This is a genomic window from Amycolatopsis dongchuanensis (assembly GCF_039542405.1).
Taxonomy (GTDB): domain Bacteria; phylum Actinomycetota; class Actinomycetes; order Mycobacteriales; family Pseudonocardiaceae; genus Amycolatopsis_E; species Amycolatopsis_E sacchari.
Genome location: NZ_BAABIB010000043.1, coordinates 1 through 54822 on the forward strand (window position 1 = coordinate 1; position 54822 = coordinate 54822).

Annotated in this window: 60 protein-coding genes, 1 tRNA gene, 2 pseudogenes and 1 riboswitch (1 of these 64 only partly in view); of the genes and pseudogenes, 19 read left to right on the forward strand and 44 right to left on the reverse strand. The window is 71.2% G+C overall.

The genetic code is table 11. The features are described 5' to 3' along the window. Positions 1–40: 40 nt before the first annotated feature. The 8 genes from ABFX51_RS07850 to ABFX51_RS07880 form a co-directional block, all read right to left on the reverse strand. Positions 41–268 (reverse strand): hypothetical protein, encoded by a 228-nt coding sequence (locus ABFX51_RS07850; protein WP_346053133.1) that lies wholly within the window; start codon positions 266–268, stop codon positions 41–43. Between the two features lie 55 nt (positions 269–323). Beyond that, positions 324–452: a hypothetical protein gene (locus ABFX51_RS07855; protein ID WP_346053135.1), complete on the reverse strand. Its 129-nt coding sequence runs from the start codon at positions 450–452 to the stop codon at positions 324–326. A gap of 352 nt (positions 453–804) precedes the next feature. Further along, on the reverse strand, positions 805–1185 hold the full coding sequence (locus tag ABFX51_RS07860; protein WP_346053137.1) for a Gp19/Gp15/Gp42 family protein: 381 nt from the start codon (positions 1183–1185) through the stop codon (positions 805–807). Then, positions 1185–1412: a helix-turn-helix domain-containing protein gene (locus ABFX51_RS39615; protein ID WP_428832454.1), complete on the reverse strand. Its 228-nt coding sequence runs from the start codon at positions 1410–1412 to the stop codon at positions 1185–1187. Before ABFX51_RS39615 ends, ABFX51_RS07860 begins: the two co-directional genes overlap by 1 nt. A gap of 85 nt (positions 1413–1497) precedes the next feature. Further along, positions 1498–2334: a phage major capsid protein gene (locus ABFX51_RS07865; protein ID WP_346053139.1), complete on the reverse strand. Its 837-nt coding sequence runs from the start codon at positions 2332–2334 to the stop codon at positions 1498–1500. A 240-nt stretch (positions 2335–2574) separates the two neighbouring features. Further along, positions 2575–3051: a hypothetical protein gene (locus ABFX51_RS07870; RefSeq protein ID WP_346053141.1), complete on the reverse strand. Its 477-nt coding sequence runs from the start codon at positions 3049–3051 to the stop codon at positions 2575–2577. After that, positions 3048–3242 carry a hypothetical protein gene (locus tag ABFX51_RS07875; RefSeq protein WP_346053143.1) on the reverse strand — a complete coding sequence of 65 codons (195 nt, stop codon included), beginning with the start codon at positions 3240–3242 and terminating at the stop codon, positions 3048–3050. Before ABFX51_RS07875 ends, ABFX51_RS07870 begins: the two co-directional genes overlap by 4 nt. Before the next feature lie 1788 nt (positions 3243–5030). After that, on the reverse strand, positions 5031–5294 hold the full coding sequence (locus ABFX51_RS07880) for a hypothetical protein (protein ID WP_346053145.1): 264 nt from the start codon (positions 5292–5294) through the stop codon (positions 5031–5033). 220 nt (positions 5295–5514) lie between these two features. On the opposite strand from ABFX51_RS07880, the pseudogene ABFX51_RS07885 reads away from it, so the two are divergent. Both ABFX51_RS07885 and ABFX51_RS07890 read left to right on the forward strand, forming a co-directional pair. Then, positions 5515–5802 (forward strand): annotated as a pseudogene (locus ABFX51_RS07885) (3-methyladenine DNA glycosylase); the annotation flags it as partial. 611 nt (positions 5803–6413) lie between these two features. Further along, positions 6414–7817 (forward strand): serine-rich family protein, encoded by a 1404-nt coding sequence (locus ABFX51_RS07890; protein ID WP_346053146.1) that lies wholly within the window; start codon positions 6414–6416, stop codon positions 7815–7817. 160 nt (positions 7818–7977) lie between these two features. Then, positions 7978–8075: riboswitch (glycine riboswitch) on the reverse strand. 34 nt (positions 8076–8109) lie between these two features. Here the strand turns inward: ABFX51_RS07890 and ABFX51_RS07895 are convergent. The 7 genes from ABFX51_RS07895 to ABFX51_RS07925 all read right to left on the reverse strand — a co-directional run bounded on the left by ABFX51_RS07895 (position 8110) and on the right by ABFX51_RS07925 (position 13507). Next, entirely contained in the window at positions 8110–8676 is a 567-nt protein-coding gene (locus tag ABFX51_RS07895; protein ID WP_091503396.1) for a MerR family transcriptional regulator, read from the reverse strand. 234 nt (positions 8677–8910) lie between these two features. Further along, positions 8911–9384 carry a bifunctional nuclease family protein gene (locus tag ABFX51_RS07900; protein ID WP_091503395.1) on the reverse strand — a complete coding sequence of 158 codons (474 nt, stop codon included), beginning with the start codon at positions 9382–9384 and terminating at the stop codon, positions 8911–8913. A 226-nt stretch (positions 9385–9610) separates the two neighbouring features. Beyond that, positions 9611–10357, reverse strand: coding sequence for a transcriptional regulator FtsR (gene ftsR, locus ABFX51_RS07905; protein ID WP_177228479.1), 747 nt, complete (start codon positions 10355–10357; stop codon positions 9611–9613). Beyond that, positions 10354–10818, reverse strand: a complete 465-nt coding sequence (gene garA / locus ABFX51_RS07910; RefSeq protein ID WP_091503393.1) for a glycogen accumulation regulator GarA — start codon at positions 10816–10818, stop codon at positions 10354–10356. The genes ftsR and garA overlap by 4 nt, the downstream gene beginning before the upstream one ends. Before the next feature lie 102 nt (positions 10819–10920). Then, complete coding sequence (gene gcvH, locus ABFX51_RS07915) at positions 10921–11304, reverse strand: glycine cleavage system protein GcvH (protein WP_091503392.1); 384 nt, start codon at positions 11302–11304, stop codon at positions 10921–10923. Between the two features lie 47 nt (positions 11305–11351). After that, entirely contained in the window at positions 11352–11972 is a 621-nt protein-coding gene (gene clsA / locus ABFX51_RS07920; RefSeq protein ID WP_428832457.1) for a cardiolipin synthase ClsA, read from the reverse strand. Between the two features lie 1319 nt (positions 11973–13291). After that, entirely contained in the window at positions 13292–13507 is a 216-nt protein-coding gene (locus tag ABFX51_RS07925) for a hypothetical protein (RefSeq protein ID WP_346053150.1), read from the reverse strand. Positions 13508–13732: 225 nt separating this feature from the next. On the opposite strand from ABFX51_RS07925, the gene ABFX51_RS07930 reads away from it, so the two are divergent. After that, complete coding sequence (locus ABFX51_RS07930; RefSeq protein ID WP_346053152.1) at positions 13733–14242, forward strand: hypothetical protein; 510 nt, start codon at positions 13733–13735, stop codon at positions 14240–14242. A 31-nt stretch (positions 14243–14273) separates the two neighbouring features. Next, a complete protein-coding gene (locus ABFX51_RS07935; RefSeq protein WP_346053154.1) occupies positions 14274–14684 on the forward strand; it encodes a hypothetical protein in 411 nt (136 codons plus the stop codon). A gap of 7 nt (positions 14685–14691) precedes the next feature. Here the strand turns inward: ABFX51_RS07935 and ABFX51_RS07940 are convergent, their stop codons facing one another. After that, on the reverse strand, positions 14692–16386 hold the full coding sequence (locus ABFX51_RS07940; protein ID WP_346053156.1) for an AMP-binding protein: 1695 nt from the start codon (positions 16384–16386) through the stop codon (positions 14692–14694). Position 16387: 1 nt separating this feature from the next. Continuing rightward, positions 16388–17218, reverse strand: a complete 831-nt coding sequence (locus ABFX51_RS07945; RefSeq protein WP_091503385.1) for a crotonase/enoyl-CoA hydratase family protein — start codon at positions 17216–17218, stop codon at positions 16388–16390. Positions 17219–17311: 93 nt separating this feature from the next. Between ABFX51_RS07945 and ABFX51_RS07950 the strand changes: the two genes are divergently transcribed. Continuing rightward, a complete protein-coding gene (locus tag ABFX51_RS07950) occupies positions 17312–18130 on the forward strand; it encodes an alpha/beta fold hydrolase (protein WP_091503383.1) in 819 nt (272 codons plus the stop codon). Here ABFX51_RS07950 and cobA read toward each other — a convergent pair. The 5 genes from cobA to rpmB form a co-directional block, all read right to left on the reverse strand. After that, positions 18118–19332, reverse strand: coding sequence for a uroporphyrinogen-III C-methyltransferase (gene cobA, locus ABFX51_RS07955; RefSeq protein WP_091504258.1), 1215 nt, complete (start codon positions 19330–19332; stop codon positions 18118–18120). The two genes, ABFX51_RS07950 and cobA, sit on opposite strands and share 13 nt — an antisense overlap. 106 nt (positions 19333–19438) lie before the next feature. Further along, on the reverse strand, positions 19439–19663 hold the full coding sequence (gene rpsR / locus ABFX51_RS07960) for a 30S ribosomal protein S18 (protein ID WP_091503381.1): 225 nt from the start codon (positions 19661–19663) through the stop codon (positions 19439–19441). 2 nt (positions 19664–19665) lie between these two features. Then, on the reverse strand, positions 19666–19971 hold the full coding sequence (gene rpsN, locus ABFX51_RS07965) for a 30S ribosomal protein S14 (protein ID WP_091503380.1): 306 nt from the start codon (positions 19969–19971) through the stop codon (positions 19666–19668). Continuing rightward, positions 19971–20135 (reverse strand): 50S ribosomal protein L33, encoded by a 165-nt coding sequence (gene rpmG / locus ABFX51_RS07970; protein WP_091503378.1) that lies wholly within the window; start codon positions 20133–20135, stop codon positions 19971–19973. The genes rpsN and rpmG overlap by 1 nt, the downstream gene beginning before the upstream one ends. Beyond that, positions 20135–20371, reverse strand: coding sequence for a 50S ribosomal protein L28 (gene rpmB / locus ABFX51_RS07975; RefSeq protein WP_091503376.1), 237 nt, complete (start codon positions 20369–20371; stop codon positions 20135–20137). The genes rpmG and rpmB overlap by 1 nt, the downstream gene beginning before the upstream one ends. A 66-nt stretch (positions 20372–20437) precedes the next feature. On the opposite strand from rpmB, the gene mrf reads away from it, so the two are divergent. Genes mrf through rpmF form a run of 3 tightly spaced genes read left to right on the forward strand, consistent with a single transcriptional unit; the run spans position 20438 to position 22019 of the window. Further along, positions 20438–21607 (forward strand): ribosome hibernation factor-recruiting GTPase MRF, encoded by a 1170-nt coding sequence (gene mrf, locus ABFX51_RS07980; RefSeq protein WP_346053201.1) that lies wholly within the window; start codon positions 20438–20440, stop codon positions 21605–21607. Next, positions 21604–21861 carry a type B 50S ribosomal protein L31 gene (locus tag ABFX51_RS07985; RefSeq protein ID WP_091503373.1) on the forward strand — a complete coding sequence of 86 codons (258 nt, stop codon included), beginning with the start codon at positions 21604–21606 and terminating at the stop codon, positions 21859–21861. Before mrf ends, ABFX51_RS07985 begins: the two co-directional genes overlap by 4 nt. Then, entirely contained in the window at positions 21861–22019 is a 159-nt protein-coding gene (rpmF, locus tag ABFX51_RS07990) for a 50S ribosomal protein L32 (protein WP_346053161.1), read from the forward strand. The genes ABFX51_RS07985 and rpmF overlap by 1 nt, the downstream gene beginning before the upstream one ends. Here the strand turns inward: rpmF and ABFX51_RS07995 are convergent. The 6 genes from ABFX51_RS07995 to ABFX51_RS08020 form a co-directional block, all read right to left on the reverse strand. Continuing rightward, a complete protein-coding gene (locus tag ABFX51_RS07995; protein ID WP_346053163.1) occupies positions 21991–23028 on the reverse strand; it encodes an ABC transporter permease in 1038 nt (345 codons plus the stop codon). The genes rpmF and ABFX51_RS07995 overlap by 29 nt on opposite strands. Next, positions 23015–24526: a sugar ABC transporter ATP-binding protein gene (locus ABFX51_RS08000; RefSeq protein ID WP_346053165.1), complete on the reverse strand. Its 1512-nt coding sequence runs from the start codon at positions 24524–24526 to the stop codon at positions 23015–23017. Before ABFX51_RS08000 ends, ABFX51_RS07995 begins: the two co-directional genes overlap by 14 nt. Further along, positions 24523–25560 carry an ABC transporter substrate-binding protein gene (locus tag ABFX51_RS08005; RefSeq protein WP_346053167.1) on the reverse strand — a complete coding sequence of 346 codons (1038 nt, stop codon included), beginning with the start codon at positions 25558–25560 and terminating at the stop codon, positions 24523–24525. The genes ABFX51_RS08000 and ABFX51_RS08005 overlap by 4 nt, the downstream gene beginning before the upstream one ends. A gap of 82 nt (positions 25561–25642) precedes the next feature. Beyond that, entirely contained in the window at positions 25643–27049 is a 1407-nt protein-coding gene (locus tag ABFX51_RS08010; RefSeq protein ID WP_346053169.1) for an aminotransferase class V-fold PLP-dependent enzyme, read from the reverse strand. Next, on the reverse strand, positions 27046–28350 hold the full coding sequence (locus ABFX51_RS08015; protein WP_346053171.1) for an MFS transporter: 1305 nt from the start codon (positions 28348–28350) through the stop codon (positions 27046–27048). The genes ABFX51_RS08010 and ABFX51_RS08015 overlap by 4 nt, the downstream gene beginning before the upstream one ends. Positions 28351–28424: 74 nt before the next feature. Further along, positions 28425–29450, reverse strand: coding sequence for an LLM class F420-dependent oxidoreductase (locus ABFX51_RS08020; RefSeq protein ID WP_346053173.1), 1026 nt, complete (start codon positions 29448–29450; stop codon positions 28425–28427). 117 nt (positions 29451–29567) lie between these two features. On the opposite strand from ABFX51_RS08020, the gene ABFX51_RS08025 reads away from it, so the two are divergent. Continuing rightward, on the forward strand, positions 29568–30152 hold the full coding sequence (locus ABFX51_RS08025) for a TetR/AcrR family transcriptional regulator (protein WP_346053175.1): 585 nt from the start codon (positions 29568–29570) through the stop codon (positions 30150–30152). Here the strand turns inward: ABFX51_RS08025 and dmpG are convergent. Both dmpG and ABFX51_RS08035 read right to left on the reverse strand, forming a co-directional pair. Continuing rightward, entirely contained in the window at positions 30149–31174 is a 1026-nt protein-coding gene (dmpG, locus tag ABFX51_RS08030; protein ID WP_346053177.1) for a 4-hydroxy-2-oxovalerate aldolase, read from the reverse strand. The genes ABFX51_RS08025 and dmpG overlap by 4 nt on opposite strands. Continuing rightward, positions 31171–32067, reverse strand: coding sequence for an acetaldehyde dehydrogenase (acetylating) (locus ABFX51_RS08035; RefSeq protein WP_346053179.1), 897 nt, complete (start codon positions 32065–32067; stop codon positions 31171–31173). The genes dmpG and ABFX51_RS08035 overlap by 4 nt, the downstream gene beginning before the upstream one ends. A gap of 40 nt (positions 32068–32107) precedes the next feature. Between ABFX51_RS08035 and ABFX51_RS08040 the strand changes: the two genes are divergently transcribed. Then, complete coding sequence (locus ABFX51_RS08040) at positions 32108–32860, forward strand: IclR family transcriptional regulator (protein WP_091503354.1); 753 nt, start codon at positions 32108–32110, stop codon at positions 32858–32860. 84 nt (positions 32861–32944) lie between these two features. Next, a complete protein-coding gene (locus ABFX51_RS08045) occupies positions 32945–33457 on the forward strand; it encodes a hypothetical protein (RefSeq protein WP_346053181.1) in 513 nt (170 codons plus the stop codon). Positions 33458–33563: 106 nt separating this feature from the next. Here ABFX51_RS08045 and ABFX51_RS08050 read toward each other — a convergent pair. Beyond that, a pseudogene (locus ABFX51_RS08050) lies at positions 33564–33845 on the reverse strand (DUF6886 family protein); the annotation flags it as partial. 23 nt (positions 33846–33868) lie between these two features. After that, positions 33869–34735: a dihydropteroate synthase gene (folP, locus tag ABFX51_RS08055; protein ID WP_346053203.1), complete on the reverse strand. Its 867-nt coding sequence runs from the start codon at positions 34733–34735 to the stop codon at positions 33869–33871. A 96-nt stretch (positions 34736–34831) separates the two neighbouring features. On the opposite strand from folP, the gene ABFX51_RS08060 reads away from it, so the two are divergent. Then, positions 34832–35491: a TetR/AcrR family transcriptional regulator gene (locus ABFX51_RS08060; protein WP_091503348.1), complete on the forward strand. Its 660-nt coding sequence runs from the start codon at positions 34832–34834 to the stop codon at positions 35489–35491. Positions 35492–35836: 345 nt separating this feature from the next. Here the strand turns inward: ABFX51_RS08060 and rpsA are convergent, their stop codons facing one another. Then, complete coding sequence (gene rpsA, locus ABFX51_RS08065; RefSeq protein WP_091503344.1) at positions 35837–37336, reverse strand: 30S ribosomal protein S1; 1500 nt, start codon at positions 37334–37336, stop codon at positions 35837–35839. A 278-nt stretch (positions 37337–37614) separates the two neighbouring features. Between rpsA and ABFX51_RS08070 the strand changes: the two genes are divergently transcribed. From ABFX51_RS08070 to ABFX51_RS08090, 5 genes are all read left to right on the forward strand, one after another. Continuing rightward, positions 37615–38457, forward strand: coding sequence for a class I SAM-dependent methyltransferase (locus ABFX51_RS08070; protein WP_428832455.1), 843 nt, complete (start codon positions 37615–37617; stop codon positions 38455–38457). Continuing rightward, positions 38454–39374 (forward strand): GNAT family N-acetyltransferase, encoded by a 921-nt coding sequence (locus ABFX51_RS08075; protein ID WP_346053186.1) that lies wholly within the window; start codon positions 38454–38456, stop codon positions 39372–39374. The genes ABFX51_RS08070 and ABFX51_RS08075 overlap by 4 nt, the downstream gene beginning before the upstream one ends. Before the next feature lie 87 nt (positions 39375–39461). Beyond that, on the forward strand, positions 39462–40079 hold the full coding sequence (locus tag ABFX51_RS08080) for a P-loop NTPase family protein (RefSeq protein WP_346053188.1): 618 nt from the start codon (positions 39462–39464) through the stop codon (positions 40077–40079). Continuing rightward, positions 40076–41956 (forward strand): YhgE/Pip domain-containing protein, encoded by a 1881-nt coding sequence (locus tag ABFX51_RS08085; protein ID WP_346053189.1) that lies wholly within the window; start codon positions 40076–40078, stop codon positions 41954–41956. Before ABFX51_RS08080 ends, ABFX51_RS08085 begins: the two co-directional genes overlap by 4 nt. After that, complete coding sequence (locus tag ABFX51_RS08090) at positions 41953–42519, forward strand: TetR/AcrR family transcriptional regulator (protein WP_091503322.1); 567 nt, start codon at positions 41953–41955, stop codon at positions 42517–42519. Before ABFX51_RS08085 ends, ABFX51_RS08090 begins: the two co-directional genes overlap by 4 nt. Before the next feature lie 708 nt (positions 42520–43227). On the opposite strand, the gene ABFX51_RS08095 is transcribed toward ABFX51_RS08090, so the two are convergent. From ABFX51_RS08095 to polA, 4 genes are all read right to left on the reverse strand, one after another. Then, a complete protein-coding gene (locus ABFX51_RS08095; RefSeq protein ID WP_245782804.1) occupies positions 43228–43821 on the reverse strand; it encodes a Rossmann-fold NAD(P)-binding domain-containing protein in 594 nt (197 codons plus the stop codon). A 78-nt stretch (positions 43822–43899) separates the two neighbouring features. Then, positions 43900–44331: a VOC family protein gene (locus ABFX51_RS08100; protein WP_091503317.1), complete on the reverse strand. Its 432-nt coding sequence runs from the start codon at positions 44329–44331 to the stop codon at positions 43900–43902. 62 nt (positions 44332–44393) lie between these two features. Further along, positions 44394–44783, reverse strand: a complete 390-nt coding sequence (locus tag ABFX51_RS08105; protein WP_091503312.1) for a helix-turn-helix domain-containing protein — start codon at positions 44781–44783, stop codon at positions 44394–44396. A 58-nt stretch (positions 44784–44841) separates the two neighbouring features. Next, a complete protein-coding gene (polA, locus tag ABFX51_RS08110; protein ID WP_091503311.1) occupies positions 44842–47577 on the reverse strand; it encodes a DNA polymerase I in 2736 nt (911 codons plus the stop codon). Positions 47578–47627: 50 nt separating this feature from the next. Here polA and ABFX51_RS08115 point away from each other — a divergent pair, with 50 nt between their 5' ends. Then, the gene (locus ABFX51_RS08115; protein ID WP_091503308.1) at positions 47628–48056 is read left to right on the forward strand and encodes a hotdog fold thioesterase; all 429 of its coding nucleotides are present in this window, start codon (positions 47628–47630) and stop codon (positions 48054–48056) included. Between the two features lie 11 nt (positions 48057–48067). Here ABFX51_RS08115 and ABFX51_RS08120 read toward each other — a convergent pair whose 3' ends face one another. The 6 genes from ABFX51_RS08120 to ABFX51_RS08145 form a co-directional block, all read right to left on the reverse strand. Next, a complete protein-coding gene (locus ABFX51_RS08120; protein ID WP_428832456.1) occupies positions 48068–48781 on the reverse strand; it encodes an ABC transporter ATP-binding protein in 714 nt (237 codons plus the stop codon). Beyond that, positions 48768–49685 (reverse strand): ABC transporter ATP-binding protein, encoded by a 918-nt coding sequence (locus ABFX51_RS08125; protein ID WP_091517250.1) that lies wholly within the window; start codon positions 49683–49685, stop codon positions 48768–48770. The genes ABFX51_RS08120 and ABFX51_RS08125 overlap by 14 nt, the downstream gene beginning before the upstream one ends. Continuing rightward, entirely contained in the window at positions 49682–50761 is a 1080-nt protein-coding gene (locus ABFX51_RS08130) for a branched-chain amino acid ABC transporter permease (protein ID WP_346053193.1), read from the reverse strand. Before ABFX51_RS08130 ends, ABFX51_RS08125 begins: the two co-directional genes overlap by 4 nt. Continuing rightward, positions 50758–51753 carry a branched-chain amino acid ABC transporter permease gene (locus ABFX51_RS08135; RefSeq protein WP_346053207.1) on the reverse strand — a complete coding sequence of 332 codons (996 nt, stop codon included), beginning with the start codon at positions 51751–51753 and terminating at the stop codon, positions 50758–50760. Before ABFX51_RS08135 ends, ABFX51_RS08130 begins: the two co-directional genes overlap by 4 nt. Before the next feature lie 93 nt (positions 51754–51846). Continuing rightward, positions 51847–53019 (reverse strand): branched-chain amino acid ABC transporter substrate-binding protein, encoded by a 1173-nt coding sequence (locus ABFX51_RS08140; RefSeq protein WP_346053209.1) that lies wholly within the window; start codon positions 53017–53019, stop codon positions 51847–51849. A gap of 265 nt (positions 53020–53284) precedes the next feature. Continuing rightward, positions 53285–53902, reverse strand: a complete 618-nt coding sequence (locus ABFX51_RS08145) for an ANTAR domain-containing response regulator (RefSeq protein ID WP_091517246.1) — start codon at positions 53900–53902, stop codon at positions 53285–53287. A 192-nt stretch (positions 53903–54094) separates the two neighbouring features. Between ABFX51_RS08145 and ABFX51_RS08150 the strand changes: the two genes are divergently transcribed. Continuing rightward, a tRNA-Leu gene (locus ABFX51_RS08150) sits at positions 54095–54168 on the forward strand. 130 nt (positions 54169–54298) lie between these two features. Here the strand turns inward: ABFX51_RS08150 and ABFX51_RS08155 are convergent. After that, positions 54299–54822, reverse strand: the 3' portion of a protein-coding gene (locus ABFX51_RS08155; protein ID WP_346053195.1) for a tyrosine-type recombinase/integrase. 886 nt of this gene lie beyond the right edge of the window; 524 of the gene's 1410 nt are visible here — the last part of the coding sequence; its start codon lies off the right edge, out of view; the stop codon is at positions 54299–54301.

Here is a 54822-nt window from a genome sequence, read left to right on the forward strand (position 1 = left end):
CAACATGATCAACTACCGGACCGGCCAGCCGCCCACCGGGTTACGAGACATCCCTTAGGGCCCGCAGACGCGAGAGGGCCTGTACGGCCTGCCGGTACTCGGCGAAAGCGTCACCGGCCGCAACGAGCGCTGTCCACGCGTCGGTGAGCAGTGCCTCAGCCTCCGGTGACGTGTACTGGTCCCTGCACATCGCCTCGGCGCGGTCGAACTCGGCCGCCAGCAACTCGCACAGCGAGCAGCAATACGGGCGCCCAGCCTTGACTTGCAACGGCGACAGCTCGGCGCTACACCCCTCCCGAGCACAGGGCACCCCGGTCGGTCTCCTAGCCACGGCACCACACCCCGTCGACCTTCGTCAGACCCGCGTCGGCCGGGTCGCGGTGAACATCGGTCCTCGGGTCGTGGGAGCCCGGGCCGACGACGAGCCGGTACGTGTCGCGGTCAGCGAACACGGCATGGCTCCCGGCGTGGTGGATCACGCCCGGTCCGATCGCGCGGCCACCCTCTGGAACATCCGGAAACCAGCGTGTCGGTCGGTAGGTCAGACACTCGGCGCAGACCAAGATACGCGCAATGCGTACGTCCGTTGTGGACACAACTTCCCCTCGATTGTCTGGAAGAAAAGAAAAAAGGCCGCCCCGGCAGACGAAGGACGGCCCAGTGCCCGGCGCGGCTACGACCCCGGCGCCGGGCTGAAGCACCAACTACGACGCGACCGTGTGCGCGTCTCGCCTACGGCCCAGACAGTCCCTCCCTTCGTGTGTTGGGTGGACAGGGACACCGGCCAACCGGCCGGAAACTCTGCTACGGCCGCTCCCAAGGCATGCGCGGCCGGGGAGCGATCACGAAAACGCCGCCACTGATGCCCAGCAGCGACCACTCGTCGGGCCTGACCTCCAAGGTGCCGGACGCGACCGCTGCGCTGATGGTGTACGAGTAGTTGCCGTCGGTCTCGGACGTGTAGCCGTCCGGGTTCCGGATGAGCCGGAGCACCATGTCCGCCTCGACCATGACGACGGTGCCCTGGTCGATTGTGCCAGCGGCTACCTTGGCGTCTAGGTCGGGAATGCGGGCCTTGATGAGGCGCTCGGCGTCTTCGAGTCGGGCGGCGACGACGCGCTCCTCGTCCGGGTCCAGCGGTCGGAAGTACCGGTCTGCCACGTCCTGCGGGGTGGCATAGGCCATTACGCGTCACCGCCGAGCAGCCATGCGACCTCAACTCCGCACGCATCGGCGATCCGCTGCGCGGTGGCCGCACGCGGGACCCTGTAACCCCGTAGGTACAGGTGGAGACTCTGGTGTGAGACACCGACACGACGGGCGAACTCGACGCCAGCGAGGCCGCTTTCCGTGACCAGCTCTCGCAGACGCTCGGTCACCTTTGGAGTCTCGACAGGGGCAGGGGTATGCATGGGGTCTCCTCTAACTTGTTGTAGATGTGTTGGGGCACAAGAGAACGGCCCCCGCCCGGAAGCGGGGGCCAATCTCAGGAAGGGATCATGAACCGGCAGGCACCAGACGGACCACACCGGCCGGGTTGGTGATCGCGAACTCGGCGCGCATCACTGCACGCACCAGAGTGCTATCCGAGGTGAACGCGCCGGACCGGTCGGTCTCAACCGAGGTGCCCTGGCGGATCACGAGGTAGTTCTGACTGCGGTCGAGCCCGTAGGCCTCACCGGCCGCAACGTGACGGGAGACGTACGCGGGCAGGCCCGCAATCCTCAGGTTGCCCTCGTCGTCGCTGTCCAGCAGGCGACGGGCGTCGCCGGTCGCGACCTTGACGGTCGCCAGCGACATAGCGACGTCGGTGGCGAGCACGAACGCCGACAGCTCGGCGCCAAGCTCAAGCGCAGTGAACTTCGCGGTGACGAACGGGTCTTCGTCGGTCAACGCGGTGAGTCCGCCCTGAACCTGCACGGTCGTCGGCGTGTGCAGCGGCAGGCCCTGCGGACCGTTCGCCGGGGCCGATGCGGCAAACAACGCGTTGTCGATCTTCTCGACGATCTGGCGGGCCAGCCCTCGGCCGACGACCTCGGCGGTGGCCGGGTTGCTGTCCGCGATCGACTCGTTCGCGATCTTAGTAAGGCCCTTGACGGCCTTCGGCGTGACGATCAGCTCGGACGTTTCCGGGTCGGTGAGCGAGATCTCGGCGCCGGGCGCGTACCACGAAACGTCCGGGTCAGCCTCCAGCACCGGAAAGCCCATAGTGTGCCCGGCGCAAGTGACGGGCGTCAGCACCTTGGCCGCAATCGCCTGGTTCTTCACGGCGTTGTCGATCAGGGCGCCGTGGTCCTGCGGGTACCATGCGGTGTTGTCGGGAACGACGGTCATGGGGAACTCCTTGGGGTGGTGGTGTCGGTTGGTCTGCGCGCTGTAGGCGCGCGGCTCGCTGCCTGCTGGCAGCTCGGTCAGGCCGGACCACGGGTCAGGCCACGAGGTGCGCCACGGGCGCTACGTGCTCAGCGCGGCCGCCACGGGCGGCGCAGCAGTGAGCGGAAAGCCTTTGGTGGGCATGAAAAAGCCCCGCCCCCGTGAGGGGCGAGGCTGTTTTCGTTGGTACGTGTGGGCGCGTCAGTAGCCGTTGCTCTGCTTGAACAGATCCGCCCACGAAGCGGCGTGTGAGGGGCCATTGGCCCCGAGGCCCTGCGAGGGATCCACGGCCGGATCCGACTTCCGGAGGCCCGGCCGGGCTGCCAGCAGCTCGGCCACGGTCGACCGGACGGAGTCGGCGTTCACGGTCCCGTCCTCGGCGAGGAAGTCGGCGAGTGTCTTGCCCGACAGGGACAGCAGGTCGCCAGGCTCCGCAAGCCGTTCACCGGCCAGCCGGTGAACCTCGGCCGACTGGAACGCTTCGACCTGGGCCCGAGCCGCCGCTAGCGCGGCCTCAGTCTCACGGAGCTGGGTCCGGTACCTAGCTGCCTCCCTGGCGGCCTTATTGCCCGTCTCCGGTGTCTCTACACTCTCGGAGAGGGAAGACGCCTCAGAGAGGCTCTCAGGGGCCTCTGTGGGGGTCTCAGTGCTGGTCTGGTCAGTCGGAGTCTCGCTCATCGGTGGTTCCTCTGCGGGGTCTTGGTCTGCGCGCTGTCCGCGCGCGGGCCCTTGGTCAGCAGCGCCTCAAGCGCTGCGCGGAGCGTGTTGCGTTCGGTCCGGTAGCGAGCAACGTCCTTGCGGAGCTGGCGAATGCACCGCTGCGCCCACTCGGGCAACTCGTCGAAGGTCTTGGTCTTGGGCTTGGTCATTTCGGTCTCCTCCAGGGAGGGCGTTGTGGGACACGGAAAAGCCCCCGCCCGGCCGAGACCGGGACGAGGGCGTCCGCACTCAGTAAGGAACTCACGGCCGGGTGGCTAGCCCGGACCGCGCCACCGTGCCGCTCCCGGCGTGCACGGAAGATCTGTTGGTGTTCGGGGGGAGCGCCGGACCAAGTGACCAGCTCGGACCGGCGCTCGACCCCCGCGCGCTCCTGTGGCCCTAGCGCGCTCTCGACCCAGCGTCCGGAGAGGAACAGACGCCGGGGAGCCTGGGCCTACGGTCCGACGTAGCCCAAGGCATCCGGTACCCCCTAAGCGCGCGTACGCGCGCGCTCCCTTGGGCCGCTTTGAGGCGGCCCTAGTAGTTCTCCTATGGCCCGCTTTGAGGCGGGCCTAGTAGTTGTCCCTTGGGCCCGCTTTCGAGCGGGCCCTTTGGTCTGTCCTAGGGGCCGCTTTCAGGGCGGCCCCCTGATCTGTCCGGCCGGACCCTTCAAGGGGTCCGGCTACGGGTGCCAGTCGGTCGGTCGTCGGTCGGGCCCTTTCAGGGCCCTCCCTCCTCCCTCCCGCCTGGCAACTACTAAGACCCGTGAGATCTCCGATCGGCGCACAACGGGGGATCGGCCCGGCTGGGGCCGATCCGCTGACCAGGGGAAACGGAACAGTGGCGTGACGAGAGTCATACACAACAACCATCCCTACAACCGGAGAAAGGTGTTGCGTTTGGGCAGGCGCAACACGGCGCGGTTCGGTGAGTGTGAACCACATGCGCCCGGCCGTTGGGCCGTGCGATCGTTCGGGTATCCCCTGTAGGGCCGCCTTCAGGCGGCCCGTTGGGGCGGCCTCCATGGGCCGCCCACGGATCCATCCTCTGTGGAGAGAGCACGGCCCCCCGTTTGGGCCGTGCGATCGGTCAGGTACCGGCCGCCTCGAAGCGGCCGGACAGCAACCCCTTCTACAGCCAAAAGGAAGGGATCCTTAGGGGATCCCTTCATTGGGTCCTTATATGAGAACGGTCCTGGGGGACCGGTCTAGAACGGTCCTGGGCGCCCGGAGTGACCGGTCCTGGGGGACCGGGGTCCTGGGGAACCCCGGTCTTGAGGGACCGGTCTGGAATCGCGAGCCGGTACACCTTGACGCCCTTGGGTAGGCGTCTGGTGACCACGAGCCACCCGGACTCCTCCAGTGCCCGCATGTGCACCCTGGCCGCCTTGTCGGTTCCCAGTGACGCCTGACTGGCCACAGTGGATTGTTTCGGGTGAGCACCGTCGCCGGTGCTTGGTGTCGCGTAGCTGGCCACAACGAGCGCAACCAGCTTCCGCGTAGTCGGCATGTCCGATCGGAGCACGGCCTTACGAAACTCGAACTCCGGGACGCCACCAGAGACGGCGCGCTCTGCGGTTGCCTCCCCGGCCAACCATGCTTCGTACTGCCCGCCGTAGTCGTCCTCCGCCGGGGGTCGGAAGACCACGGGCGAGCACCCGTGGTCACGGTTCAAGTCTGCGGAGAACTTTTCAAGGCTGAACTCGGACACGCTCGATCTCCCATGCACGGGTTGCGCGGCGTTCGTCGCGCTTGGACTGGTTGACTCGTCGGCCGCGATTGGCGCGGCCCTGGTACTTCGCCTGGCAGTCGAGACAGACTCGACGGCCGTCCGGCCGGACCTCGGTCCGGTCCGGATCGTGGTTGTTCACGCACACGGTGCGCCCACGTCCTCTCTGGTTGAATACGGACGGCCCCGGGGCGGTATCCGCGCCCCCGGGGCCGCTCATCGGTCGGTCACTACCTGTAGACCCGTTCGACCGCCCGGCCGAACATGACGCCCGGGTCGGCGTACTCGCGTTGCTCGGTGAGGCTGTAGCCGTCGCGGTCCAGCCGTTCCCGGACCGGGCGGCGTAGGTCGGCGTCGTCTCGAACGATGATCGACCGGTATTCCCACACGGAACCGTCCCGGGTGACCCCGGCGAACAGTCGGCACGGGCTATCGGCCAGTACCTCGGTGAATTCCTGGGCCTCGGCGGCGGCAAGGCGGTCTGAGGTGAGCATGGCGTTAGTCCTTTCTGTCGTCACGGGTCGGACAGCCCTTGCGCCGGGTGGCCCGAGACATCTTCCGAACGCTCGCCCGACCTCGTCGGCCGGGGTCCTCGCATCGCCCCGGGCAGGGCCTTATGGCCCGGCTCCCTCGCCGCTCACGGAGCCTCCCGGGTTTCTCAGGCCCGGGTGGTAGCTGCCCCGTTCGGTGAGCCGGTCGTCGCTGGCCGGTGCCTGTAGGTTAGCGCTTGTGGATCTCTACAAGGTTTGTTACAAGCTGGATCCGTTTGTCCCGTCGGAACTGCTCGCCGACTGCTTCGAACTCGCCGTGGAGATCCGCGAACTGGACATGAGGGCGAGTCCCTACGATCTTTCCGCGCTGGGGTACGAGCCGGTGCGCATCGAGACCCCGTCCGGGCGCGCCGAATACGCCCGGCTGCAGGGCGAGTTCGCCCGCCGAGCGGCCCCGCTGCGCAACAGCCTGATAGCGCAGTGCCACTACTTACTTTCGCTTCACAACTGATTTCTTGATCTTTTGTGTGGTGACGGTAAGTTTTTTCGCCCTCACAGACGCATCACGTTTTCCTAACGCTCTACCCCTGTTAGGGTGAACGCGTTTGCCGACTATGCACGCAGAGTTGAAGGGACTACCCGATGGGGCGTCACAGCCGGGACGACGATCCCGCTCCTCGCCTCCCTGAGCGACCGCAGGAGCCGCGGCGGCCGGCGGGCGGACCGGGCAACGCCGCGCATCCGAGGCAGCCGCAGTACGGCCGTGCACCGATGCGGCCAGGACAGCCGGCGCTGAACCGCCCGCAGCGCCCCGTTCCTCCCGTCGACGAGCGCACGCGCACGATCCCCGTGGTGACCGACGAAGTTGATTTTCCCTTGCCCGGAGGGCGTTCCGAGGCCAACCGCACGACGGTCGGCCTCCGCCACCCCGCACCCGAGCCGGCCGACGAGCCCGATGGCTTCAATGCCTTCGGTGAGCCCGGCCGCGCCACGCGCAGCGGGAACTTCCCTGCGGTAGGCGGCACTCCTAGTGAAGGCAGGGCCACCCGCAGCGGCAGCTTTCCGCCGGTCGGCGGTTCCCCCACGGACCGTCGCGCCACGCGCAGCGGCGGTTTCCCGGCGGTGGACGGCGCCCCCGGCGAAGGCAGGGGCGCTCGTAGCGGGAACTTCCCGGCAGTAGATGGCACCGGAGGCCGCGGGACGCGCGGCGGGAACTACCCCGCGGTCGGCGGCTCCGCCGCGGAGGGCCGCGCCACGCGGAGCGGCAGTCACCCCACGGAAGGCCGCGCCACGCGCAGCGGTGGCTACCCGGCCGAGGGCCACGCCACCCGCAGTGGGAACTTCCCCGCCATCGGCGGCTCCCGCACCGAAGGCCAGGCCACCCGCAGTGGGAACTTCCCCGCCATCGGCGACGCCCCCGCCGAAGGCCGCGCCACCCGCAGCGGCAACTTCCCCGCCATCGGCAGCACCCCCACCGAAGGCCAGACCACCCGCAGTGGCAACTTCCCCGCCGTCGGCAGCACCCCCACCGAAGGCCAGGCCACCCGCAGTGGCAACTTCCCCGCCATCGGCGGCGCGCGCACCGAGGACCGCTCGACGCGCAGCGGGAGCTTCCGCGCCGCGGGCGAAGGCCGCGCCACGCGCAGCGGCAACTACCCCGCCGTCGGCGGCACCCCCACCGAAGGCCGTGCCACGCGCAGCGGTAACCACCCCGCCGTCTCCGAAGGCCGCTCCACCTCCACGGGCGGCTTCCGCACCCGCGAGGGCCGCGCCACCTCCACCGGCAGCCACCGCCCCGTCCGCGCCACCGACACCGGCGAAAACCGCACCACGACGACCGGCAGCCACCGCGCCGTGTCCGAGGGCCGCAGCACCACCACGGGCAGCCACCGCGTCGTCTCCGAGGGCCGCAGCAGCGCCACCGGCACGCACCGCGCCATGGGCAAGGTCGCCGGGCGCCGCAAGGTCGCGAAGTGGCCGATCGTCGCCGGGGTGTTCGTCGTGCTGCTCGTCGTCGGGCTGCTGGGCTGGAGCTGGGCCAACAACACCGTCAACAGCCGCGCCGAGGCCCAGGCCAACGCCTGCACCGAGGGCGACTCGACGATGTCCGTCGTGGTCACGCCGACCGCGCAGAAACCCGTCGAGGCCGCCGCGAACCGGTGGAACCAGGCCAACACCGTCGTGCACGCCCACTGCGTCCACATCGAGGTGCGGGCGATCCCGTCCCAGCAGGTCCTCGACGCGCTGACCGGCAAGGCCGACCTCGCGGCCATCGGCGGCCTGCCCGCCGCCTGGGTGCCCGAGAACTCCTACTGGGTCGACCAGCTGCAGACCACCAAACCCGGCATGGTCGGCTCCCCCGCCGAGTCGGTCGCCAACGCCCCCTCCGCCGACTACCCGTTCCTCGGGCTGGCCGGTGCCACGGTGGACGAGGTGCAGGCCCGCGCGGCCCAGGTCTTCCGCGACTACCTGCGGGAACCCGCCCAGCAGGCCGACTTCAAGGCGGCCGGGCTCACCAGCGGCTGAGCCTGGAAAAGAAACAGGCCCGGACACCAAGCTGGTGTCCGGGCCTCCCCACTCTGTCCATGCCGTGAAGGCGCCTGAGAGGTTCACCCGTTGCGTTGGGCCGGGCTTGCACCGTCGGCGGAGTTCCGGGTTGTGGCCGGGACCCACTTTCCAGAGGCGTCTCGTCCGCGCGGTCCGGGGGCCTGAGAGGTTCCGGGGAGGAGTTGCTCCTTCGGCGCCGGGCCCGGGTGGGGGCTCGGTCTCTCCCGCGCGGCTTCGGCGACTGCGGGCTCCACACTACCCGCAGGTAATTTCAGCCCGTACGGCGGGCGTTGCGCCGCTGGCTCAGCTCGTCCGGCACGACGGCTTCGACGTGCCCGCCGTCGGCGCGTTCGGCCGGGAACTCGTGGATCGTGCCGCTGATCTCCTGCATCGGGACCTTCACGGCGATGCCGAACACGCCCTGCCCGCCCTGCAGCAGATCGACGATCTCCTCCGGCGAGGTGCACTCGTACACGGTGGTGCCGTCCGACACCAGCGTCACCTTCGCCAGGTCGGCGACCCCGCGGGCCCGCAGGTGGTCCACCGCGACCCTGATGTTCTGCAGCGAGACGCCCGTGTCCAGTAAACGCTTCACGATCTTGAGCGCCAGGATGTCCTTGAAGGAGTACAGGCGCTGGGAACCCGAGCCGTGCGCGGTGCGGATGCTCGGGGCGACGAGCTTCGTGCGGGCCCAGTAGTCGAGCTGCCGGTAGGTGATCCCGGCGATCTGGCAGGCCGCGGGCCCCCGGTAACCGACCAGCTCATCCGGCAGGGACGAATCAGGGAACAGCTCACCCTGCTCTCCGTCGACCGCCTTGATCGGCCTCTCGTCGACCACGCATGCCTCCCCTCGCCCGGCCGGGCGGCCGGTCGAAACAAGCACCGGGGTCCCGGGAGCGGAACCCCTGCCGGCGAACCGCGGCGTGCACCCCGGTCCGGGGGGAATTGCACCTTGGCGATTTACCGCCTTAGACGGTAAGCGTGGTGGCCCCACTGGTCAACGCGACGCGCGGCGGCCCCGACCAGTTATTCAGCCGTCATCCGGATCAGCTGTCCGCGGCGGGACGGGGGCTCAGGTGTCGGCCCCGCGGAAGTCCTCGGGTGAGACGGAGTCGAGGAACTCGCGGAACTTCTCGACCTCGTCCTCCTGCTCGTCGGGGATGATCAGGCCGGCCTCTTCGAGCACCGAGTCCACGGCGTGGATCGGCACCCCGACCCGCAGCGCGAGCGCGACCGAGTCGCTGGGGCGCGCGGAAACGCGCACGTTGCCGTCGAACACCAGCTCCGCGAAGAAGGTGCCCTCGCGCAGATCGGTGATCACGACGTGCTCCAGCTCCCGCCCGAGCGCGCCGATGACCTCCTTGAGGAGATCGTGCGTCAGCGGCCTCGCCGGCCGCACGCCCTGCTGTTCGAGCGCGATGGCCGTGGCCTCCACGGATCCGATCCAGATCGGGAGGTAGCGCTCGCCCTCCGTCTCCCGCAGCAGCAAGATCGGCTGATTCGCGGGCAGCTCGACCCGCACGCCGACGACGCGCATCTCGCTCATCGGACTTCGCCTCCCTCTCCTGTGCGCGGGCTGCAGCGCCCTGCGGCCGTGCCCGCGCCGACATCCTCGACGCTACCCGCCCGGTGGACGCTGTGCTCGCTAGTTCGCATGTGCCTCAAGCACGTTCGGTGTCCGGCAACCCACAACCAACGGTACGGCATCCGGGGCGATAGGAAGAGTCATGAAACTGTGTCATTACCGACCGGGACAGGGCACGGGGCCGCACTCAGCCGCCCGTGACACCGCGGATGCCCGCTTTGACCAGAAGCGTGTGCAGGGTCACGGACAGCGCCGCCAGCTCGCGCACCATCTCGTCGGCGCGGGCCTTCGCGTCGGCGTCGCGGTGCCGGTACACGGGCGTGACGATCTGCTCCAGCAGGCCGACCTCCCGGTCGGCCGAGGCGCGGAACGCCCGCAGGTGCCGCGGCTCGATGCCGAACTCGGTCATCGCCCGCACGGTGCGCGCGACGAGCACCGAGTCCGGGTCGTAGAAGCCGGCGGGCCCCGGCCGGACGAGCCCGTACTGCTCCAGCTCGGCCAGCGTGCCCGCGTCGACACCCGCCTGCTCGAGCAGCTCCTCGCGGGTCAGCCGGACCTCGCGCCCCGGCGCGAAGTCCTCGGCCGAGGGCAGCGCGTCCCCGGCCGGCGAGGACAGCGAGACGAGCTTGCGGGGCAGCCGGACCGGAGTGACCTCGGGCCCGGCCGCACCGCTGTCGGCGGCGTCCAGCTGCTCCTTGATGACCTTCAGCGGCAGGTAGTGGTCCCGCTGGGCGGACAGCACGAACCGCAGGCGCTCGACGTCCGCCGGGGCGAACTGCCGGTAGCCCGAAGGCGTGCGCCCGGGCCGCACCAGCCCCTCCGACTCGAGGAACCGGATCTTGGAGATGGTGACGTCGGGGAAGTCCGAGCGCAGCTGCGCCAGTACGGCCCCGATGCTCAGCCCCTCGCGCTGTGGCCGCCCGGCAGCCGTCACCGTGCCCCCTGGCCCCCGTGCCCCGGGCCGGTCAGGAAGACCAGGCGGAACTTGCCGATCTGCACCTCGTCCCCGCCGGCGAGGACGGCCTGGTCGACCGGTTCGCGGTTGACGTAGGTGCCGTTGAGGCTGCCCACGTCGATCACCACGAACTCGCCGCCCTCACGCCGGAACTCGGCGTGCCGGCGGGAGACCGTGACGTCGTCGAGGAAGATGTCGCTGTCGGGGTGCCGTCCCGCGCTGGTGGTGTCGCGGTCCAGCAGGAACCGCGAGCCCGCGTTGGGGCCCCGCTTGACGACCAGCAGTGCCGAGCCCGCCGGCAGCGCGTCGACGCCGGCGACCGAAGGCTCGGGCGCCGGTGGCTCGTGGCCCTCCGCGTCCGCCAGGAAATCGGCCCGGAAGACCGAGGTCCGCTCCGGAGACTGCTCCGGGGGAACGCCGGGTCCGTCGTTCGTGCTCACCTGAGCTCTCCTCACCACTGAAGTGTTACCGGAAGAACGTGTGCTGCCAACGTACCGTGTCTGATCGGTCGCAGGCGCTGGGGCTCCCCCAAGTCCCGGGCGTTATCCGGCGGTCAGCGCCTGGTAGGCGTCGGCGTCGAGCAGGCCTTCGACGGTGGCCGGATCGGCGACCTTGAGCTCGATGAGCCAGCCCTCGCCGTAGGGGTCGCTGTTGATCAGCTCGGGGGACTCGACGACGGCGTCGTTGACGGCCGCGACCTCCCCGTCGAGCGGCGCGTACAGCTCCGAGACGCTCTTGGTGGACTCCACCTCGCCGAACACGTCGCCCGCGCTGACCTGCTTGCCCACCTCGGGCAGCTCGACGAACACCACGTCGCCGAGCTGGTCCTGCGCGAACTCGGTGATCCCCACCCGGACCGAGTCACCGGCGGCGCTGGCCACCCACTCGTGCTCCTCGGTGTAGCGCAACTCTTCTGGAGCGGACAACTGCGGTCCCCTTTCGTGCCTTCACTGCGCGGATCTCGCGCGAAGTCTTACATCAGGCGTGTGCGGGCGGCACCCCGGACCGCCGAGATCGTCTGGATCACGTACAGCGCCCCCGACCACAGGTAGAGCACGCAGCCCCAGGCGGTGAACGCGTAGGCGAACGGGCGGGCGACGGCGGCCACGGCGGAGCCGCCCTGCGTGAGCAGCAGGAGGGGGAAGGCGTACATCAGCACGAAGGTCGCGGCCTTGCCCGCGTAGGTGACGTCGGGCGGCAGGAACCCGTTGCGGCGCAGGACGACCAGGCAGACGCCCACGACCAGTTCCCGCAGCACGAGCGGCGCGACGACCCACCAGGGCACGATGCCGCGCACCAGGAAGGCGACCAGCGTGGCGGCGATGTAGAGCCGGTCGGCGGCCGGATCGAGCAACTGCCCGAGACGGCTCATCTGGTTCAGCCAGCGGGCGAGCTTGCCGTCGAGCCAGTCGGTGAGGGCGCTGAACACCAGCAGCGCCAGGGCCCAGCCGTCCTCCCGGGGGCCGAGCAGCAGCCACAGGAAGACGGGGACGCCGGCCAGGCGCAGGAGGGAGAGGAGGTTGGGGATGTTGAGCGCCTGGCGCAGCAGGGAGGGGGGTGCTGGGGGCGGGGTTCCGGTGGTGGGGTCGGCCAGGGTTCCGGTGGCGGCGGGCGGCGGCCCGGCCGGGGTTCCGGTGGCGGCGGGCGGCGGCCCGGCCGGGGTTCCGGTGACGGCGGGCGGCGGCCCGGCCGGGGTTCCGGTGGAATCGGCGGGGGTTCCGGTGGTGGAGGCGGCGGGCGCGTCGGCGCCGGAGTCGGCCGGGGTTCCGGCGCCGGTGGCGGTGGGCGCGTCGGCGCCCGAGGCAGGCGGCGGTCCGGCCGGGGTTCCGGTGGAGTCGGCGCGGATTGGGCCGCCGGAAGCGGCCGGGGTTTCGGGGGAGGCAAGGCGCGCCTCGCCGCCGGGAGCGGCCTGGGGTTCACTGGATGCGGGGGCCGTTCCGCGGGAGGCCGTGGGGGCCTTGCCACCGGGAGCGGCCGGGGGTTCAGCGACAGAGGCGGCAGCCGTTTCGCCCTCGGAGGCGGGAGCCGTTCCGTCGGAGCCCAAAGTCGTCTCGGCGCCGGGAGCGGGGGGCGCGGTGGCGGCCGCGGGAAGCGCCATCTCGCCTCGGGTCGTGCCGTCCCGGGAGGCCTTCCCTCGAGCCGCGTCGATGCGAGAGGCGGCCGGGATGCCGGTCCGGGACCGTTCCGGTTCGGCGCCGTTCGTGGCGGCCGCGGAGGCCTCGCCGGTCGAGGCGGGGGTCGGGCCGTCCGCGAGAGGGTGCTCCGCGGGACGGCTTTCCGGGCTGGGGTCGCTCACCAGGTCACCCTATCCGGCAGACGGGACGATCCGGTGCCCGGCGGGCCGCGCCGCCGGGCCTACCGGGCAGGTCCTCACGTGCCTGGCGGCAGGCGTGCCGGGGCAGGTCCGCGGACGCCCCGCCGGGCCAACTCCGTTGGGAACCGCCGGTGCCAAAACGGGCGGCGCCGCCGGGTCGATCGGATCAGTTACTCCGGTGCCTGGCGGCAGACCAGCCCACGGCAACTCCTCCAATGCCTCGCGGGGTGCGCCGAGTAAGCACCTCCGGTACCCGCGGCAGGCCTGCCGGGGCGGGTCCTCCGACCGCCGCCGGGGCCTGCCGAATCAGCTTCTCCAGCACCGGCCAAGCCCTGCCGGGGGCAGGTCCTGTACTCGCGGCAGGCCTGCCTGGGCAGGTCATCCGACCGGCGCTGGGCCCTACCGAATCAGCTCCTCCGCGACCGGCCGAGCCCTGCCGGGGGCAGGTCCTGTACTCGCGGCAGGCCTGCCGGGGCGGGTCCTCCGACCGCCGTCGGTCCCTGCCGAATCAGCCCCTCCGGGACCGGCCGAGCCCTGCCGGGCCAGCTCCACCGGCATCCACCGGCACCTGCCGGACCGCACCGCCACCCCAGCCGGGGTCAGCTGGCGCGGTGGTAGCTCCAGCCCCGGCGGCGCAGGTCCGCGCCGGTGAGGGCGAGGGGACGGCCCCGGTTGTCCGTACCGACCCAGCGGGGGTTGCCGGTGCCGGGCTCGAGCACGTAAGGGCGCCCCTGGCTCCACACCACCGTGCAAGGCGTGGTCGGCGGTTCGTCGGTGGACTCTGTCTCGCTGTCTGAAGCTGTGTCGGTGCTCATCGCTCTCAGTGCTCGGATCTCTCGGGGAGGGCGCCTGCGGGGACAGGCACATCCAGAACGTCGCCCGCGAGCGCCGTGATGTTAGCCACCCGGGGTGGATTCACCCTCTCCGGTGGTCAAAAAGAACGCTGCGTGACCGTCTACTGTGGAGGGTCGTGCGGGCGGCGGGCGTCCGGCTCCCGGTCCGGGTAACCTTCCGCTGCCGAAGATCAGGAGGAGGCCGGGATGGGTGCTTCGAGCCGCTGGTTCGCCGCGGCCGCCCTGCTGCTGCTCACCGCGGGCTGCGCCGCGGGCGGCGACGAGCCGGCGGGCCAGGTCGCCACGCCGAAGCCGATCCCCGCGCCCGCCACCAGCACTCCCCCGCCCACCGCCGGAAGCGCCGCGCCCGAGACCACGGGCAGCGCCCCGCCCGAAGCCCAGCCGAACGCCGAAGCCCAGCCGAGCGCCGAAGCGCAGCCGAAAGCCGAAGCCGACGGGGCGTGTGGCGCCGTCACCGCCGCGAGCGGCCTGCGGCTGCAGGTGCTGCCGGACTCCACCGTGCCCTGCGCCGAGGCGACCGACCTGGTCCGCCGCTTCCAGGAACAGCTGGCGGGCAAGCAGCCCGCGGGCTCGAACCAGCCCGCGAGCGCCACCGTCGACGGCTGGCTGTGCGTCTCCGGCCCACCCGCCGCGCAGGGTGGCACCACCTGCAGCAAGCTGGACAAAACCGTGTTCGCCGGTGTGGCGAGCGAGTAGCCCTTCCCACTCCCCTTCAAGGAAACTCCCCGTGTCCGGAAAGTTTGTGCTTCGCTCGATCGGATTTGTCGCGGTGTGCCTGTTCACGCTCAGTGCGTGTGGCGGCCAGGAAGCCCCGCCTGCCCCGCCCGCCGGCGGCGGCGAGGCCCAGGCCGTGCTGGCGAGTCCGCCGGCCGAGGACGTCCAGTGCGGCACCGTCCCATCGGCCGACGGCACGCAGGCGAAGGTGATCATCCGCGAGGGCGCCGTCGAGTGCGCCGAGGCCGTCACGCTCCTGACGCAGTACTTCGCGCGCGTGACCCCGGCCGCCGCTGCCAGCCCCGACGGCGCGGGGCCGATCGCGATCGAGCCGTGGACCTGCGGCAGCGAGCCGGGCTCGGTCGTCACCGCCACCTGCTCGACCGAGGACGGTCGCGAAGTGGCCGCCGAGCCCGCCCGCTGACCGCCGCTCAGCCCTTCAGGCCGGGGAAGTCCTCCTCGCGGAACTCGCCCTCCGGGCGGCCGTCGCCCCGCTTCTCCTCCTGACCACGCAGCTCGACACGGCGGATCTTGCCCGAGATCGTCTTCGGCAGGTCGGTGAACTCCAGCCGCCGGATCCGCTTGTACGGCGCGAGGTGCTCACGGCAGAACGCGAGGATGCTCTCCGCCGTCGCCGCGTCCGGGGCGTGGCCCGCCGCGAGCACGACGTACGCCTTCGGCACCGCGAGCCGGATCGGGTCCGGCGCCGGCACAACGGCGGCCTCGGCGACCGCCTCGTGCTCCAGCAGCACGCTTTCCAGCTCGAAGGGCGAGATCCGGTAGTCCGACGCCTTGAACACGTCGTCGGTGCGGCCGACGTAGGTGATGTAGCCGTCCTCGTCGACCGAACCCACGTCGCCCGTGTGGTAGAAGCCGTTCGCGAACGCCTTCTGCGTGCGCTCCTCGTCGTCGGCGTACCCGGTCATCAGGCCCACGGGACGCTTCGCGAGGTCGAGGCAGATCTCGCCCTCCCGCGCCCGCTCCCCCGTCACCGGGTCGACGAGCGCGACCGCGAACCCGGGCAGCGGGCGGCCCATCGAGCCCGCCTTGACCGGCTGACCGGGGGTGTTGGCGACCTGGACACTGCTCTCGGTCTGCCCGAAACCGTCGCGGATGGTCACGCCCCACGCCTTCGACACCTGCTCGATGACCTCGGGGTTGAGCGGCTCCCCCGCGGCGACGACCTTGCGCGGCGGGGTCTTCAGCGCGGTGAGGTCGGCCTGGATGAGCATGCGCCACACGGTCGGCGGGGCGCAGAAGCTGGTCACGCCGCAGCGGTCCATCTGCGCCATCAGCGCGCTCGCGTCGAACCGCTGGTAGTTGTAGATGAACACGGTGGCTTCGGCGTTCCAGGGCGCGAAGACGTTGCTCCACGCGTGCTTCGCCCAGCCGGGCGAGGAGATGTTGAGGTGCACGTCGCCCGGCTCGAGCCCGATCCAGTACATCGTGGACAGGTGTCCCACCGGGTACGAGACGTGCGTGTGCTGCACGAGCTTGGGCTTCGCGGTGGTGCCCGACGTGAAGTACAGCAGCAGCGGGTCGGTGGCGGCGGTGACGCCGTCGGCCTCGAACTCGGCCGGCGCGGTGTACGCGTCGGCGAAGGACAGCCAGCCCTGCGCGGGCTCCCCCACCGCGATGCGGGTGTAGTCGCCGCTCACGTCGGCGAACTTCGGCACGTCCGCCGAGCGCACCACGACGTGCTTCGCCGCGCCGCGGTCCACGCGGTCACGCAGGTCGTCCGGCCCGAGCAGAGTGGAGGCCGGGATGATCACCGCACCCAGCTTGATCGCCGCGAGGATGGTCTCCCACAGCTCGACCTGGTTGCCCAGCATGAGGATCAGCCGGTCTCCTCGGCGCACGCCGTGCCCGCGCAGCCAGTTCGCCACGCGGTTGGACCGCTCCGCCAGCTCGGGGAACGTCCAGCGGCCCTCCGAGCCGTCCTCCTCGACGATCCACAGCGCGTACCGCTGGGCGTTGGCCTCGTCGCGAGCGATGACGTCGAACCAGTCGAGCGCCCAGTTGAACTCGCTCAGCTCGGGCCAGGTGAACTCGCGGTACGCGGTGTCGTAGTCCTCGCGGTGCGCCAGGAGGTAGTCCCGTGCCTGCCGGAAAGCGTCGCTGCTCACCCTATTCTCCCTTGAACTCCGGCTTCCGCCGCTCCATGAACGCCTGCACCGCCTCACCCAGGTCCTTGCTGGGCAGGAAGGCGGCGTTCCACGCCGATACGTACCGTAACCCGTCTTCGACCCGCTGCCGCGTGTTGATCGCGAGCACGTCCTTGACGCCCTGCACGACCAGCGGCGGGTTGGCGGCGATCTCCCCGGCCAGCTCGCGCGCGGCGGCGAGCACGGCCTCCTGATCGGCGTACACGTCGTTGACCAGGCCGATCTTCTCGGCACGCGCGGCGTCGATGTCCTTGCCCGTCAATGCCAGCTCACGCAGGTGTCCCTCGCCGATGATCCCGGCGAGCCGCTGCAAGCTGCCCAGGTCGGCGACGATCGCGACCTTGGTCTCGCGCACGCTGAACTTGGCGTCCGCGCTGGCCAGGCGCACGTCGGCGGCGGAGATGACGTCCACGCCGCCGCCGATGCACCAGCCCGCGACCGCGGCGACGATGGGGGTGCGGCATTCGGCGACCGCGGTGACCGAGTCCTGCAGCTTCCTGATCTCCTTCAGGAACTCCGTGCGCGGCCCGGCGAGGCTGTCCCCGGACAGCAGCGGCGCCCAGCTGCCCATCATCGCGGGCAGGTCGAGCCCGTAGGAGAAGTTGCGCCCGCTGCCGGTCAGCACGATCGCCCGGACCTGCGGGTCCTCGTCGAGCGCGCGGAACACCAGCGGCAGCTCGCGCCAGAAGTCGGGGCCCATCGCGTTGCCTTTGGACGGTCCCAGGAGGGTCACCTCGGCCACGGCGCCGGAGCGGTCGACGCGGAGCGACACGAGATCAGCGAAGTTACTCATAGGTAGAGAGTGCCACGCGGAGCGTGTCGATGAGGGGTGGTGGTCGGGAGAGGGGCTGGCCATCTTGGCGCATCCTCGTGGTTTCCTGGGGACATGACCCCGCACCAGCTGGAGCTCGCCGGGTCCTTCACCTTCGAAGGGCACCGGCTGGCCTACACCGAGTACGGCCAGGGCGACCGCGTGGTCGTGCTGACGCACGGGATCATGTTCACCCGCCGCATGCACGCCCCGCTCGCCCGCAGGCTCGCCGCCGAAGGGTTCCGCACGATCACGCTCGACCTGCTGGGGCACGGCGAGTCCGACCGGCCGACCGAGTCGTGGCGGTACTCGATGCCCGCGTTCGGGTTGCAGGTGCTCGCGTTGCTGGACCACCTGGAGATCGACCGCGCGGTGGTCGGCGGGACGTCGCTGGGGGCGAACGTCGCGCTGGAGGTCGGCGTGGTGGCCCCGGAGCGGACCCGCGGGCTGGTCGTGGAGATGCCGGTGCTGGACAACGCGATCGTCGCGGGGTTGCTGACGTTCGCGCCGCTGCTGTTCGCCGCGCGGTTCCTGCCGTTCACCGTCGCCGGGGTGGCCGGGCTGGCCGGACTGGTGCCGCACGGCAGCCAGTGGGTCGACGTCGTGACCGACACGCTCGAGCAGCGTCCGGCGTCGATGGCCGCGTTGCTGCACGGTGTCCTCTTCGGACGGATCGCGCCGCCGAAAGCGGTGCGGCGCACCATTTCCCCGCCCGCGCTCGTGATCGGCCACCAACGCGACCCGATCCACCCCTTCGGTGACGCGGACACGCTCGCGGCCGACCTGCCGGACGCGGAGTTCGCACAGGCCCGCAGCCCGGTGGAGCTGCGCTTCGACCCGGACCGGCTGACCGAGGTGATCGTGGACTTCGTGCGGCGCCGCTACGAACCCTGAAGCCCCGCAACGGGTCCGATCACGGTCACCGCGGGCGGGCGCACCCCGGCGGCCTTCGCGTCGGCCGCGACCGAGTCCAAAGTGGACCTCGTGATGCGCTGGGTGGGCATGGTGCCGTCCTGGATGATCGCGACGGGCGTGTCGCCGGGCCGCCCGGCGGCGAGCAGCGCGTCGGCGAACCGGTCGAGCTTGTCCACGCCCATCATGAGCACGATCGTGCCGCGCAGCCTGCCGAGCGCGTCCCAGTCGGTCAGCGACGTCTCGTGGCCCGGGGGGACGTGCCCGGACACCACGACGACCTCGTGCGCGACGCCGCGGTGGGTGACGGGCACCCCGGCGACGGCGGGTACGGAGAAGGCGCTGGTGATCCCGGGGACGACGGTGACGGGGACCCCCGCCTCGGCGCACGCGAGCAGCTCCTCGAAGCCCCGGCCGAACAGGTAGGGGTCGCCGCCCTTGAGGCGCACCACGAACTTGCCCGCCTTGGCGTGCTCGACCAGCGTCTGGTTGATGAAGTCCTGGCTGGCCGCGCGTCCGTACGGGATCTTGGCGGCGTCGACGATCTCCACGTCGGGGCGCAGCTCGTCGAGCAGCTCGCGGGGGCCGAGCCGGTCGGTCACCACCACGTCGGCGCGCGCCAGCAGGCGCCGCCCCTTGACGGTGATCAGCTCGGGGTCGCCGGGGCCGCCACCGACGAGCGCCACCCCGGGCAGCTCGCCGTCCTGGCGCGGCACGGAGTCGGCGATCACGCCGCTGTGCAGGGCCTCGACGATGTTGTCGCGGACGGCCGCCGACCGCAGCGGCTGGCCGCCGGAGAGCACGCCGACCACGAGGCCCTCGTGACGGCCCGAGGCGGCGGTGACGGCGGTGCCCTCGGCACCGTTGTCGGCCCGCACGCAGAAGATGCGGCGCCGCTCGGCCTCGGCGCAGACGGCGGCGTTGACCTCGGGGTCGTCGGTGCAGGCCAGCGCGTACCAGGCGCCGTCGAGGTCGCCGTCGGCGTAGCGGCGGCGGTGCCAGACCACCTCGCCCGCGTCGGCCATCGCCCCCACCGCCGCGGTGGTGGAGGGCGAGACGACCTCGACGGCGGCGCCCGCCCCGATCAGCCGGGGCAGGCGGCGCTGGGCGACGGTGCCGCCGCCCACCAGGACGACGCGCCGCCCGGTGAGGTCGAGGCCGACGAGGTAGTGGTCTTCGGACATGGCCACCATCATGACGGCACCGCCGCCGGACCACGAGGTCAGGCCGGGCGAGTGTGAGCAACTCCGTACTGGCGCCGCCGCCCGCGCCGGCACTTCGGGACCGCTGTCACCGGGTGCTGTAGGGCAGCAGTGCCATCTCCCTGGCGGTCTTGATCGCCGTCGCGACCTGGCGCTGCTGCTGCGGCGTCAGTCCCGTGACGCGCCGGGAGCGGATCTTCCCCCGGTCGGAGATGAACTTCCGCAGCAGCTCGGTGTCCTTCCAGTCCACTTCGGACAGGCCGGCGGCGTGCAGCAGGTTCCGCTTCCGCTTGAGCGGCCGTGGCGTGCGCATGCTCACCAGCTCGCCTTCGACACGCCCGGCAGCTCACCGCGGTGCGCCATCTCCCGCAGCCGCACCCGGGACAGCCCGAACTTGCGGAAGTAGCCGCGCGGCCGGCCGTCGGCGGCGTCGCGGTTGCGCAGCCGCACCGGGCTGGCGTCCCGCGGCAGCGCCTGCAGCGCCGACACCGCCGCGGCCCGCTCCTCCGGGGTGGACCGCGGCGAGCGGATCGTCTCCTTCAGCTCCGCCCGCCGCTCCGCGTACCGCGCGACCACGACGCGCCGCTGCGCGTCCTTCGCGATCTTCGACTGCTTCGCCATCAGCGCTCTTCCCGGAACTCGACGTGCTGCCGGGCGACCGGGTCGTACTTGCGGATGACCATCCGGTCGGGGTCGTTGCGCCGGTTCTTGCGGGTCACGTAGGTGTAGCCGGTGCCCGCGGTGGACCGCAGCTTGATGACGGGGCGGACGTCGTTCTTCGCCATTACAGCTTCACTCCCTTGGCCTTCAGTTCCGCGACAACGGCTTCGATGCCGCGCTTGTCGATCGTCTTGATGCCCTGCGCGGACACGCGCAGCCGCACCCAGCGGTTCTCGCCCGGCAGCCAGTACCGCCGGTTCTGCAGGTTCGGCTCCCAGCGGCGCGAGGTGCGCCGGTGCGAGTGCGACACCTGCTTGCCGTAACCGGGCCTGCTGCCGGTGACCTGGCAGACCTTGCTCATCCCACACCCCTAGTTGGCATCGGTTTTCATTTTCATCTAACGTACACGGGCGTGGAAACCTTCCCGATGCGCACCCCCGTGACCTTGATCGCCGGACTGGACCCGGCCGCCAACGCGCGGCTGGCCGACCAGCTCCACCGCCCCGGCACCGCGCTGGTGCACCACAACCTGCGGGAGATCACCTCGGGCGTGGTGCGCAGGCGCCTGCGCCTCGGCCACCGCGACGAGACGGTCACGCTGGAACTGGCGCACGGCTGCGTGTCCTGCACGCTGCGCGAGGACCTGCTGCCGCTGCTGCGGCGCCTCGCCGGGATGCCGGAGGTGGACCGGATCGTGGTCCGGCTCGACGAGTCCATGGAGCCGGAGCCGGTGTGCTGGGCCATCGAGAACGTGCTGGTCGGCGACCGCACGGTGAGCGAGTTCGTCGAGGTCGAGGCCGTCTGCGCCACCGTGGACCGGGCGAGCTGGCTCGACGACGCCACCGGCGACGACACGCTCGCCGAGCGCGGCCGCCAGGCCAGCCCCGAGGACGAGCGCACGGTCGCGCAGGTCGCGTTGTCCCAGGTCGAGTTCGCCGACGTGCTCGTGCTGTCCGGCACCCCGGCCGACACGTGGCAGGCGATGCGCACCGCCGCTGTGCTCGACCGCGTCGCCCCGGCGGCGCTGCGCGTCGAGCTGGGCGAACCGCTGCCCGCAGTGCCGCCGGACGCGCGCCGAGGCGAAGTCACCGACATGCACGGCCCGTTGCTACGTGGCGAGCCTCCCCTGCACCCCGACTGCGGCATCGCGGTCCTGCTGTTCACCGCGCGGCGCCCGTTCCACCCCGCCCGCCTGCACGACGCGATCGACGTCCTGCTCGACGGCGTGGTGCGCACGCGGGGACGCGCGTGGGTGGCCAGCCAGCCCGAGCGGGCGCTGTGGATCGAGTCCGCGGGCGGCGGGCTCGGGGTCGGGGACGCCGGGCCGTGGCTCGCCGCCGCGGAAGGACCCGCGTGGGAGGACGTGTCGCCGGAACGCCGCGCGCTCGCCTCACTGCGCTGGGACCCCGAGTTCGGCGACCGCGCGCAGGAACTCGTCGTCGTCACCGACCGCGCCACGCCCGAGGAGGTGTCGGGCGCACTGCGCGGCGCGCTGCTCACCGACGAAGAACTGGCGGCCGGGCCGGACGCCTGGCACGCCTACCCCGACCCGTTCGGGTCGTGGGCCGAAGTCAACGCAGGAGAGGAAGTCTCGTGAAACCCGGCATCCACCCCGACTACCACCCCGTGGTGTTCAAGGACACCGCCACCGGGGACGCGTTCCTCACGCGGTCCACCGTCACGTCCGACAAGACGATCGAGTGGTCCGACGGCGGCACCTACCCGCTCGTGCTGGTGGACATCAGCTCGTCCTCGCACCCGTTCTGGACCGGCTCGCGGCGGGTCGTGGACACCGCGGGGCAGGTCGAGAAGTTCCACCGCCGCTACGGACGACGAGGAGGGCGTGCCTGATGGCCGTGCCCAAGCGCAAGACGTCGCGCAGCAACACCCGCACCCGCCGCGCGCAGTGGAAGGCCGCCGCGCCGGACCTGGTGCCGATCGTGGTGAACGGCGAGCGCAAACTCGTGCCGCGCAGGCTGGTCAGCCACTTCCACCGCTCGGCGCGGTGACACCGGACTGCTCGCGGGCGCCGAGCCGGCCCTGGAGCTGGTCGAAGGCGACCGCGAGCAGGATCAGCACGCCGATCGCGATCCGCAGGTAGAAGGAGTTGATCCCGAGCAGGTTGCCGCCGTTGTTCAGGGTGGAGGTGATCAGCGCGCCCGCCGCCGCACCCAGCGCGCTGCCCTTCGCCCCGAACAGGCTGGCACCGCCGATGACACACGCGGCGATCGCGTCCAGCTCGTTGCCCTCGCCCATCGTCGGCACCCCGGCGTTGAGCCGGGACGCGAGCAGCACCCCGCCCAGCCCCGCGAGCAGCCCGGACAGCGCGTACACGGTGACCAGCACGCGCGCGACCGGGACGCCCGCCAGCCGCGCGGACTCCGCGTTGGAGCCGACGGCGTAGACGCAGCGGCCGAACACCGTGCGGCGCAACAGGAACCCCGCGAGCGCCACCACCACGACCGCGATGATCAGCAGGTTCGGCACGCCCCACACGGTGCCGTTGGCGATCGCCGCGAAGGAGTCCGGCAGCGGCTGGATCGTGTTGGCGTCGGTGATCACCAGCACCAGCCCGCGGGCCGCGCCCATCATGCCGAGCGTGACGATGAACGGCGGCAGCTTCGCGAACGCCACGAGCACGCCGTTGACGACACCGACGAGCGCGCCCGCGGCGACGGCGAGCAGCACCGCGAGCGGCACTCCGAACCCGGCCACCAGCAGCTGCGCGGCCACCGCGCCGGTGAGCCCGACGACCGAGCCGACCGACAGGTCGATGCCCTTGGTCAGGATCACCAGCAGCTGGCCGATCGGGATGACCGCGAACACCGCCCACTGCCGCGCGAGGTTCTCCATGTTGCCCAGCGTCAGGAAGTTCGGGCTCGCCAGCGCGAGCGCGCCGAACAGGACCACGAGCACGACGAGCCCGCCGCCCTCGCGGCCGACCGCCTCGCGCCAGCCCAGCACGCGGGTGCCGGAGTCCACTTCGGACTCCCGGACGACGAGGTCACACAGCGCCATTCGCCCTCCCGGTGCTCGCCAGTGTCAGCAGTCCCTCTTCGCTCGCCTCCGCCGCCGGCACGTCGCCGACGACGCGGCCGCGGCGCAGCACCACGATCCGGTCGACGAGGCCGAGCAGCTCCGGCAGGTACGACGACACGACGACGATCGCGAACCCGCGTGCCGCGAGGTCCCCGATCAGCGTGTACAGCTCGGCCTTCGCGCCGATGTCCACGCCCTTGGTCGGCTCGTCGAACAGCAGCACCCGCACGTCGGTGACGAGCCAGCGGGCCAGCAGCACCTTCTGCTGGTTGCCGCCGGACAGGGTGGAGACGGGTTCGTCGTAGGAGGCGGCACGCAGGCGCAGGCCGTCGAGCACTTCGTCGACCCGCTGGGCCTCGCGCCGCCGCGACAGCAGGCCACGCGACGCGATCGAGGTCAGGCTCGCGATCGAGACGTTGTCGCGGATGCTCAGCTCCGGCAGCAACCCCAGTTCCTTGCGGTCCTCCGACAGCAGGCCGATCCCGGCTTTGACGGCTTCGCGGGGGCGCCCGGGCGGCACCGGTTCGCCGTCGACCTCGACCGTGCCCGCCTCGGGCTGGTCCGCGCCGAAGATCGCCCGCAGCAGCTCGGTGCGCCCCGCGCCGAGCAGTCCCGCGATGCCGACGATCTCCCCCGCCCGCACATCGAGGTCCACCGCATGCGGGCTGCCTGGCGGCCGCAGCCCGCGGACCCGCAGCAACGGGGTGTCGGTCTCGCCACGGTCCGTAGAGGACGGGTACAGCTCCTCGACCGTCCGGCCCACCATCGCCGAGATCAGCGTGTCCTCGGTGAAGTCGGCTATCGCGCCCGTGCGTGTGACCGTGCCGTCGCGCAGCACGGTCACCCGGTCGCCGATCTCGAACATCTCCTCGAGCCGGTGGCTGACGTAGAGCACGGCCACGCCTTCGTCCCGCAACGCGGCGATCCGCCCCAGCAGCGCTTCGGCTTCCGCGCCGGACAACGCCGTGGTCGGCTCATCGAAGATGACCACCCGCGGGTCGTCGCCGAGGACCTTCGCGATCTCGACCAGCTGCCGAGTGGCGGCGGGCAGGGCGGCGACCGGAGTGGCGGGGTCGAGATCCAGGTCGACGCGGGCGAGTTTGCGGCGTGCCTGCTCACGCAGCGCTCGCCGGTCGACGACACCGGCGCGGGCGGGAAACCGGCCCATGAGGAGGTTCTCGGCGACGGACAGGTCCGGCAGCAGGCTCAGTTCCTGGTACACCGCGCCGATTCCGGCGGCCCGCGCGGCGGCGGGGGTGAGCGTCACCGGCATCGGCCGGCCGTCCACGAGGTACTCCCCCGCGTCCCGCCGCAGCGCGCCCGTGAGGACGCGGATGAGCGTGGACTTGCCGGCGCCGTTCTCCCCGGCGAGGCAGTGCACCTCGCCGGCCCGCAGCTCCAGCGACACGCCGTCGAGCGCGACCACGCCGCGGAAAGCCTTGCGCAGCCCCGAAAGCCGGATGACGGGCTCGCTCATTGGCTCGCCTGCGCGGTCGGCGGGTTGAGCAGGTCCTTGACGGCGGGGTCGTTCATGTTGCCCTGGTCGGCCAGCACCGCACCGGGGTCGAGGCTCAGCGGCACCTTCGCGCCGGTGCTCGCGGCGATCGCCTCGACGACGCCCTGGTAGCCGAAGAAGTATGGGTTCTGCACGACGAGCGCGTCGATCGAGCCGTCGGCGAGCGCGGCGTTCTCCTGCGGGTCCGAGTCGAACGCCACCACCGGCAGCGTGGCGGCGCGGCCGGTGTCCTTGATCGCCCGCGCGACGCCGTTGCCCGACATGTTGTTCGCCGCGAAGATCCCGACGAGGTCGGGCACCGCGCCGAGCGCGTCGTTCGTCTGGTTGGCGGCGGTGTTGATGTCGTTGTTGTTGAAGCGTTCCTGCCACACGGTCAGCTGCGGGCAGCTCGCCGCGAGCCCCTGCCGGAACCCCTTCGCGCGGTCGCCGAGGGCCTGCACGCCCGCGACGGCGTTCTCCAGCAGCACCCGCCCGCTCGTCCTGCCCTGCGCGGTGACGAGCTGGCACAGCCGTTGCCCGGCCTGCTCCCCCGCACGCAGGTTGTTGGTTCCGATGAACGCCTCGTTCTGCGTGGACACCGTCCCGTCGACCGTGACGACCTTGATGCCGGACTGCCGGGCGCGGTCGATCACCTTGTTCAGCGCGCTTTCGGAGTTCGCGGCGAGCACGATCGCGTCCACACCACGGGAAATCGAGTTTTCTACCAGCCGCACCTGGTCGCTCACGTCGGTCTCGGACGTGGGCCCGAAGCGGCCGACGTCGACGCCGAGGTCCTCCCCCGCGCGCTGGGCCCCGGCGAACATGCTCTGCCAGAAGGAGGAGTCGGTCGCCTTGACGATCACGTCGATCCGCAGCCCCGACGCCTTACCCGGCCCAGCGTTGCCCTGCGCGCCGCCCCCGCCGAGCGCCTTGCCGACGACGAGGCCGATCACCAGCGCCAGCACGACTCCGGCGGCCAGCAACGGGGTCGAGAACAGGATCCGGTTCCGGGCCATCGCCTCCGCCTCCCAGCGCCTCGTCGCGCGTCGTCGCCTCGAACGGGCCGTGGCCGGAAACTAGCACCGGGAAGGAGCAGGATCAAGTAAACGATTTCCCAGGGCGGTAGAGCGTGCCGAGGAATTCCAGCAGCAGGCGCTCCCGCAACGGGGGCGGCGCTGCCGCGAGCAGGGCGTTGACCTCCGCCATCCGAGCGGGCAGCGCGCCGCTTCCGCCGAGCCCCGCCGCCGAAAGCAACCCGGCGAACTGCTCGCCGGTCAAGGTGTCGGGGTCCAGCGCCGCGATGAACGCCGCCACGTCCGGATCGACGCGCACCGGCCCGGCGGCGCGGGCGGCGGCGACGGATTCCGTGAGCGCGGTGAGGAATTCGTCCTCCGTGCCGTGGTTGGCGGCCGTGACCGTGAGGTGCAGGTTGAGTGGCGACGACTCGTGCGCGAACTGCGGCTGCACGTACCAGCCGCGCTCCCGCATCTCGTCGGCCACGGTGAACAGGTCGAACTCCTCGCTGTCCGCGGCGAGCGCGAGCAGCGTCGAGTCCGGTTCGCCCAGCACGCACAGCCCGTCGATCGCCGCGACGCCCTCGCGGATCCGCCGCACCGCGGCCAGCGTCCGCTCCGCCAGCCGGAGGTAACCCGCGTCGCCGATCTGCCGCACCACCGCCCACGCCGCCGCGAGCGGACCGCCCGAGCGCGTGGACTGCAAGGTCGTGTTGAGCATCGTGTAGCCCGGCCAGCGCGCGCTCGCGAAGTAGTGCCCGCGGCGCAGGTCCGCGTCGCGGTGCAGCAGCACGGAAACACCCTTGGGGCAGTAGGCGTACTTGTGCAGGTCCACCGAAACGCTGGTGACCCCTTCGACGGCGAACCCGAACTCCGGCACCGGCACGCCCAGCCGCTGGAAGTACGGCAGCACCCAGCCGCCGATGCACGCGTCCACGTGCATCCGCACGCCACGCGCGGCGGCCGCGGCGGCGATCTCCGCGACGGGGTCGAGCACGCCGTGCGCGTAGGACGGGGCGCTCGCCACGACCAGCACCGTCGAGTCGTCGATGGCGGCGGCCATCGCGGCCGGGACGGCGCGGAACGTCACTGGGTCGACCGGCACGACGACCGGCCGCACGCCGAACAGGTGCGCGGCCTTGTGGAACGCCGCGTGCGCCGTCGACGGCAGGACCATGTTCGGCTCCGGCGCGTCGCCACGGGCCGCGAGGACGGCCAGCAGGCACGACTCCGTGCCACCCGAGGTCACCGAACCGACCCCGCCGCCCAGCAGGTCCGCCGCCGTTGCGACGAGGTCGTTCTCCAGGCGCAGCAGGCTCGGGAACGCCGTCGGGTCGAGCGCGTTGGCCGACGACGCGAGCGCGTGCGCCGACGCCGCCAGCGCGTCGAGCCCGGCCAGCCCGCTGTCGTAGACGTAGGCGAGCGTGTGCCCGCCGTGCGTGGGCAGGTCCCCGGCGCGCAGCGCCCGCAGCTCGGCGAGGACGTCCGTCATGCCGAGGGCTCCAGCACCCGGCGCCGCAGCAGCGGGATCGCCAGCACCACGAGCACGCCGGGCAGCAGCGTGAACCCGAGCAGGATCGCGATCACCGCGCTGTGCGGCTGCGCGGCCGAAGCGTCCACACTGGACACATACCCGCCCGCGGTGAGCAGCAGCCCGAACAACCCCGGCCCGAGCGCGAGCCCGAGGGTCTCCGACGCCGTCCACACGCCCGCCGCGACCCCGGCCCGCGTGGCGCCGGTGCGTTCCTCCTCGGCGCTGATCAGGTCCGGCAGGATCGCCAGCGGGAACACCTGGATGCCCGCGTACCCGACGCCCGCGAGCGCCACGAACACCATCGCCACCCCCAGCGGCAGCACGAGCGAGAAGCACAGGCCCAGCATCGCCACGCCGAACGCGAGCGAGGCGAACCGGAAGCCCCACAGCTTGCCCCAGCGCGCGCCGATGCGCGGCCACAGCGGCATCGTGAGCAGCGCCGGCCCGACGAAACCGACGAAGAGCAGCGGCTGCAGCCCGGCGTCGCCGAAGACGTGCCGCGCCGCGTAGTTCACGCCCGCCAGCAGCGTCGCCACGCCCAGCGCCTGGACGAAGTAGACGCCCAGCAGCCAGCGGAAAGCGCTCCACTCGCGCATCGTCGTCAGCAGGTCGCGCCACCCCGCAGTCGGCGGCCGCCGCTGCCCGACCGGCGCGCCCCGCGTCCCGAGGAACACGCCAACCGTGCCGACCAGGATGACCAGCCCGATCGCCAGCCCCATCACGCGGTAGCCCGCCACCCCGCCGATGCCCTCGGTGATCGCCGGGGCGACACCGCCGGAGATCAGGATCGCGACCGCGAGGAACCCGATGCGCCAGCTCGTCAGCCGCGTGCGTTCGTCGTAGGAGTCGGTGAGCTCGGCGGGCAGCGCGTTGTAGGGCACCTGGAAGATGCCGAACGCGGTGGCGCACAGCAGGAACGCGACCACCACGTAGGCCGCGTCCGCGGCGGTGCCGCCCAGCCCGGGGTGCGCGAAGATCACCGCGAACAGGATCGCCACGCCGATGCCGCCGAACAGCAGGAACCGCCGCCTGCTGCCGTGCCGGGCGAGGTCGGCGTCCGACAGCCGCCCGGCGAACGGGTTGAACACGACGTCCCACGCCTTGGGCACCAGCACGATGACGCCCGCGACCGCACCGGGCACCGCCATGGTGTCGGTCAGGTACGGCAGCAGAAGCAGGCCGGGCACGGTGCCGAAGGCGCCCGTGGTGAACGAGCCGAGGGAGTAACCGAACCTCGTCGATGCCGGGAGCGCGGCCATGACCCTCCTTCGCGCGCGGGAACCGCGACGAATCGTGTCATCGTCGCCGGGCAGGGCCGTGACCGGGGCCACCCCTACCGCAAGATCGGCGCGACCCGCCGCAGCGTTTCGGCGTTCCCGCGCAGCAGCAGGGTCGTGACCACCGTGGCCTCCCAGCGCGCCAGCTCCTCCCGGATCTTCTCCGGCGGGCCGATCAGCGACGTGTCCTCCACGAGGCTGGTCGGGATCGCCGCCGCCGCTTCGGCCTTCCGGCCCGCGAGGTAGAGGTCCTGCACCTCGTCGGCGACGTCGGCGTACCCGAGGCGCGCGAACACGTCGTGGTGGAAGTTCACCTCCTTCGCGCCCATGCCGCCGATGTAGAGCGCGAGCGAAGGTTTCATGAACCCGGCCGCGGTCTCGACGTCGTCGTGCACGATCACCGGGACCGACGCGGCGACCTCGAAGTCCGCCATCGTGTGCCGCGCGCCGGGGCGGGCGAAGCCCTCCTCCAGCGCCGCCCGGTAGAACCCGTCGGCCTTGGGCGAGAAGAACAACGGCAGCCAGCCGTCGGCGATCTCGGCGGCGAGCGCCACGTTCTTCGGCCCTTCGGCGGCCAGGTGGATCGGGATCTCCTCGCGCAGCGGGTGCACAGTGGACTTGAGCGGTTTGCCCAGGCCGGTGCCGCCGGGCAGCGGCAGCGGGTAGAACGGTCCGTCCGAGGTGACGGGCTCCTTGCGCGCGATCACCTGCCGCACGATGTCGAGGTACTCGCGTGTGCGGGCGAGCGGTTTGGGATAGGGCTGCCCGTACCAGCCCTCGACGACCTGCGGCCCCGACACGCCCAGCCCGAGCACGAACCGCCCGCCCGACAGGTGGTCCAGCGTCAGCGCGCTCATCCCGACCGCGGCCGGGGTGCGCGCGGACATCTGCACGATGTTGGTGCCGAGCTTGATCCGGCTCGTCGCGGCGCCCCACCACGCGAGCGGGGTGAAGGCGTCGGAGCCGTACGCCTCGGCCGTCCACACCGAATCGAAGCCGAGCTCCTCGGCGGTGGTGATCGCTTCGAGCGCGCCTTCCGGCGGGCCGGACTGCCAGTAGCCGATGTGGTAGCCGAGCTTCACGGAGCCTCCCGGGGTGAGTAGTGCTTCGGATCGTTCGCGCCACGCCGGCCGGGTGGCTGCGGTGCCGTGACCAGCACGCTACGATTGACAACACCCGTAGTCAATTGAGGGGACGCGATGACCCGGACCTGGGCGGGCACGACGCTGGCGGACCGCCGGGCCGCGCGGCGGGAGCGGCTGCTGGCCGCCGCGCTCGACCTCCTGGGCACGGACGGCAGCTCGGCGGTCAGCGTACGGGCGGTGTGCCGCGGGGCGAAGCTCACCGAGCGGTACTTCTACGAGAGCTTCGCCGACCGCGAGGAGCTGGTGACCGCCGTCTACGAACAGGTCGCCGCCGAACTGCGGCAGGCGCTGGTGGACGCCGTGCCCGACCGCGGCGCCGAACCCGCGGTGCGGGCGGAAGCCGCCGTGACCGCGTTCGTCGAGCTGGTCGTCGACGACCCCCGCAAGGGCCGAGTGCTGCTGCTCGCGCCCGTCACCGAACCGGCGCTGTCCGCCCGTGGCGTGGCGCTGCTGCCCGCGTTCGCCGCGCTGGTCCGCGAGCAGCTGCCCCCGCGCCTGCCCGCCGACGAGCGGGAGATGACCGCGCTCGGCCTCGTCGGCGCGCTGGCGAACCTGTTCACCGCCTACCTCGCCGGCACACTGGCGGTCTCCCGCGAGCGGCTGATCGCGCACTGCGTCCACCTCCTCGCCCGCGCCTAGTGTTCCGCCGCCAGCTGGAGCGCGATGTCGATGATCATGTCCTCCTGGCCGCCCACGTACTTGTTCTCCCCCACCCGGTAGAGGATTTCGTGCGCGGGCACGCCGTAGCGTTCCGCCGCGCGCTCCGCGTGCAGCAGGAAACTCGAATACACCCCCGCGTAGCCCTGCACGATCGACGCGCGGTCCATCACCGGCAGCCGCGTGATGTAGGGCTTCACCACGTTTTCCGCGGCGTCCATGAGCACGTCCTTGTCCACGCCGGTCCGGACCCCGAGCCGCTCGAACACCGCCGCGAGCACCTCGGTCGGCGAGTTGCCCGCCCCGGCGCCGAGCGCCACCAGCGAGCCGTCGATCTGCCGGGCGCCCGCGCGGTGGGCGAGCACGGAGTTGGCCACGCCGAAGCTGAGGTTCTGGTGCCCGTGGTAGCCGACCTGCGCGTCGTCGCCGAACTCGGCCACCAGCGCGGCGACGCGCTCGGCGGCGTCTTCGAGGATCAGCGCACCAGCGGAGTCCACGATGTACACGCACTGGCAGCCGGCGTCGACCATGATCCGCCCCTGCTTCGCCAAAGCGTCCGGAGTGGACATGTGGGACAGCATCAGGAAACCGACGGTCTCCAGCCCGAGCTCGCGCGCCTCCGTGAAGTGCTGGAGGGACACGTCCGCCTCGGTGCAGTGCGTGGCGATGCGCACCGCGCCCGCGCCGAGGTCCGCCGCGGCCTTGAGGTCGGTGACCGTGCCCAGCCCGGGCAGCAGCAGGACGGCGATCTTCGCGCGCTTGGCCTCCGCCACGGCGGTCGCGATCAGCTTCCGCTCGTCCACGAGCGAAAACCCGTAGTTGAACGTGGAGCCGCCGAGCCCGTCGCCGTGGGTGACCTCGATCAGCGAGACCCCGGCGTCGTCGAGCGCCCGCACGGTGTCCCGCACGTTGTCCTCGGTGAACTGGTGCGCCATCGCGTGGCTGCCGTCGCGCAGCGTCGTGTCGACGATCCGCACTTCCCGCCCGTCGTCCGCCCAGTTCATGCCATCACCTTCTTCTGCGCCAGCAACTCGCCGACGCGCGCGGCGGCGGCCGTCATGATGTCCAGGTTCCCGGCGTACGGCGGCAGGTAGTCGCCGTTGCCCGCGACCTCCAGGAACACCGCCACGCGTGCGCGGCCCTGCCAGCCCGGCCGCGGGTCGTCGAACTGGGGCGGCGCCTTGAGCGTGTACCCCGGGACGTACTCCTGCACGGTGGTGACCATCCGCTCGACGGACGCGGTGATCGCGTCGCGGTCGGCGTCCGGGTCGATCGCGCAGAACACCGTGTCGCGCATGATCATCGGCGGCTCGACGGGGTTGATGATGATGATCGCCTTGCCGCGTTCCGCACCGCCGACCCGCTCGATCCCGCGCGCGGTGGTCTCGGTGAACTCGTCGATGTTCGCGCGCGTGCCGGGGCCTGCCGAGCGCGACGAGACCGACGCGACGATTTCGGCGTAGGGCACCGGCGTCACGCGGGAAACCGCGTGCACGATGGGGATCGTGGCCTGCCCACCGCAGGTGATCAGGTTGAAGTTCGGGGTGTCCAGCTGCTCCGGGGAGGTCACCGCCGGGCACGTGTACGGCCCGACCGCCGCGGGCGTCAGGTCGATCGCCTGGATGCCCGCTTCGGCGTAGCGCGGCGCGTTGGCCAGGTGCGCCTTCGCCGACGTCGCCTCGAACACGAGCTCGGGCAGTTCCGCCCGTGACAGCAGCCAGTCCACGCCCTCGGCCGAGGTCTCCAGACCGAGGGCGGCAGCGCGCGCCAGCCCGTCGGAGGCCGGATCGACCCCGACCATGTACCGCACGTCCACGAACTCGCTGCGCCGCAGCTTGGCGAGCAGGTCGGTGCCGATGTTGCCCGGCCCGACGATCGCCGCGATGGCTTTCCTCATGGGCCTTACCCTCCGCCGCGGGGCCGGGCACACTCAACGCATGTGTGCCGCTGAGCGGGACGACCCGGGAGGGGTCACCGCCGCCCGCCTGACCGCCCTGCTCTGCGCGTTCGCCCCGGGCGACGAGTGCCTCGGCGCGTCCGAGCTCGCCCGCCGCACGGGGTTGCCGAAGTCCTCGGTGCACCGGCTGCTCGGGCACCTCGTCACGCACGGGTTGCTCGAACGGGACGGCGGCGCTGTCCGGTTGGGCCTGAAGTTGTTCGAGATCGGGCAGCTGGCCGTGCGGGGGCGCGGACTGGTCGACGCGGCGCGCCCCTACCTCGCCGACCTCCGCGAAGCCACGCGCAACACCGTGCACCTGGCCGTGCTGGAGGGGACCGAGGTGGTGTACCTCGACATCGTGCGCGGCCCCGACGCGCCCGCACTGCCGTCGCGGATCGGCGGCCGGTTCCCCGCGCACGCGACCGCCGTCGGAAAGGCGATCCTCGCGCACTCTCCCGGTTCGCAGCTGGAGGCGGTAATCTCTGCGGGCCTGCCCCGGGTCGGGCCGCGGACCCTCACCGCGCCCGGGCTGCTGCGCAGGCAGCTGACCAGGGTGTGTGAGGAGGGCGTCGCGTACGACAGAGAGGAATCGGGGGCCGGTGTCGTCTGCGTCGCGAGCCCGGTGCTGGACGGTTCGGGGCGCGCCCGCGCGGCCGTCTCGATCTCGGGCTGGAGCAACCGGGTGCGCGCCGAACGGGTCGCTCCAGCCGTGCGAACCACTGCCCTTACGCTGTCCCGCACACTCCCTTAACAGCCAGTGCACGCGTCGTCCGCCACCATGCGGAACGATCCGAACGCTGGACAAGGCCCGCGCCAGGCGAAACGGAGGACACCCGTGATCGGCCAGACCACTCAGGTGGACGACCTGCGGCTCGTCGCGCTGCCCAGTGCCGTCAACTGCGCCGAGATGTTCGTGCGCTTCGCGCTCGCCGAGTGGTCGCTGCGGTCGCTGGTCCCGGAGGCCACCCGGATCATGCGGCACCTCGTCTCCGCCTCGGTCCAGCAGAGCGGGGCCGGCACGCCGAAGTTCATCACCGTGCGGCTGCGCCTGCACGGCGACGCGCTCGTGCTCGAACTCGACGACGACCTGCACGGTGAACCGCCCGAGCTGCCCGGTGCGCAGATCAACGCGGTGACGCTGCCCGGCTCGCGGCGCAACATGTGGTCGGAACTGCCGCTGCCGACGGGCATGTCCGCGGCCGCCGTCCCGCTCCCCCAGCGCGCGCCGAGCCGCGCCGCACAGCCCGCCCCCGTGGAGTACCCGCCGGAGCAGCCAAGGGTGGACGCGGATTCCCAGATCCTGCAACGGGTTCTGTACGGTCTCAACCGCACCAACGGCCGCGGCTGACGGGTCAGGGAGGCGGGCGGCGTTGCCCAGCCGTGTCCCCGCTGAAGCCGACCGTGCTGGTGCTTACCGCGTCCCAGAACGGCCAGAGGTGCGTGAGCACGCGAAATTAGCGCCCCGCTTCCTCGTGCAGCCGGAGGAGGTCGCCGACCGGCTCGGCCGGTCCGAGCGGTTCGACCGGCACGGTCGCGACGTGGGCGTGCGGCGTGGGATCGCCGAACGGCCGGAACCGTTCCGCGGGAAGCCGGTAGGCGAACTACCTGACCGTCCGCACGGCGTCCAGCCAGTGGTATCCGATGGCGTGCACGCGGTCGCCCCCGCCCGCGCCGATGATCCGTTCCCGGTCGGTGTCCGTGGTGGACGGCGTGGACCAGGCCATCGCCCGCGGGCCCTGCCGCGGTAACGACCGCCGCGCTACGCCAGCCCGCGGATGGCGCGGGCAGGTGGGCGGTGACCGTCGATCGCGGCGACCATTTCCAGGACGCGGCGGGTCTGGCGCACCTCGTGCACGCGGAAGACGGCCGCCCCGTCGCGGGCGGCGAGTGCGGTGGCCGCGAGCGTTCCGTCGAGCCGCTCCGTCAGCTCCACCCCGAGCGTCTCGCCGACGAAGTCCTTGTTGGACAGTGCCATCAGGACGGGCCAGCCGGTCTCGGCGAGCGTGGCGGCGTGCCGCAGCAACGCGAGGCTGTGCCAGGTGTTCTTGCCGAAGTCGTGCGTGGGGTCGATGAGGACGCCCCGCCGCGGCACCCCCAGCGCGACGACCTCCTCGGCCCGCCGCGTCGTCTCCTCCACCACCTCGCGCACCAGATCTTCGTAGTGCACCCGGAACGGGCGCGTCCGCGGCGCGGCGCCGCCGGTGTGCGAGCAGACGTAGCCCGCGCCGAACTCGGCGGCCACCTCGGCGAGTTCCGGGTCGGCACCGGCCCACGTGTCGTTGAGCAGGTCCGCGCCGGCCTCGCACGCGGGGCGCCCCACCTCGTGCCGCCACGTGTCCACGCTGATCACGAGGTCCGGGTGCCGCCGCCGCACCTCGGCGACGAACGGCACCACGCGGCGGATCTCCTCGGCCACATCCACTTCCTGCCCGGGACCCGCCTTCACGCCACCGATGTCAACGATGTCGGCGCCTTCCGCGACCACCCGGTCCACTGTGGCGAGTGCACGCTCGTCCTCGAAGCTCGCGCCGCGGTCGTAGAAGGAATCGGGGGTGCGGTTGACGATCGCCATGACCAGGGCGCGGTCGCGGACCAGCGGCCTGCCGCGGAACTCGAGTTCGACCAGGGGCACCCCTCCATCATGCCCTGGCGGGTCCGTGCCGCGAGAACGGTGGTCATGCCCTAAGTTGCTTCCCAGGAGACCCGAAGGGGGTGCGTGCGGATGGCCACGAGGCACAGCCAGGCCGGACCTGCCGAGAGCTCCAGCAGGGAACGGCTGCTCCAGGCGGCGCTCACCGTGCTCGTCGAGCAGGGGGTCGCGGGGCTGACCGTCCGTGGCCTCGCCGGCGCGGCGGGCAGTTCGACCATCGGGGTCTACACGCGGTTCGGTGGCCGCACGGGTGTGCTCGACGCCTTGTACGAGCGCACTTTCGAACTGCTGCACGAGGAACTCGCCGCACTGCCCCCGGTTTCCGGTGATCCGCTGCCCGACGTCCTCGCCTTCGCCCGCACCTACCGGGAGTTCGCGCTGGAGAGCCCGGCGCGGTACGCCTTCATGTTCGAGCGGGCCGTGCCCGGCTACGACCCGGACCCGGACCTGCGGATGCTGGCGCAGCGCAACACCTACGACCTGCTCGCCGAGCGCGTCCGCCCCGCGGCCGGTCCCGGGCTGGACGAGGACAGCGCCGGCTACCTCGTGTGGACGGCGATGCACGGGCTGGTCAGCCTGGAGCTGACGCACCGCGCCCGCACCCCGCCGCCGGGTTGGTTCCTCAGCCCCGAGGACGATTCCTACGCGCGCATCTTCCAGGACGGCATCACGACGGTGCTCGCGGGTGTCGCCACGCGCCAGAAGCCGGACAACGGCCTCTTCGGCCGCTGAGACAGCGCTTTCAGAGCCCGCCGGGCGGCGCCGCTGGGCGGGCCGGCCACGGACACGGGCCCACCTCCGCGCCGCTCACCGGCTTCCCACCTCGACGCGCCACTCAACCGCCCCCACCTCCGCGCGCCACTCAACCGCCCCCACCTCCGCGCGCCACTCAACCGCCCCCACCTCCGCGCGCCACTCAACCGCTCCCACCTCCGCGCGCCGCTCAACGTGAGCGGCCGCCACCCCTCCGCCATCGGCCACCGCCCCCGGAAAGCGCTTCCCCGCGAAACCCCGCACACGACAACGGCCCCCGGCTCCCGAAGGAGCCAGGGGCCGCTGCCGCTAGGTGCCTAGTGCTCACGCACCGCCGGAGAGCTTCTCGCGCAGAGCGGCGAGCTGCTCGTCCGAGGCGAGGGTGCCACCGCTCGACCGCGAACCGGAGTCCGAAGCCGACGAGCTGTAGCTCTGCTCGCCTCCGTCGACACCGGTGGCGGCGTCCGCAGCGGCGGCGGCGTCGGCCTCGGCGGCCTTCGCGACCTGGCGCATGTGCGCCTCGTAGCGGGCCTGCGCCTCGGCGTACTGGCGCTCCCACTCCTCACGCTGCTTCTCGTAGCCTTCCTGCCACTCCTGCGTGTCGGGGTCGAAGCCCTCGGGGTAGATGTAGTTGCCCTGCTCGTCGTACTCGGCGGCCATGCCGTACTGGGTCGGGTCGAACTCGGTGTCCGGCGTGACACCCTCGTTCGCCTGCTTCAGCGACAGCGAGATGCGGCGACGCTCGAGGTCGATGTCGATGACCTTGACCATGACCTCGCTGCCGACCTGCACGACCTGCTCCGGGATCTCCACGTGGCGCTCGGCCAGCTCGGAGATGTGCACCAGGCCCTCGATGCCCTCCTCGACGCGGACGAACGCGCCGAACGGGACGAGCTTGGTGACCTTGCCCGGCACGATCTGGCCGATCGCGTGGGTGCGGGCGAACTGGCGCCACGGGTCTTCCTGGGTCGCCTTCAGCGACAGGGACACGCGCTCGCGGTCCATGTCGACGTCCAGCACCTCGACGGTGACCTCCTGGCCGACCTCGACGACCTCGGACGGGTGGTCGATGTGCTTCCAGGACAGCTCCGAGACGTGCACCAGGCCGTCGACGCCGCCGAGGTCCACGAACGCACCGAAGTTGACGATCGAGGAGACGACGCCCTTGCGGACCTGGCCCTTGGCGAGGTTGTTGAGGAACTCGCTGCGGACCTCGGACTGGGTCTGCTCGAGGTAGGCCCGGCGGGACAGCACCACGTTGTTGCGGTTCTTGTCCAGCTCGATGATCTTGGCCTCGAGTTCGCGGCCGACGTAGGGCTGCAGGTCGCGCACGCGGCGCATCTCGACGAGCGAGGCGGGCAGGAAGCCGCGGAGACCGATGTCGAGGATGAGGCCGCCCTTGACGACCTCGATGACGGTGCCCTTGACGGGCTCGTCCTTCTCCTTGAGCTCCTCGATCGTGCCCCAGGCGCGCTCGTACTGGGCGCGCTTCTTGGACAGGATCAGGCGGCCTTCCTTGTCCTCCTTCTGCAGGACCAGAGCCTCGACCTCGTCACCGACGCTGACGACCTCGCCGGGGTCGACATCGTGTTTGATCGACAGCTCACGCGAGGGGATCACACCCTCGGTCTTGTACCCGATGTCGAGCAGCACCTCGTCGCGATCGACCTTGACGATCGTGCCCTCCACGATGTCGCCATCGTTGAAGTACTTGATCGTCTTGTCGATCGCCGCGAGGAAGTCTTCCTCCGACCCGATGTCGTTGACCGCGACCTGCTGGGTCTGCGGGCCGGTCGTCGGGACGGTGGTGGTGTCGGTGGTCATTAGGTGGGTTGCTCCGGTAACGGCTTGGAATTAGTAGGAGGTGTGCAGTTAGCTGTCGCGCGGTGAGCGGACGACGGCGAACTCCACGGTTTTCGTCCCTGCGAACGGGCGCGAAGCTCCACCGCCGACGGTACGCGACCCGGACCCCGGCTCGAGCTGTGCCGGGAGGAAGGTAGCGCGAACCCACTGCGCTGGAGATATCGTACGCGGCCGTCGGTATGCGGCACAAACAGGGTCGCCTTGCCCGCGCGGGGAACCCGCTGGGCGAGAATCGGACCGTGACCGCACAGGACAGGCACGACTCCGCCGAACACCGGCTGGGCACCGTCGGCGTCGCCGCGCGCCCGGTGGGCGCTCGGGAGGCCACTGCGGCCAATCTGGCCTGGTGGGACGCCGATGCCGACGACTACCAGGCCGAACACGGCGCGTTCCTCGGGGACGCCGATTTCGTGTGGTGCCCCGAAGGTCTGCGCGAAGCCGACGCCGCCCTGCTGGGCGACGTGCGTGGCAGGCGCGTCGTGGAGATCGGCTGCGGTCAGGCCGCGTGCGCCCGGTGGCTCGCCGCTTCCGGCGCGCACCCGGTGGCACTGGACCTCTCCGGTGGGATGCTTCGTCATGCGAAACAGGCCAACGCGCGCACCGGGATCGATATTCCCCTCCTCCAGGCGAGCGCCGAGGAGCTGCCGCTGGCGACCGGGAGCATGGACGCGGCGTGCTCGGCGTTCGGGGCGCTGCCGTTCGTCGCCTCGCCCCGGACGGTGTTCGCCGAGCTGCACCGGGTGCTGCGGCCCGGCAGCCCGTGGGTCTTCTCGGTGACCCACCCGATGCGCTGGATCTTCCCCGACGACCCCGGCCCGAACGGGCTCACCGCGACCCAGCCCTACTTCGACCGCACGCCGTACGTGGAGGTCGACGCCGAGGGCCGCGCCACCTACGTCGAGTACCACCGGACGCTCGGCGACTGGGTCCGCGCCCTGACCGGCCCCGGTTTCGTGCTGGAGGACCTCGTCGAGCCGGAGTGGCCGGAGGGCCACTCCCGCGTGTGGGGGCAGTGGAGTCCCTTGCGCGGCAAGCTCTTCCCCGGCACGGCGATCTTCGTGACGCGCCGGGCGGACCGGTGATCGCCGGCCGCCTGATCACCGCGCAGCGCGCGCGGTTCGCCGCCGTCGACCCGGCGCTGCCCGCGCCACCGGGCCCGCCGGAGGGTGAGCTGCTGACCGCGGCGACCGCGGACGGCGAGCAGGTGGCCGCGGCACTGCAGACGAAGTCGCACCCCCCGGGGGCGCTGGACCTGCTGTGGTCGGCGCAGCGGGTGTGGCAGCTGTTCCCGTACCCGGGCGAGACCGGCGGCGAGGGCGTGGAAGTGCTGCTGCGCGCGTGGCGGCACCGGATGGACGCCGAGTCGCCGGGCCCGGATTCCGCGTGCGCGGTGACGTGGCCGAGCCGGGACGCGCCGGCGATCAGCGCCTTCCTGCGGCACGGCATGGTGCCCGCGTCCGTGCTCGCCATCCGCACCCGTCCGCCGGAGCCCGCGCCGGTGCCGGACGAGGTGACGGTGCGCCTGGCCGGGCCCGAGGACTTCGAGGAGGTCCTCGACCTGACCACGGTGACCTTCGACTACACCGCGCTGGTGACGGCCCGGAGCCGCCCCGAGGCGGGTGAGCTGATGACGCCCCAGCTGCGGCGCAACCTCGCCGCGGGCGCGCCGGTCTGGCTCGCCGAGGTCGCGGGGATCGCGACGGCGGTCGCGGACTGCGGGTGGATCGACTCCGCGCCGGGGACGTGGGCGGCGGAGCTGCTGCCCCACGGGCGCTGGGGCTACGTCAACAACGTCGCCACCCGGCCCGATGCTCGAGGCCACGGCATCGGGCGCGCGCTGATGTCGGTGGTGCACCGGGAGTTCGCGCGGCGCGGCGCCGTCGGCACCTACCTCTACTACAACCCCACCAACCCGCTGTCCTCGGTGTTCTGGCCACAGCAGGGTTACCGTCCACTGTGGACGTTCTGGGAGGTTCAGCCCGCGTCGGCGTTGCGCTGACCACATCCTGGGTACCCCGCGTTGCGGGCCGCCGTCGTCCGCCGTAGCGTTTGAACTGACCAGTCAGTCTAAACAAGGGGGACGCTCGTGCAGGTGTGCGCCGAGCAGGTCACCGTCGCCGGGCCGCACGGGACCGTGCTGCCGCCGACGTCGCTGACCGTCGAGGAGGGTGGGCTGGAGTTCGTGCACGGCGAGCCGGGCACGGGCGTCACCGCCTTCGGCCTGGCGCTGACCGGGCGGCTGAAGCCGACCACCGGGCTCGTGACCGTGGACGGCAAGCCCGACGCCGCGCGGCTGCGCCGGGTCACCGCCGTCGTGGACGCACCCGGCGTGAGCGAGCCGGAGGACGCGCTGCCCCTGCGCGTCGTCGTCGGCGAGGAGCTCGCGCTGGGCGGACGGCCTGCCGGGAAGCAGGACGTCACGCGCTGGCTCGCCGAGCACGACGCCGCGGGCCTCGCCGACGCCCGGTTCGAGCACCTCGAGCCCGCTGTCCGGACCCGGCTGCTGACCGAACTGGCCGCCGCGCGGAAGGACGTCCGGCTGCTCGTGCTCGACACCCCCGACCGGCACACCAGCGACGTCGACAGCTGGGCGGCCACCGCGCGGGCGCACGCCGAGCGCGGGCTCGCCGTCGTCGTGCTGACCGCCACCACTCCCCTGGCCGCACTGCCCGCCACCCCGATCCGGATCGGAGCACCCTCGTGACCAGCTTCCGCATCGCGGCGAACGAACTGCGCCGGCTGACCGCGGGCAAGCTGCCGAAGCTCGCCGTGGCCGCCCTCGTGCTCGTGCCGCTGCTGTACGCGTCGTTCTACCTCTACGCGAACTACGACCCCTACGGCCGTCTGAGCAAGCTGCCCGCCGCGATCGTCAACGAGGACACCGGGGCGCAGGACCGCAACGTGGGCCGCGAGGTCACCGGCGAGGTGGTCAAGTCCGGCACGTTCGGCTGGCACGAGGCGTCGGCGGACGAAGCCCAGCAGGGCGTGCGCGACGGCAAGTACTCCTTCGCCATCACGATCCCCAAGGACTTCTCCAGCGCGCTGCTGTCGTCGGGCAACTTCACGCCCGAGCAGGCGACCATCCGGCTGACCACCAACGACGCCAACAACTACCTCTCGCACACCATCGCCAACCAGGTCGCCGAACAGATCCGCACGACGATCGCGGAGAAGGTCGGCGCGGAGGCGGCGAACCGGTTCCTCATCGGCTTCTCCACGATCTACGGCAAGACCCAGGAGGCCGCTAACGGCGCCACACAACTGGCGGACGGCGCGAACCGGCTGCGCGACGGGCAACAGCAGCTCGCCGACGGCGCCTCGCAGCTCGCCTCGGGCAGCACGCAGCTGTCCGCGGGGCTCAACACGCTCCGCAGCAGCACGGCGTCACTGCCGGACAAGACGCGGCAGCTCGCGGACGGGGCCGCCCAGGTGTCGGCGGGCAACGCGCAGGTCGCCGCGGTCGGGCAGACGCTGGCGAGCGGGTCGTCGGACCTGCAGCAACAGCTGAACGACGCCGACAACCAGGTGGCGCAACGACTCCGCGCCACCGGTGTGCCGGAGGCGCAGGTGCAGCAGGTGCTGTCGGTGCTGCACGACCTGCGCTCCCCCGTCGACCAGGCGAACGCCAAGGTGCAGAACGCGGCGAACCAGCTGAACCGGCTCGCGGACGGCTCGCGCCAGGTCGCGGCCGGTGCCGCCGCACTCGCCGACGCGACACCCCAGCTCACGAGCGGCATCGGGCAGGCCGCCGACGGGGCGAACGCGCTGTCCGCCGGCGCGGCGAAGCTCAACGACGGTGAGAAGACCGCGCTCGACGGCACGAACCAGCTGGCGACGGGCGCGGGCCAGTTGCGGGACGGCCTGAACGAGGGGCTCAAGCAGATCCCCAACCCCAACGACCCCACGCGCACCGCGACGGCCGACACGATCGCCGACCCGGTGACGGTGGACTCGGCCGGTGTCGCGTCCGCGGGCACCTACGGCGCCGGGCTCGCCCCGTTCTTCATCTCGCTGGCGACGTGGATCGGCGCGTTCGTGTTGTTCCTGTTGCTGCGCCCGCTGTCGGCCCGCGCACTCGCCGCCGGGGTGTCGCCGCTGCGGGTCGCGATCGGCGGCTGGCTCGCCTCCGCGGTGCTGGGCATCGCGCAGGTGCTGGTGTTGTTCGGGGCGGTTACGTGGCTGGTCGGCATCCACGTCGCGCACCCGCTGGGCGCCATCGGGTTCGCGGTACTCGCGTCGCTGACGTTCACCGCCATCGTGCACGCGCTCAACGCGATGTTCGGGGCGGTGGGCAAGTTCCTCGGCCTGGTGCTGCTGGTGCTGCAGCTGGTCAGCGCCGGGGGCACGTTCCCGTGGCAGACCCTGCCCGACGCGCTGTACCCGCTGCACCTCGTGCTGCCGATGGGGTACGTGGTCGACGGGCTGCGGCACCTGCTCTACACCGGCGCGTCGCTGGAGAGCCTGCTGGACATCGGCGTGCTGTGCGGGTGGCTGGTGGCCGCGGTGATGGTGTCCACGCTGGCCGCGCGGAAGCAGCGCGTGTGGACGGTGTCGAAGCTGCACCCGGAGCTGAGCCTGTGACGACGACGAAACAACGCCTGTTCGAGGCGACGCTGAAGCTCGCGAGCGACCGCGGGCTGGCCGAGCTGACGGTCGACGACATCGCCGCCGAGGCCGGCGTCGCCAAGGGCACGGTGTACTACAACTTCGGCAGCAAGGACGGGCTCATCGACGCACTCCTGCGTTACGGCGTGGGGCTGCTCGCCGAGCGGCTGCGCGAGCACGCGGACGAGCCCGACCCGGTCGCGGGGCTGGAAGCGCTCGTGGACACGGGTTTGGCGTTCATCGCCGAGTACCGCGGGTTCTCGCAGATCCTGGTGAGCGAGATGTGGCGGACGCCGGGCCGCTGGCACGAGACGTTGCGGCCGTTGCGGGAAGAGGTCGTCTCGATCGTGAAGGACCAGCTGCAGCGTGTCGCGGACGTGGGCAGGCTGCCGGAGGGGGTGCAGGTGTCCACGGCCGCGGCGGGCCTGTTCGGCACGCTGCTGGTCGTCGCACTGGACTGGCAGGTGTTCCAGCCCACCCGCACCCGCGCCGACGTCCGGGATTCGGTGCTGCTCCTGCTGCGGGGCCTGGCCCGCTGACGGCTCGGCAAGGGCGGCGCGCGGTGGGGCGGCTGCGGCCGCCGTCCCCGCGTGGTTTTCAGTGCACAGGGGGCGCTGCCGCACGGGCGGGCTCGCTGACGGCTGCTCCTGCTGCGGGACCTGGCCCGTCTCGAGGTGGCAGATCGAGCGGGCGCCGCCGCACGGACGAGCCCGCGAGGTCGGCTACGGCCCGGACCACGCCGAAGTTCCAGCGGCGCGTGCCGCCGCACTACGGCTGCTCCGGTTGCGGGGCCGTCACCCGCCGACGGCTCGGCGGCTGCCGTCCCCGCCCGGGTTTTCAGTGCACCAGTAGGCGCTGCCGCACGGGCGGGCTCGGTGACGGCTGCTCCGTGCGAGGCCCTGGCCCGCCGACCACTCATCCCACCAGCGGGCCGCCCTGGCCCACGTCGTGCAGCGACGCCGGGCGCTGCCGCACGGGCGTGGCCGCGCGGCAGGCTACGGCTCGAAAAGCGCTGAAGTTCCTACAGCGGGCACCGCCGCACTACGGCTGCTCCTCCTGCGGGGCCTGGCCCGCTGACCACTCATCCCACCAGCGGGCGGGCCTGGCCCGTCTCGATGTGGCAGATCAAGCGGGCGCTGCCGCACGGACGAGCCCCCGAGGTCGGCTACGGCCCGGACCGCGCCCAACTTCCAGCGGCCCGCCGCCACGACAACTGCTCCGGTTGCGCGACCTGGCCCGCCGAGGGCTCAGTGCACCAGCGGGCGGGACTGGCCGACCTGGTGCAGCGACGCGGGGCGCCCCTCCACCGCACGGGACACCGCCTCCAGGACGGCGCCGCTCAGCTCCGTGTGCGACAGCGGGCGGTTGCCCGGCAGCCCCGACAGCGAGCCGGCCAGCACGAGCTGCGTGGGATGCGCGGCGAGCAGCGGCTCCGGCGCCTCCGGGCCGCCCACGGCGCGGACCTCGACGACCGGCGCCGCGGGCGCGAGCAGCCGTTCACACGCGCCCAGCACCGCACGCCGGTACTGCTCGTGCACCCACGCCACCAGCAGGTCCGCCGGACCGCCGAGGGCCGACTCGGCCTTCGCGGCCAGCTCGCGCGGGCGGTCCCAGTGCGCCTCCACCCATCGCGCGCGCCCGGGCTCGCGCCGCTGGGTCGGCACGTGGCCGCGCGGCCGCAGTGCCTTGAGGGCGGCGACGCCCATCCGGTTCTCGGGCACCGACAGCGGCTGGTAGCGACGGCTCGGCAGCACCACCTGCCAGCCGTCCCGGACCAGCGCCTCCGCCACCTCCGACAGCATGCCGGTACCCGCCAGGATGAGCGCTCGCCTGCCCGTCATGGCCCCACGCTAACCCGTGCTTAGCCCATTCGCAGGACTCCGATCGGGGCCTTTCATGCTGGTAACACGCCTTTCACGTCACCCCCAGTCCTTGCTTCCGTCGAACTCGTGACGCTCCGTGAGACTGAACCAGTTGCCCGAGTCATCGCGGAAAACCGCCTCGACCCCGTACGGGCGTTCGGCCGGTTCCTGCAGGAAGGTCACGCCCCGGTCGACGAGCTCCTCGTACGTCTTGCGGCAGTCGTCCGTGGCCCACACCCCCGAGCCCATCGCGCCCTTGGCGATCAGTTCCCGCACGACCTTCTCCGTCTCCGGGTCGTGCTGCGGCGGGCCGGGGCGCATCAGCACGACCTCGACGTCCGGCTGGTCCGGCGGGCCGACGGTGAGCCAGCGGAAATCGCCGACCCGCATGTCCTGGCGCACCTCGAAACCGAGCTTCTCGGTGTAGAACGCCTTCGCGGAATCCTGGTCCAGCACGTAGAGGTTCGCGTGCGACAACCTTCGGATCATGGTTCGCTCCCCTGTTCTTTCCGGTGGTGCGGCAACGCTAACCGGAACCGGGGGACGGACGCTTATCCGAAAGTGCTGGGCTTGGTCCACATCATCAGGTAGCACCCCGGGATCGCCGGCGGGCCGTGTTCGGCGCGGTACTGCGTGGGGGTGCGGCCGGTCAGCTCCGTGAACCGGCGGCTGAACGTGCCCAGGCTGGTGAACCCGACGGCGACGCAGACCTCGGTGACCGTGAGGTTCGCCGAGCGCAGCAGGTCCTGCGCGCGCTCGATCCGCCTGCGCGTCAGGTACGCCTTGGGCGTCTCGCCGTAGGCCGCGGCGAAGCACCGGATGAAGTGCGAGCGCGACCAGCCCGCGACGGCCGCCAGCCGCGCCACGTCCAGCGGCTCGGCGTAGTGGGCGTCCATCCAGTCCTTGGCCCGCCGCAGGTGGGCCACCGCGGGCGGGGCCATGGTCACTCTCCTCGAAGGACGCGGGGCGGCGGCCGGCACCGCCGCCACCCCGCTGGTCTCAGTGCGCCGCGTCGTTCCAGGACCGGCCGAAGCCGACCGACACCTCCAGCGGCACCGCCAGCTCGTACGCGGCACCCATCTGCTCGCGCACCAGCTGCTCCACCGCCGCGTGCTCGCCGTCGGCGACCTCCAGCACGAGCTCGTCGTGCACCTGCAGCAGCAGCCGGCTGCGCAGGTCCGACTCCTTCAGCGCCCGCTGCACGTTGAGCATCGCGACCTTGATAATGTCCGCCGCGCTGCCCTGGATCGGCGCGTTGAGCGCCATCCGCTCCGCCATCTCGCGGCGCTGCCGGTTGTCGCTGTTGAGGTCGGGCAGGTAGCGGCGGCGGCCGAAGATCGTCTCGGTGTAGCCGACCTTGCCCGCCTCCACGACGATGTTGCGCAGGTAGTCCCGCACGCCGCCGAAGCGCTCGAAGTAGTCGTCCATCAGCCCGCGCGCCTCCTCGGTGGAGATGCGCAGCTGGTTCGACAGCCCGTACGCCGACAGCCCGTACGCCAGGCCGTAGTTCATCGCCTTGATCTTGGCGCGCTGGGCGCCGGTGACCTCCGACGGCTCGCACGCGAACACCCGCGCCGCGGTGGCGGCGTGGAAGTCGAAGCCCGACTGGAACGCCTCGATCAGCGCCGCGTCCTCGGACAGGTGCGCCATGATCCGCATCTCGATCTGGCTGTAGTCCGCCGTCATCAGCTCGGCGTAGCCCGAGCCGACGACGAACGCGTCACGGATGCGGCGCCCCTCCTCCGTGCGGATCGGGATGTTCTGCAGGTTCGGGTCCACAGAGGACAGCCGCCCGGTGGCGGCGATCGTCTGGTGCAGCGTGGTGTGGATGCGCCCGTCATCGGCGACCGACTTGATCAGCCCCTCGACCGTGACCCGCAGGCGGGTGGCGTCGCGGTGCTCGAGCAGGTGCTGCAGGAACGGGTGCTCGGTCTTTTCGAACAACGTCTGCAGCGCGTCGGCGTCGGTGGTGTAGCCGGTCTTGGTGCGCTTGGTCTTCGGCATCTGCAGCTCGTCGAACAGCACGACCTGCAGCTGCTTCGGCGAGCCGAGGTTGATCTGCTTGCCGATCACCGCGAACGCGTCGGCCTCGGCCTGGCGCACGCGGCTCGCGTAGTGCGACTCCAGCTCGGTCAGCTGGTCGAGGTCGACGGCGATGCCCGCGGCCTCCAGCTCGGTGATGACCTCCAGCAGCGGCAGCTCGATCTCGGCCAGCAGCTTCGAGCCGCCGATCTTGCCCAGCTCCGCCAGCAGCGCGTCGGCCAGCTCCGCGACCGCCCGGGCGCGCACCAGCTCCGCCTGCACGACCTTGCCCTCGCCGTCGTCGGAGTCCAGCAGCGACAGCTGCCCGTCACCGTCGCCCTCCTCCGAGCGCAGCTCGCGCTGGAGGTAGCGCAGCACGAGGTCGTCGAGCTCGAACGAGCGCTGGCCGGGGCGCACGAGGTACGCGGCCAGCTCGGTGTCCAGGTGCAGGCCGGCGAAGCTCCAGCCGCGGGCGAGCACGGCGTGCAGCGGGACCTTGAGCGAATGCCCCACCTTGAGCATCGCCGGGTCGGCGAGCCACGCCGCGAGCGCCTTCTCGTCCGACTCGTCCAAAGTGGACAGATCGACGTACGCGCCCTGCCCGTCCGGCGCGGCGAGCGCGAGGGACCGCGCGTCGGCGTTCACCGACGCGCCGGTGGTGCGGAACGACACGCCCACCGGTTTGCCCGGCTCGACGTGCTCGGCGAGCCACGCGTCGAGCCCGCCGGTCGGCACCGCCGCCCCGGTGACCTGGAAACCCTCGTCGGCCTCCGGCTCCGCGCTCTGCAGCGTCGCGAACAGCCTGTCCCGCAGCACGCGGAACTCCAGCTCGTCGAACAGCCGGTGCACCGCGTCGCGGTCCCACGGCTGCAGCGCGAGCTGCTCCGGGGTGGTGTCCAGCGGCACGTCCCGCACCAGCTCGGTGAGCTGCCGGTTGAGCATCACGGCGTCGAGGTGGGCGCGCAGCGCGTCCCCGACCTTGCCCTTCACCTCGTCGACGCGGTCGATGAGGGTGTTGAGCGAGCCGAACTGCTGGATCCACTTCGTCGCCGTCTTCTCGCCGACGCCGGGGATGCCGGGCAGGTTGTCCGACGGGTCGCCCCGCAGCGCCGCGAAGTCCGGGTACTGCTCCGGCGTCAGGCCGTACTTGTCGCTGACGCCGGCCGGGTCGTACCGCACCAGGTCGGACACGCCCTTGCGCGGGTACAGCACCGTCACGTACTCGTTGACCAGCTGCAGCGCGTCCCGGTCACCGGTGCAGATGAGCACCTCGTAGTTCTCGGCGACGGCCTGCGTGGTGAGCGTGGCGATGATGTCGTCCGCCTCGAAGCCCTCCTTCGCCAGCACCGGGATGCCCAGCACCCCGAGCACCTCCTTGACGAGGTCGACCTGCCCCTTGAAGTCGTCCGGCGTCGCGGAGCGGCCCGCCTTGTACTCGGCGTAGGTCTCCGAGCGGAACGTCTGCCGCGACACGTCGAACGCGACCGCGAGGTGGGTCGGCTGCTCGTCGCGCAGCAGGTTGATGAGCATGGAGGTGAACCCGAAGACCGCGTTCGTGACCTGCCCCGTCGACGTGCGGAACCGGTCGGCGGGCACGGCGAAGAAGGCCCGGTAGGCCATCGAGTGGCCGTCGATCAGCAGCAGGCGCGGCCGGTCGGCCTGTGCCAGTGTCGCTGTGGCGTTCGCTACGGATTGGTTCTGACTGGGGCTCACGGGAGCGAGTCTAGGGTGAGGGTCTGACAGTCTCGATTGAGGAGCCGTGCGTGACCGAACACCTGTCGGAGGACTACCGCGAGCGGATCGCGGGCCTCGACCCCAGCCAGCAGCTCAACGACAAGCTCGGGATCAGCTTCGTCGAGGTGGGCCCTGAGCGCGTGGTCGCGACGATGCCGGTCGACGGGAACCGCCAGCCGTACGGGCTGCTGCACGGCGGGGCGAACGCGGCGCTCGCGGAGGCGCTGGGCAGCACGGTCGCCGCGCTCAACGCGGGCACCGACAAGATGACGGTGGGCTTCGAGCTGTCCTGCACGCACCACCGCGGCGTGACCGACGGGATCGTCACCGGCACCGCCGTGCCGCTGCACGTCGGGCGCACCACGATCACCACGGAGATCGTCCTGACCGACGAAGCCGGGCGGCGCACCTGCACCGCCCGGCTGAGCTGCATCGTCAGGGACTACCCGAAGGAGTGACCGCCTCGGGGTCACGCGACCCCGAGGTAGGCCTCCTTGATGCTGGCGTCGGCGAGCAGTTCGCGGCCGGTGCCGGCGCGGGTGATGCGGCCGGTCTCCAGCACGTACGCCCGGTGCGCCCGCGACAGCGCCTGCTGCGCGTTCTGCTCCACCAGCAACACCGTCGTGCCCTGCTGGTTGATCTCGGTGATGATCCGGAAGATCTGCGCGATGAACTGCGGCGCCAGCCCCATCGACGGCTCGTCCAGCAACAGCAGCTTCGGCTTGGCCATCAGCGCCCGCCCGATCGCCAGCATCTGCTGCTCACCACCCGACAGCGTGCCCCCCGCCTGCGACCGCCGCTCCTTCAACCGCGGGAACAACGCGAACACCCGCTCCAGATCCGCACCCAGGTTCTTGCGGTCCTTCCGCGCATACGCCCCCATGTCCAGGTTCTCCGCCACCGTCATCCCCGGGAACACCCCCCGGCCCTCCGGCACCTGGGAGATGCCGCGGACGACGCGGAGGTCGGCGCGGAGTTTGGTGATGTCCTCGCCGGCGAAGGTGATGCTGCCGGCCGACAGCGGGCGGATGCCGGAGATGGCGCGCATCGTGGTGGACTTGCCGGCGCCGTTGGCGCCGATGAGTGCCACGATCTCGCCTTCGCCGACCGTGATCGACAGCTCGGAGACGGCCTGGATGCGGCCGTAGTGCACCGAGACGCCGGACAGCTCAAGCAACGTCATCGTCAGGCACTCCCAGGTAGGCGGCGATGACCGCGGGGTTCTCCCGGATCTCCGCCGGCAGTCCGTCTGCGATCTTCTTCCCGAACTCGAGGACGACGATCCGGTCGGTGACGCCCATGACGAGTTTCATGTCGTGTTCGATGAGCAGGACGGTGTACCCGTCGGCGCGGATCTTGCGGATGAGCTGCATCAGCTCTTCCTTCTCCGCCGGGTTGAACCCGGCCGCCGGCTCGTCCAGGCACAGCAGCTTCGGCTCGGTCGCCAGCGCCCGCGCGATCTCCAGCCGGCGCTGGTAGCCGTACGGCAGGTTCTTCGCCTTGTCCGCCGCGCGGTCGGCGATGCCCACGAACTCCAGCAGCGCCATCGCCCGGTCCACCGCCTGCTGTTCCTCGTGGTGGTGGCGGGGCAGGCGCAGCAGCGCGCCGACGACGCTGGTCTTGGCGCGCGCGTCGGCGCCGACCACGACGTTCTCCAGCGCGGTCATCTCGCCGAACAGCCGGATGTTCTGGAAGGTGCGGGCGATGCCGAGCTGCGTGATCCGGTGCCGGGAGGACTTGCCCAGCGGCTTGCCCTCCAGCAGGACCTGGCCCGACGTGGGCCGGTAGACGCCGGTCATGGCGTTGAAGCAGGTCGTCTTGCCCGCGCCGTTCGGCCCGATCAGGCCGAGGATCTCGCCGCGGCGGATGCCGAAGGACACCGAGTCGAGCGCGGTGAGGCCGCCGAACCGCAGGGTCACGTCCCGCAGTTCGAGCAGGGTCTCCCCCACCTCGACGTCGATCTCGCGATCCGGGGCGACCGCCTCGGCGACCTCGGCGTCGTGCTCGGCACGCTGCTCCGCGGTCATGTGCGCCACCTCGGCGACGATGCCGCCTTCGGTGGGTGCCGGTTCGTTCGGGTTCGTCATCGGTTCCCCCCTCCGGGCTCGGTGGCGAGTGCGCTGTCCCCGCTGATCTGCTCGCCGCGGCCGATCAGGCGCTGGTACGCCTGCCTTCCCTTGGCCAGCAACCGTTGCCGGGCACCCAGCAGCCCCTGCGGCCGGAAGATCATCAGGATGATCAACGCGATCCCGAAGATCAGGTAGTTGTACTCGGCGATCTGCACGAACCGCAGCGGCAGGTACGCCACCACCACTGCTCCCAGCAGCACACCCACCTTGTTCCCGGCACCACCCAGCACGACCGCCGCCAGGAACAGCATCGAGGTGACCACGTCGAACGACTGGTTGTTCACGAAGCCCAGCTTGCCCGCGTACAGGGCACCGGACAGGCCACCGATCGCGGCACCGATGACGAACGCCCAGATCTTGAACTTGTAGGTGGCGACGCCCATGATCTCGGCGACGTCCTCGTCCTCGCGGATCGCGACCCACGCGCGCCCGACGCGCGAGCGTTCGAGATTGCCCACCAGCAACAGGATTCCCACGATGATGAGGACCGTCAGCTGGTACCACAGGGTGGCGTTGTCGAAGAACGGCTGTCCGGCGTTGTTGGTGCCGACGCGTTCGAAGCCGGACTGCCCGCGCAGCGGCGTGACGTTGTCGGCCAGCAGGCGGATGATCTCGCCGAAGCCCAGCGTCACGATGGCGAGGTAGTCCCCGCGTAGCCGCAGGGTCGGGGCGCCGAGCACGATGCCGAAGATCATCGTGATGACCATCGCCAGCGGCAGCGTCCACAGGTACGGCAGCTTGTGCAGCGAGGAGTTCGGCGACGTGAACAACGCCGCCACGTACGCCCCCACCGCGAAGAACCCGACGTAACCCAGGTCGAGCAGACCGGCTTGCCCCACCACGACGTTGAGGCCGACGGCCACGAGCGCGTAGCGGGCGACGTCGAACATCGCCGTGGGGAAGTCCGTGCCCGTGGTCGCCAGGATCGGCGGGTTCAGGTCGGGCAGGAAGAGGATGAGCACGACCAGTGGGATGAGGATCGCCCACTGGACGGGCCGCGAGAGGCTGTTCCAGCGTTCCCTGAACGTGCTCATACCCGTGCCTTCCCCAGTGACTCGCCCAGGATCCCGGTCGGGCGGAACATCAGCACGATCACCAGCACCACGAACGCGACGATGTCCTTCCACTCCCCGCCCAGCAGGGACTGCCCGTAGTTCTCCACGAGCCCGAGCACGAAACCACCCAGCAGCGCACCACGCAGGTTGCCGATACCGCCGAGCACCGCGGCCGTGAACGCCTTGATACCCAACAGAAAACCGCCGTTGTAGATCGCACCCTGCGGGATCTTCATCATGTAGAACAACGCCGCCGCACCCGCCAGCAGACCACCGACCAGGAACGTCACCACGATCACGCGTTCCTTGTTCACCCCCATCAGCGTCGCCGTGTCCGGATCCTGCGCCACCGCACGGATCCCGCGGCCCAGCCGGGTCTTGTTCACGAAGTAGTCCGCCACGAACCACAGCAGCACGGCGGCCACGAACAGGATGATGTCGCGGTTGGTCACCACGGCACCGAAGATCCGGAACAACGGCTCGGGCTGCAGCAGGCGGATCTGGGGCTGCTGGTTCAGCCCGAAGATCAGCTTCAGGATCTGCTGGATCGCGAAGGACGCGCCGATCGCGGTGATCAGGAAGACCAGCCGCGGCGCGTTGCGGTTGCGCAGTGGTCTGTACGCCACCCGTTCCAGGCCGACCGCGACCAGCCCGGACACCGCCATCGCGGCGATACCGGCGAGCAGCAGGAAGGCGATGATCTCGATGGTGGACAGCTGCGGATCGGAACCGGGGCGGAAACCCAGCAGCCAGAAGGTGAGCCACGTCGCGAAGGTGCCGACGATGAACACCTCGGAGTGGGCGAAGTTGATGAGCTTGAGCACGCCGTAGACGAGCGTGTAGCCCAGCGCGATGAGGGCGTAGATCCCGCCCTGCGCCAGGCCGTCCACGGTGTTGTTCCAGAACTGGTCTGCCAGACCGTGGACGTCGAACTGAATCCAGCTGTCGGTCTGGACGAGGGCAGCGGTCATCGCGGGGTTCAAGGGTTCACTCTATTCCCGGGTACGGATCGGGCATGCACGCGGCGGTCGGCCGCGTGCATGCCCGGGATCGGTCGGAGGGGATCAGCTGATCTGGCCGTTGTTGACGATCTTGCCGTTCTCCACGCGGTAGCTCCACACCGGCGTGTCGGACAGCTCGCCCTTGTCGTTCCACTTGAACTTCTTGGTCAGGCCCTGACCGTCGTAGTTCTTCACGAAGTTCAGCAGGCCCGCCCGGTCCTTGATGCCCGAGTCGATGCCCTTCAGCAGGACGGTGGTGACGTCGTAGCCCTCGGGCGAGTACGTGCCCGGGTCAGCGCCCTCGGTCTGCTTGAACGCGGCCGTGAAGTCCTTGAAGTTGTCCTCCGGGACACACGGGCAGGTGAAGTAGGCGTTGTTCGCGCCCGCACCCGCGCCCTTGACGAACTCGGGGTCCTTCACGCCGTCGGGGCCGACGAACTTCGCCGTGACGCCCTTGTCGTTGAGCTGCTGCGCGAACGGCCCGGCCTCGGGGTAGTAGCCGGCGTAGAAGATCGCGTCCGGGCTCTCCGACGAGATCTTGTTGACCACGGCGGAGAAGTCGGTCTGCCCGGTCTTGACCTTGTCCGTGCAGGTCGCCTTCGCGCCGAGCGCCTGGGTGAGCTGGGAGGCGAGGCCGGTGCCGTACTCGGAGTCGTCCTCGACGACGCAGACCTTGTTGGCCTTGAGCGTCTCGGTGAGGAACTTCGCCGCGGCAGGGCCCTGCACCGCGTCGTTGCCCATGCCGCGGAAGAAGGTCTTCCAGCCGTTGTTCGCCAGCGCCGGGTTGGTCGCCGACGGGGAGATCGTGACGAGACCCGCCTGGTTGAACAGGTTGCCCGCGGCCTTCGACTCGCCGGAGAACGGCAGGCCGATGACGCCGATGATGTCGGCCTCGCTGATCACCTGGGTCACGATGCCGGGCGCCTTGTCGGGCTTGCCCTCGGTGTCGAACTGCTTCAGGGTGACCTGGCAGTTCGGGTTGGCCTGGTTGTGCTGCTTCACGGCGAGGTCGGCGCCGCGCAGGATGTTCTGGCCCAGCGCCGCGCTGGAGCCGTTGATCGTGCCCGCGTACGCCAGCGAGACGCCCGAGCAGACGGCCTTGCCGTCGCCGGCCGGGTTGGCCGCGTTGGCCGCCTGCGAAGGAGCGGCGGCCGAGCCCGTGGTGTTGCCCGACGAGCTCCCGTTGTCCCGCGCCGCGCAGGAACCCAGGACGAGCGACGCCGCGGCCGCCAGCACGATGACTCCGGTGAGTCGTGCTCTTGACACTCGTTTCCTCCCAATGCCGGTGGCCGCACAACGTACGGCCGTTCCCTTTGGGGAACCTGACTGGCCGCAAAACGTAGCCGCCCGGCGCCGGGTTGCACAGCGTCACGGACCGTCTTGTATTCAGATCGTGACGGTCGGCGAGGAAGTTAATGCATGATTTACACCCGGTTGCCCTAGGCGGACAACCGGGTGATAACTACCAGTAATGTCCCGCTCATCCGAGCGGGCTAAGGGATCAGCGCTGGCCGATGCTCTCGACCACAGCCTGCGCGACGGCCTTCATGGTGGTGCGCCGGTCCATGGCCGTGCGCTGGATCCACCGGAAGGCGTCGGGCTCGGTGAGCCCCTGCTGGGTCATCAGCAGGCCCTTGGCGCGGTCGATGACCTTGCGGGTCTCCAGCCGGTCGGTCAGCCCCGCGACCTCCGCCTCGAGTGCCTGCAGCTCGGAGAAGCGGCTGATGGCGAGTTCGATGGCGGGGACGAGGTCGCGCTTGGCGAACGGCTTGACCAGGTAGGCCATGGTGCCCGCGTCGCGGGCGCGCTCGACCAGGTCACGCTGGCTGAAGGCGGTCAGAATGACCACGGGCGCGATCCGGTCGCCGGTGATCTTGGAAGCCGCCTCGATGCCGTCCAGCTTGGGCATCTTGACGTCCAGGATCACCAGGTCGGGCTTGAGCTCGGCGGCGAGTTTGATGGCCTCCTCGCCGTCGCCGGCCTCGCCGACCACCTGGTAGCCCTCTTCGCGCAACATCTCGACCAGGTCGAGCCGGATGAGTGCCTCGTCTTCGGCGACGAGCACCCGACGCTGCGGCTCGGTGGCGACACCGCCCGCCTCGGCAGCCTGTTCGGTCACCGGGGTCCTCCTGCGTGCTCGACGGGATGGGAACTGCGGCGTAACCGCAGGCCCAGCCTACCGGGAACGATCCAGAACGTGAGATGGTGTTCACCACGTGGTGTAAACAGCCGAACCGGTGTAAGCAGCGATCACGCTGCGCTACCCCCGGTGCTCCGGGGAAGGGGCGGGGCGGTAGAGTCTGGCCGCGTCGCCCCCGTAGCCCAACTGGCAGAGGCAACGGATTCAAAACCCGTCCAGTGTGAGTTCGAATCTCACCGGGGGCACGTCGCCTGACGTGGCACGAACGGCCCCTCACCTGCGGAAACAGGGTGAGGGGCCGTTCTTGCGTCGTCCGGCCGTGTCCGGCGGGATCCGGCCCTCACCAGCCGTCTGTGGACGCGCCGTGGACGCGCCTCACTCGTCTGACAGCCGCAGAGCCCGCTCCATGCGCTCCCGCGCGCTCGCCTCCTGGCCTGCGAGGATCTTGGCGTAGATCCGCAGCAGGACGGCGACCGAGTGCCCGGCCCACTCCGCGACCTGCCGGGCCGGCACGCCAGCGGCGAGAGCCGTCGACACGAACGCGTGACGCAGGTCGTAGGGCCGCTTGGCGAGCACGGACGCGTACTCCTGCTCAGTCAGGGCGGCCTTTCGCGCCCGGTCCCAGACTCGCGAGATCGTCGATTCCGCCAACTCTCCCCCGGTGAGGCTGCGGAACAGCCGGCCATCGGCCGCGGTGCCGAACCGCTCCAGGTGCTCGTTCAACAGAGCAGTGAGGGGCGGCGGGCAGGGAACAACGCGCACCTCCCCCACTCCCCTCTGTTTGAGCTGCCGTTGGTCTCGCCGCGAGCCGCTGTCAGTCCAAGCGGCACCCGCGATCGGAGCCGCCTTCGACAACAGCAATTCGCCCCACCCTTTCTCCGGAATAGCGAGGTCTTCCT

Coding starts and splice junctions, on each gene's coding strand:
- ABFX51_RS08035 (WP_346053179.1), bottom strand. CDS start 32,067: ATGAGGAAAGCCATCGCGGCGATCGTCGGGCCGGGCAACATCGGCACC.
- ABFX51_RS07930 (WP_346053152.1), top strand. CDS start 13,733: ATGGGTGCTTCGAGCCGCTGGTTCGCCGCGGCCGCCCTGCTGCTGCTC.
- ABFX51_RS08120 (WP_428832456.1), bottom strand. CDS start 48,781: ATGACGTTGCTTGAGCTGTCCGGCGTCTCGGTGCACTACGGCCGCATC.
- rpmF (WP_346053161.1), top strand. CDS start 21,861: ATGGCCGTGCCCAAGCGCAAGACGTCGCGCAGCAACACCCGCACCCGC.
- dmpG (WP_346053177.1), bottom strand. CDS start 31,174: ATGAACTGGGCGGACGACGGGCGGGAAGTGCGGATCGTCGACACGACG.
- ABFX51_RS08130 (WP_346053193.1), bottom strand. CDS start 50,761: ATGAGCACGTTCAGGGAACGCTGGAACAGCCTCTCGCGGCCCGTCCAG.
- mrf (WP_346053201.1), top strand. CDS start 20,438: ATGCGCACCCCCGTGACCTTGATCGCCGGACTGGACCCGGCCGCCAAC.
- ABFX51_RS07925 (WP_346053150.1), bottom strand. CDS start 13,507: ATGAGCACCGACACAGCTTCAGACAGCGAGACAGAGTCCACCGACGAA.
- ABFX51_RS08015 (WP_346053171.1), bottom strand. CDS start 28,350: ATGGCCGCGCTCCCGGCATCGACGAGGTTCGGTTACTCCCTCGGCTCG.
- ABFX51_RS07875 (WP_346053143.1), bottom strand. CDS start 3,242: ATGACCAAGCCCAAGACCAAGACCTTCGACGAGTTGCCCGAGTGGGCG.
- ABFX51_RS08005 (WP_346053167.1), bottom strand. CDS start 25,560: ATGGCCCGGAACCGGATCCTGTTCTCGACCCCGTTGCTGGCCGCCGGA.
- rpsN (WP_091503380.1), bottom strand. CDS start 19,971: ATGGCGAAGCAGTCGAAGATCGCGAAGGACGCGCAGCGGCGCGTCGTG.
- rpsR (WP_091503381.1), bottom strand. CDS start 19,663: ATGCGCACGCCACGGCCGCTCAAGCGGAAGCGGAACCTGCTGCACGCC.
- rpmB (WP_091503376.1), bottom strand. CDS start 20,371: ATGAGCAAGGTCTGCCAGGTCACCGGCAGCAGGCCCGGTTACGGCAAG.
- ABFX51_RS07945 (WP_091503385.1), bottom strand. CDS start 17,218: ATGAGTAACTTCGCTGATCTCGTGTCGCTCCGCGTCGACCGCTCCGGC.
- ABFX51_RS07860 (WP_346053137.1), bottom strand. CDS start 1,185: ATGGCCTATGCCACCCCGCAGGACGTGGCAGACCGGTACTTCCGACCG.
- rpmG (WP_091503378.1), bottom strand. CDS start 20,135: ATGGCGAAGAACGACGTCCGCCCCGTCATCAAGCTGCGGTCCACCGCG.
- ABFX51_RS08025 (WP_346053175.1), top strand. CDS start 29,568: ATGACCCGGACCTGGGCGGGCACGACGCTGGCGGACCGCCGGGCCGCG.
- ABFX51_RS39615 (WP_428832454.1), bottom strand. CDS start 1,412: ATGCATACCCCTGCCCCTGTCGAGACTCCAAAGGTGACCGAGCGTCTG.
- ABFX51_RS07870 (WP_346053141.1), bottom strand. CDS start 3,051: ATGAGCGAGACTCCGACTGACCAGACCAGCACTGAGACCCCCACAGAG.
- ABFX51_RS07865 (WP_346053139.1), bottom strand. CDS start 2,334: ATGACCGTCGTTCCCGACAACACCGCATGGTACCCGCAGGACCACGGC.
- ABFX51_RS08135 (WP_346053207.1), bottom strand. CDS start 51,753: ATGACCGCTGCCCTCGTCCAGACCGACAGCTGGATTCAGTTCGACGTC.
- ABFX51_RS08060 (WP_091503348.1), top strand. CDS start 34,832: ATGGCCACGAGGCACAGCCAGGCCGGACCTGCCGAGAGCTCCAGCAGG.
- rpsA (WP_091503344.1), bottom strand. CDS start 37,336: ATGACCACCGACACCACCACCGTCCCGACGACCGGCCCGCAGACCCAG.
- ABFX51_RS07995 (WP_346053163.1), bottom strand. CDS start 23,028: ATGGCGCTGTGTGACCTCGTCGTCCGGGAGTCCGAAGTGGACTCCGGC.
- ABFX51_RS07950 (WP_091503383.1), top strand. CDS start 17,312: ATGACCCCGCACCAGCTGGAGCTCGCCGGGTCCTTCACCTTCGAAGGG.
- cobA (WP_091504258.1), bottom strand. CDS start 19,332: ATGTCCGAAGACCACTACCTCGTCGGCCTCGACCTCACCGGGCGGCGC.
- ABFX51_RS07900 (WP_091503395.1), bottom strand. CDS start 9,384: ATGAGCGAGATGCGCGTCGTCGGCGTGCGGGTCGAGCTGCCCGCGAAT.
- ABFX51_RS08040 (WP_091503354.1), top strand. CDS start 32,108: ATGTGTGCCGCTGAGCGGGACGACCCGGGAGGGGTCACCGCCGCCCGC.
- ABFX51_RS08010 (WP_346053169.1), bottom strand. CDS start 27,049: ATGACGGACGTCCTCGCCGAGCTGCGGGCGCTGCGCGCCGGGGACCTG.
- ABFX51_RS08125 (WP_091517250.1), bottom strand. CDS start 49,685: ATGACGAACCCGAACGAACCGGCACCCACCGAAGGCGGCATCGTCGCC.
- ABFX51_RS08095 (WP_245782804.1), bottom strand. CDS start 43,821: ATGACGGGCAGGCGAGCGCTCATCCTGGCGGGTACCGGCATGCTGTCG.
- ABFX51_RS08000 (WP_346053165.1), bottom strand. CDS start 24,526: ATGAGCGAGCCCGTCATCCGGCTTTCGGGGCTGCGCAAGGCTTTCCGC.
- ABFX51_RS08105 (WP_091503312.1), bottom strand. CDS start 44,783: ATGGCCCCGCCCGCGGTGGCCCACCTGCGGCGGGCCAAGGACTGGATG.
- ABFX51_RS08100 (WP_091503317.1), bottom strand. CDS start 44,331: ATGATCCGAAGGTTGTCGCACGCGAACCTCTACGTGCTGGACCAGGAT.
- ABFX51_RS07880 (WP_346053145.1), bottom strand. CDS start 5,294: ATGCTCACCTCAGACCGCCTTGCCGCCGCCGAGGCCCAGGAATTCACC.